Raw genomic sequence first — 57,671 nt, 5'->3', positions numbered from 1 at the left:
TGATCTCCGCGGCATCCTGGTCGACGAGGTAGTCGCCGCCCTTGACGGTGTCGAAGGTGTGCCACTCCCAGTTGTCTTCTTCGACGTTCGCCAGGGCCGCGCACATGCCGCCCTGCGCCGCGCCGGTGTGGCTGCGAGTGGGGTACAGCTTGGTGAGAACGGCCGTCCTGACGCGCGGGCCCGCCTCGATCGCCGCACGCATGCCTGCGCCGCCCGCGCCGACGATCACGACGTCGTAGCGATGCTCCTGTACGCGGGAATCAACACTCATGTGAGGTGGCCTGTTCCTAACTGATGTTGGGGTCGAAGGTGAAGATGACGTAGGTGCCGACGCCCATGATGAGGATCATCGAGATCACCAACGCCGTGTTCAGCCAGAACCGGGTGGAGTCCTTGCGCGAGTAATCCGCGATCACGGTCCGCAGGCCGTTGCCGCCGTGCAATTGGGCCAGCCACAGCATGGTCAGATCCCAGATCTGCCAGAAGGGGCTGGACCAGCGTCCGGCGACGAAGGCGAAGTTGAGCCGTTTCACGCCGCCGTCGAGCAGCAGCATGATCGCCATGTGCCCGAGCACGAGCACGATCAGCAGCAGCCCGGAGAACCGCATGAACAGCCAGGCGTATTTCTCGAAGTTGCCGCCGGAGCGTGCCCGCGGGGACCGCGGCAGGTCCAGACTCGCGGGCCGATCGTAGGACTTACCGAGTACCGGCGCGCTCATGCCGACACCTCGCTGACGCTCGCCGCGGTCATGACCGCACAGGCGGCTGTGTCGCCGATTCGTTCGCTGCGCTCACTCATATGTCGTCAGTGCTCCGTGAACAGGTAGTAGAACATGCGGCCGATCGCGGGCGCGGCCAGCAGGACCGTGACCGTGAGGATGATCCACAGCATGAGGCGCTGGTAACGCGGACCGTTGGACCAGAAGTCGACCAGGATCACGCGAAGGCCGTTGAGTGCGTGGAACAGCACGCACACGACCAGGCCCATCTCCATCAGCGCGACGATCGGGTTCTTATAGGTCTCGATCGCTTCGTTGTAGGTGTTCGGGCTGACCCGTACGAGCGCGGTGTCGAGAACGTGCACGAACAGGAAGAAGAAGATGGTGACCCCGGTGATCCGGTGCAACGCCCACGACCACATTCCGGGGTCGCCTCGGTACAGCGTCTTCCGCTTCGGCTGGGCCGGAGCTTCAATCGTGGTCATAGAGTGCGGTGCCTCCAACGTCGTCGATGGACCCGGTTGCAAGTCCGAACGCAGGCCGCGTTGGGGGTGAATGCCCAGGTGGCTTACACTCCGGCCCGCCGCCGGGAACCTGAACCGATCTATTCCGAACTCTAATCCCCTGGCAATCGGGGAACTAATTCGGCGGACGGTGCGTTGCGCTACATCGGCCGGAGTTAGGTTTACCTTTCTTGATGTGTAATGAGTGTGTCCGAGTCCTCGCGCGTCCGCGTAGGGTGGGTTACACGGGAGAGTTCCGATGCCAGATATCGACTGGAATGTATTGCGCGCCAAGGCGATCGAAGTTATGCGGAATGCCTATGCACCGTACTCGCGGTTTCCGGTCGGCGCCGCGGCTCTCTGTGCGGATGGCCGAATTGTGCGCGGGTGCAATGTGGAAAATGTCTCAACTGGATTAGGCCTGTGTGCCGAATGTGTACTCATCGGTAACTTATTCGAGGCCGGTGGCGGCAGACTGATGGCAGTCTCTGTCAGTGATTCTCGGGGGGAAATCCTCATGCCGTGCGGACGCTGTCGGCAGCTGCTGTACGAACACGGCGGTGGCGAACTCCTCGTCGATCATCGCGCCGGCCCGGTGCCCCTGCGGCGGCTGCTGCCCGACGCCTTCGGCCCGGACGATCTCGACGCCGGGCAGGTGTGAGCCCGCCCGTGCCAGACTTGCCGGTGTGACGGCACTCGACCCGGTTTCGATCATCACGGCCAAACGCGACGGCGAGCCGCTGTCGGATGCCCAGATCGACTGGGTGGTCGACGCCTTCACCGCGGGCGCGATCGGCGACGAGCAGATGGCCGCGCTGGCGATGGCGATCCTGTGGCGCGGTATGACCCGCCACGAGACGGCCCGCTGGACCGCCGCGATGATCGCCTCCGGCAACCGCATGGACTTCACCGACCTGCCAAGGCCCACCGTCGACAAGCACTCCACCGGCGGCGTCGGCGACAAGATCACCCTGCCGCTCGCGCCTCTGGTCGCGGCCTGCGGCGCCGCGATACCGCAACTGTCGGGTCGCGGACTCGGCCACACCGGCGGAACCCTGGACAAACTCGAATCGATTCCGGGCTGGCGCGCCGACGTCCCGCTCGCGCGGATGCGCGAGATCCTGGCCGATCCCGCCATCGGCGCGGTGGTGTGCGCGGCGGGCGCCGACCTCGTCCCGGCCGACAAGCGGCTCTACGCGCTACGCGATGTCACCGGCACCGTGGAATCCGTTCCGCTCATCGCGAGTTCGATCATGAGCAAGAAGATCGCCGAGGGCACCGCCGCGCTGGTCCTCGACGTCAAGGTCGGGTCGGGCGCGTTCATGAAATCGCTGCCGCGGGCGCGCGAACTCGCCACCGCCATGGTCGAACTCGGTCTCGACTCCGGCGTGCGGACGGTGGCATTGCTGACCGCGATGGACACCCCGCTCGGCCGCACCGCGGGCAATGCGCTCGAGGTCGCCGAGTCGGTGGAGGTGCTCGCGGGCGGCGGCCCCGCCGACGTGGTCGAACTGACCCTGACCCTGGCCCGCGAGATGGTGGCCGCGGCCGGGCTGTCCGCGGACCCCGCCGACGCGCTGGCCGACGGCCGCGCCATGGATCACTGGCGCGCGATGGTGCGCGCCCAGGGCGGCGATCCCGACGCACCGCTGCCGCGCGCCGGCCACACCGACACCGTGCGCGCCGACCGCGCGGGCGTGCTGACCCGCCTCGACGCATACGCCGTCGGCGTCGCCGCATGGCGACTCGGCGCCGGCCGGCTGCGCCAGGGCGATCCCGTGCAATTCGGCGCGGGCGTCGAAATGCACGCCAAGCCGGGCGATTCGGTCACCGTCGGGCAACCGCTGCTCACCCTGCACACCGACACGCCCGAAGCCTTCCCGGGCGCGCTGGCCGCCCTGGACGGCGCCATAGATCTCGCCGCCGAGGCCGCCGACCACGTTTCGAGCCTGGTTCTGGGACGTGTCGGCGGCTGACGGTTGCCTGTCGGCGACCGGCAGTGGCGTGCGAGGAGAATCACCGATGCCCGGCGAGTGACGAGTGCGCCAACTGTGCTGCCGGCCCGGCACCGATGCGGCTAACGTGTGTACATGACAGGACCGATGCCTTTGACCCTTGCCTCGATCCGCCAAGCTCCCAAAGCACTTCTGCATGATCATCTCGACGGTGGTCTGCGGCCCGCGACAGTGCTGGAGCTCGCCGCCGAATGCGGATACGACGGGCTACCCGCCTCCGACGCCGCCGCACTCGGTCGCTGGTTCCGCGATGCCGCCGACAGCGGGTCGCTGGAACGGTACCTGGAGACCTTCGCGCACACCGTCGCGGTCATGCAGACCCCGCAGGGGCTGCGGCGCGTGGCCAGCGAATGCGCGCAGGATCTTGCCGCCGACGGTGTGGTCTACGCCGAGGTGCGATTCGCCCCCGAACAGCATCTGGAACGCGGACTGAGTCTGGACGAAGTGGTCGAGCACACCCTCGCGGGTTTGCGCGAGGGCGCGGATATCGCCGCGGGCGAGGGTCGCCCGCTCGTGGTGACCTGCCTGCTCACCGCCATGCGCCACGCCGCGCGCTCCCGCGAGATCGCCGAACTCGCGGTGCGCTGGCGCGACCGCGGCGTCGGCGGGTTCGATATCGCGGGCGCCGAGGCCGGATATCCGCCCAGCCGTCACCTCGACGCCTTCGAATATATGCGGGCCAACAGCGCGCATTTCACCATTCACGCCGGCGAGGCGTTCGGATTGCCGTCGATCCACGAGGCGCTGGCCTTCTGCGGCTGCGACCGTCTCGGCCACGGGGTGCGCATCATCGATGACATCCAGGTGCCCGGTGCGATCGAGGACGCGCGACTGGGGCTGGTCGCCAACTACGTTCGGGATATGCGCATTCCACTGGAATTGTGTCCGTCCTCGAACGTGCAGACCGGCGCGGTGCCGTCGCTGGACAAACACCCATTCGACCTGCTCGCCCGGCTGCGTTTCCGCGTCACCGTCAATACCGACAATCGCCTGATGAGCGATACCAGCATGAGCCGGGAAATGCTCAAACTGGTCGACACCTTCGGCTACGGTTGGAGCGATCTCGAGCGCTTCACCATCAATGCGATGAAGTCGGCCTTCATCCCGTTCCCCGAACGTCTGCGCATTATCGACGACATCATCAAACCGGGTTACGCGGTACAGCTCGGCTAGCGCCCTCCGGCTCTGTCACACTCCGGCGCTCGGTCCCGTCGACTCGGTACAGGATCGAGCGAAGGAGAAACGTCATGCGAGTCGCGGTAATCGGAGCACGGGGACGGATCGGCCACGAGGTCGCCGACATCCTGGCCGGTCGGGGCCATGAAGTGGTGCCGATCGGCCGCTCCGAAGGCGTCGACGTCCACACCGGCGCGGGGCTCGAGGCCGCCCTCACCGGAGTCGACGCGGTGGTGGACGCGGTGAACGCCGCGACCACCCGGACCGAGGAAGTGACCGAATTCTTCGGCACGGTCGCGGCGAACGTCCAGCGGGCCGCGTCCGCCGCCGGGGTCCGGTGGATCGCGCTGGTGTCGATCATCGGCATCGACCCGTTCACCGAAGGTCACTACGCGGGCAAGTTGGCGCACGAACGCGGCTACCTCGCGGGTCCGGTCCCGGTGCGCATCGTGCGCGCCGCGCAGTTCCACGAATTCACCGAGATGATGCTGGAGTGGACCACCCGCGGCGACACCGCCTACGTCCCCGAAACCCGCACCCAGCTGGTGGCCGCTCGCACCGTCGCCGAGCACCTCGCCGACCTGGCCGAGGCCCCAACCGCACCGGAGCGTCTCGACATAGCCGGTCCGCAGCCGCTGGAGCTGGCGGCCGCCGCCGCCGAACTCGCGGCGCGCCGCGGCGCACCCGCGCATGTCACCGAGGTCGCCGACCCGGACGATCCCGAAGCGAAACTCCGGGCCGAGGGCGCGTTGCTACCGGGGCCCGACGCGATCCTGGCGGGTCCGACCTTCGCCGAATGGCTGGACGCAAAATACCCGCGAGTGCGGTAGTCCCGATCCGGCGCCCGTAGGACGGTCTGGGCGCACGCCGTTTCAGCGCCGGAGACGGCCCTTCGGTGCGCGTCGGGTGCCCCACGAGGATGCGCTCGTCGCGGAGTTCCGGGCTGGGCAACTCGCATGGGGTGCCGTAGCTGTTTCTCGCGAAGAAAGCGGCGGTGCGTTCGCCGCCGAGCGCACCGCCGAGCTCGGGCAGTGCGCTCGGGCAGCCGCTATTTCCGTACCAAACGGCCCTCGAAGGCCCTCTCCAACTCTCGCCAATTCTGTGCCTCGGCGTCGAACGGCGGGTTCGGCGCCAAGCGCGTCGGGTCGGGATTCAGCAAGTAGGAGACATACCAGCCCAGGGGCGTGGACTGCGCCAGCGCCTGCTCCACCGTGTCGTCCTCGGCATAGTCGGCGGCGTCGGTGAACAGTTCCACCGCGAGGTCGAGTTGGTCGACGTCCACCGCGTCGGGGCCGTTCGACAGATCCTCGGCGAGCCCTTGGAGGACGTAGACGTTCTCCTCGCTGACCTCGACCTCCAGCGATCCGTCCACCGCCGCGGTCTGCACGTCGGTGTAGGTGCTCACCCGGGCAAGGTCGTGCTCGTGATCGTCGGCCAGATAGCGCGCGAGGGCCTTTTCGGAGCCGAAGACGGAGATGGCGCCGTCCTTGCCGAGGAAGATGGGATCGTCGTCGAGGTAACAGCGCAGCGTGAAGTAAGCGCCGTCGGAGGTGACGATCTTGACGGGGTCGATGCCGACCTCGTGCCAGAAGGTCTCCTCTTCGTCGTCTTCCTCGTCCTCGTCATCGAGGTCGACGGCTTCGAATTCCTCGTCCTCCTCGCTGTCGACCGCGTCCTCGGCGTCGATGACGTTCTCCTCCGCGGCCAGCAATTCGGCCTCGGCGACCGCGACCGCGACCGAGTCGACCTCGGGGGTGGAGACCACCGAATCGATGGCGTCGAGCACCGCGTCCCAGTCCTTGGCGATGGCCGCGCCGATCTGGTCCCACAGTTCCTCGCCGTCGCGCCCGACGAAGGAGCTGATACCGGCGGGCAGAGCGCCGAGCACCGGATGCGAGCTGAAGAACTTGTTCACCACCTCCAGTTCGCAGACCTCGCCGATATTGCGCACCATCGCGAGGGTGTCCTCGAGCTCGGCGATGACGTCCGAGTCGGGATCGCCCGCGGCCAGCTCGGGAACGGCGACCAGATCGTAGGAGTGATCCTCTTCCGGCTCGAGTTCCGCCGCCGACAGTCCGGCGACGATTTTCCATGCCGGATGGTCGACGAGATCGTTGTCGGAGTCGGTGCGGATGAACGCAGCCAACTCCGCCACGGACTCGAATCCGTACAGCGCATCCTCGTGTCCGAGGAACGCCTCCCACTCGTCGTCACCGTCTCGCCAACGCGGTGCCCACAGGGTGACGAGATCGCCGTCGGTCAGGCCGAGCTCGATCGGGACGATGTCTCCAGAAGCCATGTCCCGAAGCCTATCGACCTTCCGTGTCAGGCACTATCCGGCCCGCCCCCAACGACGCCTTCGGCACCCGGCGCGGCGGGCGCGAACGACTCGTTCAGTGTCGCAACGACCTTCGAACGCTGTGCGCCCGCGTCCTCGGATGCCTGTCGACAGGCCCATATGATCAGCTGACCGACATCGGCGGGAGCCATGGAGGTGACCCCCTCCGAGAGCGTGAGACCGACCAGCGCGCCGTCGCTGTTCACCTCGACGCTGACCACACCGTCCTCGGTGGTGAACTGCCCGCGCACCTGCTCGAGGCCGTAGAGCGCGGCCTCGAGCGCCTCCAGTTTGGCCGTCGCGTTCGCGACGAGTGCATCCATCTCGGCGCTCACGCGGGCACCTCCGTAGTCGAGTTGGTCATACCGGCCTCATCCAGCTCGTCGGCCCGGTGTCGGCATCATCGATGCGGTCCAATTCGTCCACCGCCTGCTGCCGGGTGGGCAGGCCGAGGCGGTCGAGGATATCGGCGGGCATACCGGCCTCGGTGAGGATCTCCCGGCGGCGGGCGCGCGCGGCGATGCTGGAGCGCTGGGTGAGCCGCAGAATCTCCGCGGCGAGGGCCGCTGCGCCGTAACGGTATTCGCTGCGCTCGAATTTGATCTCGATGGGCATGCCCTGATCGGTGGCGCGCACCGAAATGGTGCCCGACCGATTGGTGCTTCCCGCGACCGTCACATTGGGGACCGGCTGCGATTGCTGGGGATTCACCGGTTGACTCATTCGGTGGGCCTGTAGAAGCCGTAGAACTCCATACCAATGTTCTCCGTTCGGATGGCGCTGATCGAGACCGGATCACCGGCCTCGACGAGTTGCCCGTTACCGATGACCATGGCGACGTGGCCGTCCCATACGGCCAGATCGCCCGGCATCAGATCACCGGGCGACACCTGGGGGTGTCCGATCCCTTGTTCCTGGGCCAGGCGCGGCAGATCGACGCCCGCCTCGCCGTAGGCGTATTTCGTGAGGCCGGAGCAGTCGATACCGGATCCGGGGGTGTTGCCGCCCCAGACGTAGGGTGTGCCGACCGCGCCGATCGCCGCCTTCACCGCCGTGGCCGCCTTCTCGTTCGGCGCTTCGACGACACTGCCGTCGGGCAGTGTGATCTTCACGCCGGAGCCCTCCGCCGCGTTGGACGGCGTGGGATTGGTGTTCTGCGTACTCGGGGTGCCGCCGGTGGAGGCCGATTTGCTTGCCGCGGGGGTGGTGGCGGCCGACGCCGCGTTGGACAGCGGCTTGCTGACGGTGCTCACCAGGCTGCCCGCGCCGCTCGCGAGCCCGACCAGGCCGTCGAGCCCGGACTTCACCGTCGAAGTGAGCGCGGCGGGCATGGACGCGGTGGAGGTGGACGGCGGCGGCGTCAGCTCGTTCATCGCCGCGGTCTGGGTGTTCAGCTCGTTCTGGGTGCGGCCCACCACCGTCAACCCCTGGTTCAGGTGGTCGATGGCCGAGCCGACGAGCACCGTCAGACCTGCGGGCGTCGCGATGGCCGGACCCAGCGCGGTGGCCTCGGCGACGAAGGACTGGACGATGCCGTTGAGATCCTTCTGCCCGGTCTCGACGTGGGCCGCGGCCTGGTCTACGACCGAGGCCATCTCGGTGCCGCGATCGGAGATGGTGGCGGCCGAAGTCTGCACGCGCAGCGCCTTGGAGGTCGCCGCGTCGGCTGCGACGCCGTCCCAGGCGGTGTTCATCTGGTTGATGCTGTTGCGGCTCACCTGGTGCAACTGGTCGAGCACGCCGGAAGTGGCTGTCAGCGCCTCGGACGGACCGCCGGACGGCATGACGCCCGTGCCGAAACTCGACAGCAGGTCGAGCAGCGGCTTGGCGAGCACATTGATATCGATCACCGGCTCATCCGTCCAGATCGGCGGTCTTCAGGGCTGCGGCATTGTTCAGATCCGTCTCCGTGAGGACCGTCGCCGCGCCCGCGGTGGCGCCACCGAGGCTGGACAGGACCGCCGACAGTTGCCCGATGGACGCGACATGGCCCGCGTGCGCCGCGGCGTAGGCGGTCGTGAAATCCGCGCCGATGAGGCCCATGATCGGGCCGAGCAGTGCGGGTGACGCGCCCGCCGCGCTCGTGGCCGCGGCGGCCATCTCGCCGGACATGGATTCGGCCGTGGCGCTGTACACCCCGATGCCTTCGGCATCCGCCGACATCTTTCGCATAGTGCATCCCCCATCCGTTGTTCCCAGGCAGAGTACGTCATCCACCTAGTTCGACGCGCTACCTTCCCGATCGGTTCCGCCCTGTTCGGAAAAATTCTCGGGCCCGTCGTCCGGCACCGAACTCGCCGTCGACCTTATCGTTCCCTCATGCGCACGCACATCGTGGATCACCCGCTCGCCGCCAGTCTGCTCACCACCATGCGGGACCTGCGGACGCCGAATCCCGTCTTCCGCGCGGCTTTACGCGATCTCACCGCGATCCTCGTCTACGAGGCGCTGCGCGAGGCCACCGTGACCCGCTTCGAGATCACGACTCCGGTCGCACCCGCCGAGGGTGTGCGGCTGGCCGCGCCGCCGCTGCTGGTCCCGGTGCTGCGGGCCGGACTCGGCATGATCGACGCCGCGGCCGGGCTGATCCCCGACGCCCGTGTGGGATTCGTCGGTATCGCCCGCGACGAATCGAGCCATCTGCCGATGCCCTATATGGAATCGCTGCCCGAGGATCTGGCCGGTATCCCGGTCTACGTGCTCGATCCCATGCTGGCCACGGGCGGGTCCATGCGTCACACCCTCGACCTGCTCGTCGCGCGGGGCGCCGCGGACATCACCGCGGTGTGCGTGGTGGCCGCGCCGGAAGGCATTGCGGCGCTGACTGATTCGGGCCATCCGGTACGACTGGTGACGGCGGTGGTCGACGCCGGACTCAACGAGAACGCCTACATCGTGCCCGGACTCGGCGACGCGGGCGACCGCCAGTTCGGCCCGCGCTGAACCGGCTGTCGGTACGTGGCGAGGAGCGGTTGCGGATGTGAACGCTCGCGGGCGGCGTTGCGCCACGGTGCGATTCATCCAATGCCGCGGGTGGCGATCGCGGCGGCGCGATCGCCCCGAGCGCGGCCGCTCAGAGTGCGGCGCAGAACTGCCGCAGCCGGGAAAGCCTCTCGGCCGCGGACTTTCGCGCGACGGCCAGCGCGGAGCGGTCCGCGACGGGTTCGACGACCTCCAGGTAGCACTTGAGTTTCGGCTCGGTGCCGGAGGGGCGGATCACCACCCGGCTGCCGCCGCCCTCGAGTACCACCGCGTCGGTGCGCAGCGGCCCGCGGACCCGCGACTGATCGGTGCAGGTCATCGGCACGCCCGCCACGATGGTCGGCGGCGCATCGCGCAATCGGGCCAGCACCGCGCCCGCCGACGCGCTGTCGGCCGAGCGCAGCGACACCTGGTCTCCCGCGTGCAGACCGAATTCCACGGCGTAGTCGTCGAGTTCGTCGGTGAGCGTGCGGCCCGCCGCCTTCAACAGCGACACCGTGTCGGCGGCGACCACCGCGGCCGTGATCCCGTCCTTGTCGCGGACCTCGGCCGGGTCGACGCAGTGGCCGATGGCCTCCTCGTAGGCGTAGACAAGGCCGTCACCCGCGCGTACCAGCCATTTGAAACCGGTGAGCGTCTCGGCGTAGCGCGCCCCGCGTGCCCGCGCCAATCGCGACAGCAGCCGTGAGGACACGATCGTCGTGGCGACCAGCGCGTCCGGCGGGGCGGTACGCAGGATCCGATCGGCCAGCAGCACACCGGTTTCGTCGCCGCGCAACATGCGCCACCCGTCGGCGCACGGTATGCCGATCGCACAGCGATCGGCATCGGGGTCGAGGGCGACGGCCATGTCGGCCCCGACCCGGTCGGCCAGTTCCAGCAGCCGATCGGTGGCGCCGGGTTCCTCCGGGTTGGGGAAGGCGACCGTCGGGAAATCGGGGTCGGGATCGAACTGCTCGGCCACCACGTGCACGTCGGCGAATCCGGCGGCCCGCAATGCCGCCAGCGCCGTCGCGCCGCCGACGCCGTGCAGGGCGGTCAGTGCGATGCGGATTTCGGCGCGGGCACCCGGCCCACCGAGCAGTTCCGGCAGCCGCGCGGCCCGCGCGAGATAGCGGCGCATCAGCTCCGCCGCCGGGTCCTCGCCGAGCACCGCGCCGATCCGAGGGTCGCGCGCGCCCCCGGCGTCGTCGGCGCGCGGGACCGGGGTGCGCACGGCGGCGATGGCGGCCTCGATCTCGGCATCGGCGGGCGGAATGAGCTGTGCGCCGCCGTCCAGGTAGACCTTGTACCCGTTGTCGGTGGCCGGATTGTGCGACGCGGTGATCTGCACGCCCGCGACCGCGCGCAGCTGCCGCACGGCGTAGGCCACCAGCGGCGTCGGCACCGGATCGGGCAGGCGCAGGACCGCGAACCCGGCGGCGGCGAAGACCTCGGCCGTGACCGCGGCGAATTCGGCGGAACCGTGCCGCGCGTCGCGGCCGACGACCACCACTCCGCCGCCGAGACAGCGTCCGCGCAACCAGTCGGCCAGACCCGCCGTGGCGCGGGCGACCGTGTCGGAGTTCATGCCGTCGGGACCCGCGACGAGCGGTCCGCGCAGACCGGCGGTGCCGAATCTCAGCATCGGCGGGCCGCTACAGCCGTTCCAGCACGCCGCGCAGCAGTTTGCCCAGGCGCGGCGCGGCGGCCCGGCCCTCGGCGAGCACCTCCGCGTGCGACAGATGCTGACCGGTCACCCCGGCGGCCAGATTCGTGACGAGCGATATGCCGAGCACCCGCGCGCCCAGGCTGCGGCAGGCGATGGCCTCCAGCACCGTCGACATGCCGACCAGGTCGGCGCCGATGGTGCGCAGCATGCGGATCTCGGCGGGTGTCTCGTACTGCGGACCCGTGAGTCCGGCGTAGACGCCCTCGGAAAGACTCGGATCGACCTCGCGCGCCAGCGCGCGAAGTTCCGCGTCCCAGGCGTCGACCAGGTCCACGAAGGTGGCACCGGTGAGCGGGGTGCGACCGGTGAGATTCAGGTGATCGTTGATGAGCACCGGCTCACCGACCTGGAAACCCTCGCGAATGCCGCCCGCGGCATTGGTGAGCAGCACCGTCCGCGCGCCCGCCGCGATGGCCGCGGTCACCGGGTGCACCACTTCGCTGGGCGAGTAGCCCTCGTAGAGGTGCTGGCGACCCATCAGCAGCAGCACGGGGGATTCGCCGACGACGACCGAATGCACCACGCCGACGTGACCCTGCGCGCTCGGCGTCCCGAATCCGGGCAGTTCCGGCATGGGCACCGAGGCCAGCGGCGTCCCGATCTCGGCGGCCGCGTCCTGCCAGCCCGATCCGAGGACCACCGCGACCCGGTGGCGCTCGACTCCCGTACGTTCGGCGATCGCCGCGGCGGCCTGTTCGGCAAGCATGGCCCCACTCTATTCGACCGCGGCGCCGCGGCCGTCCCACGGTGGCGCACACCATCGCTAGGCTGCGCGCATGCCATATCTGGAGCGTGCCGCCGAGGTGTTCGTCCTGTATCTCGGGAACGAAGGACAGACCGACAGCGAGAACCGCTTCCATCCGTCCTGGATCGATGAATTCCACGCCCTGCTCGACGAGGTTGAGGCATCCGAAGGCCCGGCGGCGCTGGTCACCGTGGCCACCGGGAAGTTCTACAGCAATGGACTCGACACCGATTGGCTGCTCGGCAACTTCGGCGAGCTGCACGGATACCTGGATCGAGTGCACGGCGTCTTCAGCAGGCTCCTGACCTTCCCGCTGCCCACCGTCGCCGCGCTGAACGGGCACGCGTTCGGCGCCGGGGCGATGCTCGCCGTGTCGCACGACTTCCGGGTCATGCGCGCCGATCGCGGATACTGGTGTCTGCCCGAGGTGCATCTCGACATGCCGTTCACCGTGGGGATGAACGCGCTGCTGACCCGGCGGCTCGCCAATCAGGTCTGCGTGCGGGCCATGACGACCGGATACCGCTATCCGGCGGCCGAGGCCGTCGCCGCCGGCATCGTGGACCAGGCCGCCGACGCCGAGGTGTTGCTCGACGTCGCCGTCGGCCGGGCCGCGGGACTCGCGGGCAACCGCAAGCCGAATCTGAGTGTGATCAAGCGGGCGCTGCACGCCGAGGCGCTGGCCGGTTTGGCCGTGGCCAATACCCCGGAGAACCTGGCCTACTGATCGGCGGCCGGGGCGGACACGGGGGAACCGAACCCGCCGCGGGTGTCCGTGCGGTGCGGGGGTGCCAGACTGTGACGCATGCCAGCACCGCGCGACGACGCGACGGCCGCGGCCTCCGATGAGGCCATCGCGGCCGCGTCGTCGCGGCTGATCGATCTCTCGCACGCCATCCACGCCGAACCGGAACTGGCGTTCGAGGAGACGCGCAGCGTGGCCAAGGCGCTCGAGCCGCTGGTCGAGCGCGGGTTCGAGGTCGAAACCGGGGTCGGTGACCTGCCCACCGCGTTTCGCGCAACCTATGGCGGCGGGGAGCTGACCGTCGGCATCTGCGCCGAATACGACGCACTGCCGGAGATCGGGCACGCGTGCGGGCACAACATCATCGCCGCGGCGGGGGTGGGGGCGGGGCTCGGACTCGCCGAGGTGGCCGACGACCTCGGGATCACCGTGGTCGTACTCGGCACGCCCGCCGAGGAGAGCGGCGGCGGCAAGGTGCTCATGCTCGAACGCGGGGTGTTCGACGACATAGCGATGGCCATGATGGTGCATCCCGGCCCCACGGAGATCGTGGGCGCGCGGTCCCTGGCGCTGGCCGATCTCGGTGTGGTGTTCCACGGCCGGGAAGCCCACGCGAGCGCCGCGCCGGAGCGGGGCCGAAACGCCGGGGACGCGGTCACGGTCGCACAGGTCGCGCTGGGATTGCTGCGGCAGCATATCCAGCCGGGGCAGCAACTTCACGGTATAGTCGGCGACGGTGGCGTAGCCCCCAACATCGTGCCCGGACGTGCGGAACTGCTGTATTACCTACGCGCAGTCGACTCCGCATCCCTCGACGATCTGATGCAACGAGCGTCGGCTTGTTTCGAGGCGGGCGCACTGGCGACCGGCTGCACCCACGAAATCCGTACGCTCGCGCCGACGTATACCGAGCTGACGCCCGATGCGGCACTGTTGAGTGCCTATCGCGAGCAGATCACCGCTCTGGGCCGTGTGCCGATCGCACCGGAGCTCGAGGAGCGGCGCCCGCTCGGCAGTACCGATATGGGCAATGTCACCAATGTCCTTCCCGGCATCCATCCGGTCATCGGCATCGATGCGGGCGGGGCGGTGACACATCAGCCCGGGTTCGCCGCGGCCAGTGTCACCGCCTCGGCGGATCGTGCGGTCGTCGACGGCTCGCTCGCACTCGCGCGTACCGCGATAGCCGTGGCGCGCGATGAACTACACAGAGACAGGTTGTTGCAACGACTGGTTCAACGACAGGAGGACATTCGGTGAGCACTATCGGCGGGTCGGCGGCGCATGCGGAGGGAGGTGGGTGCGCGATCACCGAACCCGGGGATGCCGGATTCGCCACCCCGCCCATACCCGGGGCCGTCGACACGTGGCTGGCCGAGCACACGGTCGACCTCATCCAGTGGCGTCGGCACATCCATGCCAATCCCGAACTGTCCCGCACCGAGTTCGCCACCACCGAGTTCGTCTCCTCGTGGCTGACCAAGGCCGGGATGACGCCGCGACGGATGCCGGGCGGAACCGGCCTGATCTGTGATATCGGCCCCACCGACGCCCCGCGCATCGGACTGCGCGCCGATATGGACGCCCTACCGTTGCAGGAGTTCACCGGGCTGAGCTTCGCATCGACCGTGCCCGGCGTGTCACACGCCTGCGGCCACGACGCGCACACCACCATCCTGCTCGGCACCGCCCTGGCCCTGGCCGATATGGACCTGCCGGTCGGCGTGCGATTCATCTTCCAGCACGCCGAGGAGGTCATGCCCGGCGGGGCGATCGACATGGTCGCCGCGGGTGCGATGGAGGGCGTCGACCGCGTCTTCGCCCTGCACTGCGATCCGCGCCTGGAAGTCGGCCGGGTCGGCATCCGGGTCGGCGCGATCACCTCCGCCGCCGACACCGTGGAACTCGTCCTGGATTCCCCCGGCGGCCACACCTCCCGCCCGCACCTGACCAGCGACCTGGTCTACGCGATCGGCACCGTCATCACCGGCCTGCCCGGCCTGCTCAGCCGCCGCATCGATCCGCGGACCAGCACCGTCATGGTGTGGGGCGCGGTGTCCGCGGGCAAGGCGCCCAACGCCATACCCCAGACCGGCATGCTCACCGGCACCGTCCGCACCGGCGACCACGCGACCTGGTCGCTGCTCGAGCCCATGGTGCACGAGATCGTCGACGGGCTGTTGGCTCCGACCGGGGTGCGGTACCAGCTGAACTACCGGCGGGGAGTGCCGCCGGTGGTCAACGACGAGCATTCGACCAGGATATTCGAGGACGCGATTCGCCTGTTGGGAGCCGACGCGCTCGCGGATACCACGCAGTCCGGCGGCGGCGAGGATTTCTCCTGGTATCTGGAGGAAGTTCCCGGCGCCATGGCCAGGCTCGGGGTGTGGTCGGGACACGGCGAGCAGTTGGATCTGCACCAGCCGACCTTCGACATCGACGAGCGGGCGTTGGCCGTCGGCGTCAGGGCCTTGAGCAACATCATCCTGCGACACCGCTGAGCCACCAGTGCGGAGCCGCGGCGATCGCGGCTCCGCACGTGGCGCGGTTACACCGAACCCGGGCCGACGTTGCGGCTGTTGCGCGTGCGCAGCGCGTGTACGTATTCCTCTGGCGCCCCGGCCTTTTCGGCCGCGTCCGCCATGACCCCGATATACCGCGCGGACGGCAATCCGCCCTCGTAGGCGTCGAGCACGTACAGCCACGCCAGTCTCGGCTCGGTTCCGCTGCCGGGGCTCGGGGTGACCCGAAGCCGGATCTTCTTGTGGATTCCGAAGTCCGACCCTTCCCAGCGGTCGAGGCGCTGTTCGTCCTCGGGCGAGACGTCGTAGAGCACGACGAATACGCGGGAACCCGGTTCTTCCACGACCGTGGCCAGCGGTCCCTCCCAGCCGATGTCGTCGCCGGCGAACGTGAGTCGCCAGCCCTCCAACCAGCCCGTTCCGGACATGGGGGAGTGCGGACAGCGCTCGAGCATCTGGGACGAGTCCATATTCGACCCGTAGGCGGCGTAGATCGGCACGACGCTAGGGTAGCCAATAACTTTGGCGGATCGCCCATATCCCGCCCATAGTGCGGTGTGAGAGTGTCATGCGGGGGTGACGAGCGGGTTGCGCCGGTCTCATGAGCGCGGAGTCGGCAGGCGTTGCCGTGGACTCGCCGGATAACGTTGTGGCAGGCGCCGGAGATCCCGGTCGACCGTGCGAGCGGAGGTGTCCATGACCCGCATTGCCATCATCGGTGGCGGCCCCGCCGGCTACGAGGCGGCGCTGGTCGCGGCCCAGCACGGCGCGGATGTGACGCTGGTGGATCGCGACGGCATCGGCGGCGCGTGTGTGCTGTGGGATTGTGTGCCTTCGAAGACGTTCATCGCCTCGACGGGGATTCGCACGGATCTGCGCCGGGCCAAGGATCTGGGGATCACCCTGGATCCGAGTCAGGCTGCTGTGGCGTTGCCCGAGGTGAACGAGCGGGTCAAGGCGCTGGCGTTGGCGCAGTCCTCCGATATCCGCTCGAAGTTGTTGTCGGCGGGTGTGACGGTGCTCTCGGGCCGGGCGCGGTTGATCGAGCCCGCGGTCGGGTTGTCCACGACGCACCGGGTGTTGGTGGCCCATCACACGGGTGAGGCCGAGGTGGTCGAGGCCGAGGTGGTCCTGATCGCGACGGGGGCGAGTCCGCGGGTGCTGGCGGGGGCCGAGCCCGACGGCGAGCGCATCCTGAACTGGCGTCAGCTCTACGACCTGAGCGAACTTCCGCGGACCCTGGTGGTGGTCGGGTCCGGTGTGACCGGCGCCGAATTCGTCTCCGCTTATACGGAGCTGGGCGTGCGCGTGAAATTGGTCTCCAGTCGCGACCGGGTGCTGCCGGGTGAGGATGCCGACGCGGCGCTGGTGTTGGAGGACGCGCTGGCCGAGCGCGGTGTGGAGTTGGTCAAGCACGCGCGCGCGGACGCGGTGGAGCGCACGGCCGACGGGATCGTGGTGAAACTCTCCGACGGGCGCGCGGTGTCCGGTTCGCACGCGCTGATGACCGTGGGTTCCACGCCGAATACCGGTGACCTCGGGTTGGACAAGGTCGGCATCGAACTCGACCGGGGCGGCTACCTGCGAGTGGACCGCGTGTCGCGGACTTCGGTGCCGGGCGTCTACGCCGCGGGCGACTGCACCGGACTGCTGCCGTTGGCCTCGGTGGCGGCGATGCAGGGCCGGATCGCCATGTATCACGCACTCGGCGAGGGCGTGAGTCCGATCCGGTTGAAGACGGTGGCATCGGCGGTGTTCACCCGTCCCGAGATCGCGACCGTCGGTGTGAGCCAGACCGCCATCGACAACGGCGAGACCCCGGCGCGCACGGTCATGCTGCCGCTGAACACCAATCCGCGCGCGAAGATGTCCGGCCTGCGCAGGGGTTTCGTCAAGATCTTCTGCCGCCCGGCGACAGGTGTGGTGATTGGCGGCGTGGTGGTCGCACCGATCGCGTCGGAGTTGATCCTGCCGATCGCCTTGGCGGTGCAGAACAATCTGACGGTGAGCGATCTGGCGCAGACGTTCTCGGTGTATCCGTCGCTGACGGGTTCGGTGACGGAGGCGGCCCGGCAGTTGATGCGTCACGACGATCTGGACTGACTTGCGAATCCATCGGTTTGGATACTAGCTTCGTGGGTAGGGGAGTCTCATCGGGTCGGTCGCAGGCCGTGTAACCGTCTCGATAACCGTCGGCCGACCGAGTGTTCTTGTTGTCGACTGTATTTCACCGCGTTGCCTGCGCGCCGAACATGTGGTTGACTCCCCGCAGAGATGCGATCGATCGTCGGTCGCTTGGTTCTGTTGTGGGGGGAAGGTTTCCTTTCCAAAACGGGAACGGCGAACGGCGCGAGTGTCGTTCGGCGGCCGGGGCATCGGGCCGTTCGATCGCCGATACGTCTCACCAGGGACAACTGAGTGCAGCAAGTGGGGCGCACTCGGGAAAGGGAATTGCGAAAAGTGAAACATCGTAAGCCGAGTCGGGCGCAGCGAGCGATGGCGAGCACCTCGCTGCCGTTGGCCGCAGCGGCAGCCGTGGCTACTCTTCTCGCGGCGCCGGCGGGGGCTGTTCCGAACGATCCGACCACTCCGACCACACCCGCGCCCGCGCAGCCGGGTACGCAACCGGAGGGCAACTCCCCGGAGACAACGAAGCCGCAACCCGGTCAGCCGGAGAAGAAGCCGACGCCGAGTCAGCCGGGCGTCACCACCCCGGATCCGAACCAGGTCATGCCGGATCCGAAGAAGGATCCGAAGCTGTCCGCGCCGACCCAGCCGGGTGTCACCACCCCGCGCGTCGCGCCGCTGCCGGTTCCCGGCCAATCCTCGCCCGCGCAGCCCGCGACGGTGCCGGACCCGGCGAATCCGGGCGCCGACACCAGTCCGGTACAGCCGGGCACCACCCAGCCGGGCGGCTCGCAGCAGCCGGGCACCGCACGTCCGGGTACCGGTACCCCCGGTGGCGCCACCAACCCGGGCCCGGACTCGAACAGCCGTGCGGCACAGCCGGAATCGGAGTCCGAGACCCTCGTGCAGACGCCGCGCTGGGAAGCGCCGCGCCTCGAGTCCGCGCCCGCCGCACCGGTCGTCGAGATGAACGGTCCGCGCACCGAGATCGGCGCGAATGTCGACGGCGGCACCGTGCTGCCGGGCTATGTCGCCAACACCCACCACTTCAGCAACCAGGCCGGCTACGTCGGCACCATCGGTTACCGCACGCCGACCGGCGCGGGCGAGGCCGGTGTTTCGGTCGAGTTCGTGGACGCGAACACGGTGTCGGTCACCAGCTACACCGGTGGCGAGGGCCTCGCCGACAACAAGAACACCCTCGTCCTCGACACCACCCAGGTGAATATGGCCAAGGCGGCGGTGGAGCAGTGGATCGCCCAGCAGCCGGGCGGAGCCGCCGCGCTCGAAGCGGCGTCGCACGTTACACTTCCCGCGATTGTTCCGCAGGGCGATGTCGTTCCGCAGACGGTCAATGTTGCCGGCATCACCACCCAGTGGGGTGGTTCGGTCCAGTACTGACGCGAGCTGAGTTCACGGGTGGGGCGGTCGTTCTCGGCCGCCCCACACGTGTGTCCTGGGAGAGGATTGGGTGTGGGTTCCGAGGGTGACGCGAAGGACAGCGAATCCGGCCGGGGGAGGTCGGATTTCGGTCCTCCGGTGAACGATTTCGGTCCTCCCGTGGGTGACTTCGGTCCTCCCGTGGGCGAATTCGGTCCACCGGTGGGCGAGTTCGGTCCACCGACGGGGGACTTCGGTCCGCCCATAGCCGATTTCGGCGCGCCGACCAGGCCGGATTCCGGCCCGAGCTGGTCGGTTCCGCAAGCTCCCGGCGATCATCCCGAGGTGGGTTGGCGTCCCGCGGGAGAGCAAACCGCGCCCCCGCCGCCGCCGCGGTTCCCCGCCCCCGATACCACGGTCTCGGCGGAGCGGCCCGTCCCGCTGCCCACCCCGCCGCCCGTGCGCGCCGAGACGCAGGCGCCATCCACGGACCCGTGGTGGAGTCCGACCGATACCGGTGAGGTGCCCAAGCCGCCGCTCGAGGCCGCCGCGGCGGCCGGGTTGTCGTGGGCGGACGATCCGATCGCCAAACGGCTCGCGCCCGGCTCGTCGTCGACCGAGGGTTCCGGTTCGGGGTCGGCGACGACGCGTCTGATCCTCGGCGTCGTCGGTGCGCTGGTGGTGGTGATCGGTCTGGTCGTCGTCATCGTCGCGGTGAGCCGCGGCGGAGGTGGCGAGGACGAGCAGACCGCGGCGGTGCCGCCGCCCCCGCGCACCACGGCGGCGCTGAGCTGCCCGGCCAGCCGCGACGGGAAGGTGACCGTCGGCAACGGCCCTGGTGACACCACCCGCGGCGCGGAGGCCATCCTCGGTTTCCAGTACGCGTTCTATGTCGAACGCAGCGGCGAGAAGGTGCGCCGTTTCGCCGCCCCCGATGCCGAGAACATCTCGTCGGCGGATGTCATCCAGAAGGCCATCACCGAGCAGATCCCGCCCGGCACCACGCACTGCCTGCGGATCACCGAACTGGCCACCGACACCTACGATGTCGATCTCACCGAACACCGCACGGACGGGACGACCACGGTGTACCGCCAGACCGTGATCACCGCCGAGCGCGATGGGAAGACCCTGGTGTTCGCCATCCGGGAGCGCGGCTGAACCGATACCCCGAACGACCTTGCGGCGCGGCCCCGGCACTATCTCATAATTTGGGATTGGGATTTCACATTCTGGTAGTGCTGTGGGATCGTTGACCATCCGCACCCTGGCGTTCACCGGGAGGTCACCATGTCGTCGTCGCATCCGCCGCGGTTGGCCCGCAAACTCGACGGGCTGCGCGGTTCGGCGATTCGCGACTTGCTGGCGCTGACCTCGCGCGAGGAGATCATCGGCCTGGCGGGCGGGCTGCCCGACGCCGAGCTCATGCCGCGCGACCGCGTAGCGAATGCGGCCGAGCGGGCACTGCGCGGTCCCGAGGTCCTGCAATACACCGAATCGCCGGGCTGGGGACCGCTGCGCGAGGTGCTCGCCGCGCGGGAATCGGTCCGCATGGGCCGTGCGGTGGCGCTGCGCGAGGTCTTCGTGACACACGGGTCACAACAGGCGTTGTCCCTGCTGGCCGACGTACTGCTCGATCCGGGCGACCTGGTGGTCGTCGAGGACCCCGCCTATGTCGGTGCGCTGCAAGTGTTCCGGGCCGCGGGTGCGCGCATCGTGGCGGTTCCGCTCGACGCCGAGGGCATGCGCGTGGACGTGTTGCGCGATCTGCTGACGCGCGGGCAGCGTCCGGCCGTCGTACACACCGTCAGCAATTTCCACAATCCGGGCGGGGTCACCATGAGTGCGCGTCGCCGCCGCGAACTAGCCGAACTCGCCGAGGCCAACGGCTTCTGGGTGATCGAGGACGACCCCTACGGCGAACTGTGGTTCGACGCGCCCGCGCCCGCCCCCGTCGCGACGTACGGCGCGTCGGTGATCCGGTTGTCGAGCGCCTCCAAGATCATCGCCCCGACCCTGCGCGTTGGCTGGATGATCGCGCCCGACCGGGTCTGCCGCGCGGTGGAACTGCTCAAACAGGGCGCGGACCTGTGCGGTTCGGCGCTGACCCAGCAGATCGCGGCCGAACTGCTCGCCGACGAGACCTGGCTCACCTCCCATATCGACACCGTCCGCGCCGTCTACGGCGAACGCGCCAAGGCGCTGGTGCACGCGGTGCGCGCGACCTTCGGTGACCGCGTCGTCTGCACCGATGCCGCCGGCGGCATGTTCGTGTGGGCCGACTTCACCGACGGCACCGATACCGCGGCGCTGTTGCCGACCGCGATCGAACACGGCGTGGCCTACGTTCCGGGCGCGGCCTTCGCGGTGGACAAGGGGTGCAGGCACGCCCTGCGTATGTGCTTCGTGACCTCCGAGGCCGCGGTGCTGGAACAGGCGATCGACCGGCTCGCCTGCGCACACGCGGCGGCGTCGGGTCAGTCCGCCCAGCCGTAGGTCCGCTCGACGGCCTTGTGCCAGGCCCGCAGGTGGGCGTCGCGATCGGCTTGCGACATCGTCGGCCGCCAAGTCCGGTCGGCGGTCCAGTTCGCCCGGATGTCCTCGGTGCCCGGCCAGTAGCCGACGGCGAGTCCGGCGGCGTATGCCGCGCCGAGCGCGGTGGTCTCGTTGACCACCGGACGCACGACCGGTACGTCGAGGATGTCGGATTGGAACTGCATGAGCAGGTCGTTGCCGACCATGCCGCCGTCCACCTTGAGAGTGGTCAATTCCAGGCCGAGCCGCTGGGATTCGGCGTCGGCGCGCATGGCGTCGACCACCTCGCGGGTCTGGAAGGCGGTGGATTCCAGGACCGCGCGCGCCAGATGGGCCTTTTCCACGAACCGGGTCAGGCCCGCGATGACGCCGCGCGCGTCGGGCCGCCAGCGCGGGGCGAACAGTCCCGAGAAGGCGGGCACGATGTAGGCGCCGCCGTTGTCGTCGACCTCGCGGGCCAGCGGCTCGATCTCCTCGGCGGAGGAGATGATGCCGAGGTTGTCCCGGAACCACTGCACCAGCGAGCCGGTGACGGCGATCGACCCCTCCAGGGCGTAGACGGCGGGTTCCGCGCCGAGTTGGTAGCAGACCGTGGTGAGCAGGCCGTGCTTGCTGAGAACCGGCGTGTTTCCGGTGTTCAGCAACATGAAATTGCCGGTGCCGTAGGTGTTCTTGGCCTCACCGGGTGACAGGCACGCCTGACCGAACGTGGCCGCCTGCTGATCGCCGAGGATGCCTGCGACCGGGACACCGGCCAGCGGACCCGCGGTGATCTCGCCGTACACCTCCGAGGAACTGCGGATCTCGGGCAGCATGGCCTCGGGCACCCCGAAATCCGCGCAGATCCGCGCATCCCATCGCAGGGTGCGCAGGTCCATCAACATGGTGCGCGAGGCATTGGTGACATCGGTGATATGGCGGCCGGTCAGATTCCACAGCACCCAGCTGTCCACGGTGCCGAAACACAGTTCGCCCGCCTCGGCGCGGGCCTGCGCGCCCTCGACCCGGTCGAGTATCCAGCGCACCTTGGGCCCGGCGAAGTAGGTCGACAGCGGCAGGCCGGTGCGTTCCTGATAGCGGGCCGGACCGTGGTCGCCGCCGAGTTCGGTGACCAGCCGATCGGTGCGGGTGTCCTGCCAGACGATGGCGTTGTGGATCGGCTCGCCGGTCGCGCGGTCCCATACCACGGTGGTCTCGCGCTGGTTGGTGACGCCGACCGCGGCGATGTCGGCGCGGGTCAGGTCGAGGGTGTCGAGCACCTCGCCGAGGACGAGTTCGGTATTGCGCCAGATGGTCAGCGGATCGTGCTCGACCCATCCCGGGCGCGGGAAGATCTGTTCGTGCTCGCGCTGGGCCACCCCGACGACGCGGCCGTGCCGGTCGAAGACGATGCACCTGCTCGAGGTCGTGCCTTGGTCGATGGCGGCCACATAGCGACGCATCTATGCAGGCTACTAAACCCGCCACGACTCGTGGCCGATTGTCGCGAGGATGTATCACGGTGGGCGCGGGTGCGTCTTTGCGGCTAGGGTGGCGGTGTTACCGGTGAGTACGTGTGGTGACACGGTTCGGTCCCGCAACGGGGATCGCGGGCCGGTCGCATAGCCTGTAGTCGCAAGCCTTAGCGCGGTTGGAGGAGGCGGGTATGACCAGCAAACCGGACGCGCAGTTGCTCGGCCCCGAACAGCGCCGCACGGCGTGGGAGCGCCTCGGCAAAGATCATTTCGATGTCGTGGTTGTCGGCGGCGGCGTGGTCGGCGCCGGCATCGCCTTGGACGCGGCCACCCGCGGTCTGACGGTCGCGCTGATCGAAGCGCGCGATCTGGCCTCGGGTACCTCGAGCAGGTCCTCGAAGATGTTCCACGGTGGTCTGCGCTACCTCGAACAGCTGGAGTTCGGACTCGTGCGCGAGGCGCTGCGCGAACGGGAGCTGGCGCTGTCGACGCTGGCGCCGCATCTGGTGAAGCCGCTGCGTTTCCTCTACCCGCTGACCAAACGCGGGTGGGAACGGCCGTATGTGGCCGCCGGCCTGGTGCTCTACGACACCATGGGCGGCGCGAAATCCGTTCCGGGACAGCGTCATCTGTCCCGGCACGCCGCACTGCGGCTGGCACCCGGTCTTCGCCGCGATTCGCTGATCGGCGGGGTCACCTACTACGACACCGTCGTCGACGACGCCCGGCACACCATGACGGTGGCCCGCACGGCGGCGCACTACGGCGCGGTGATCCGCACCTCCACGCAGGCGGTCGGCTTCCTGCGCGAGGCCGACCGGGTGAGCGGGGTCAAGGTGCGCGACAGCGAGGACGGCCGCACCGCCGAGGTGCGCGCCCACGTGGTCGTCAACGCGACCGGTGTCTGGACCGACGAGGTACAGGCCCTGTCGCACAATCGCGGCCGATTCCACGTGCGCGCCTCCAAGGGCGTGCACGTCGTGGTGCCGCGTGACCGCATCGTCAGCGATACCGCGGTCATCCTCCGCACGGCGACCTCGGTGCTGTTCTTGATCCCGTGGGGCGCGCACTGGATCATCGGCACCACCGACACCGACTGGAATCTGGACCTGGCCCATCCCGCGGCGACCGAGGCCGATATCGAATACCTGCTCAAGCGGGTGAACGAGGTGCTGGTCACCCCGCTCACCCACGCCGATATCGATGGCGTGTACGCGGGTCTGCGGCCGCTGCTGGCCGGGGAGAGCGATTCGACGTCCAAGCTGTCGCGTGAGCACGCGGTGGCGCGGATCGCGCCCGGACTCGTTGCCATCGCGGGCGGCAAGTACACCACATATCGGGTGATGGCCTACGACGCCATGGACGAAGCGGCACAGGATATTCCGGCGCGCGTATCGCCGTCGATCACGGAGAAGGTGCCGCTGCTCGGCGCCGAGGGCTATTTCGCCCTGGTGAATCAGACCGTCCACTTGGCCGAGAGCTACGGGTTGCATCCCTACCGCGTCAGGCATCTGCTCGACCGCTACGGTTCGCTCATCGACGAGGTGATGGCGCTCGCCGACGGCAGACCCGAACTGCTGCAACCGATCACGGATGCGCCGAGTTATCTCCAGGTGGAAGCGGTGTACGCGGCGGCGGCCGAGGGCGCGCTGCATCTGGACGACATCCTGGCCCGCCGGACCCGCATCTCCATCGAGTACTCCCATCGCGGCGCGCACTGCGCCGAACAGGTGGCGAATCTGGTCGCGCCGGTGCTCGGCTGGGACCCCGCCGATATCGACCGCGAGGTGCAGACCTATCGGGCCCGGGTGGAGGCGGAGATCCGGTCGCAGACCCAACCCGACGACATCTCCGCCGACGCGCTGCGCGTGGCCGCGCCCGAACCCCGTCCCCAGATCCTGGAACCGGTCCCGCTGGAGGGCTGAACGCCGGAAGCTGAACGCTGGACGCTGGAGGCTGAACTCAGCTCTTCGGCGTCTCCAGTCCCGCCGACCAGGTCATCAGCGCACGCAGATAGCGCAGCACCAACTCGTCGGGATAGGTTCGGCGATCGGCCAAGTGCAGTCGGGCCAGTTCCTCGATGGCCGCGAGCATGACGCGCAGAGTGGGGCCGTCGGGGTCGACCTCGGCGCCGGTGTGGCGCGACAGGTGGCGCGCGCCGATCCTGCGCGCGTAGGCCCGACCCGCCTCGAGACGTTCGCGCAGATCCGGCGGGCCGCCGTCGGGCGGGCTCAACATGATGCGCCAACTTGTCGGCGCGCCATGCAGATAGGCGAGGATGCCGCCGCTGACCCGGTCGGGATCGTCGAGTTGTTCGATGCTGCCGATACCGGCGACGGCGATGGCGCTCTCGCGGTCGAGCAGTGCGGTCATCATGCCGGACAGATCGGTGAACTGCTGGTAGACCAGTGCGCGGGCGACATCGGCCTCCCGGGCGACCCGGTCGATGGTGACCGCGGCGAAACCCTCGGCGGCGACGATGTCGCGGACGATGTCGAGTAGCTGAGCGCGCCGGTCGGCGGCGGACATGCGCCGCTTGGGCTGCTGCGCGCCGCCCGCGTCGGTGGAACGGGGTGCGGCGGATGCGACCGCGCGGCGTTCGGTGCTCACCGCACCGACGGTAGCGCAAGCAGCAGGTCCACCGCCTTCGCCGCACTCTGTACCGCGCTCTCCATCGTCGCGGACCAGTCGGTGGCGGTCCAGTCGCCGGCGAGGACCAGTGTCGGTACCGAGGTCCGCTGCTGCGGGCGCAGTCCGTGCGTGCCTACGACCTGCGAGAACGTCGCCTTGGGCATGCGGACCACCTGAGCCTGGACCACCTGCGCGTCGGCCGCGGCGGGGTAGTAGCGGCGTAGCAGGGCCATCTGCTCGGCGACGATCGCCTCGTTGGTCTTGTGGATCTGTTCGTAGGCCCCGCTGGTGGTCAGGCAGTACAGCCAGGCCCGACCGGTGTCGCGTCCGGTCATGCGCTGGCGGTCGAAGACCTCGTCGATGACGCCGGCGCCGCCGATGATGGCCTCGAATTCGCCGTCGGTGCCGAGCGGGCGGTCGAGGTACAGATTGGTGCTGACGATCGGGGTGTAGCCGAGTTTGTCTGCGGCGGCGTAGATTTCGGCGTGCTCAGGCAGCTCGTCGAGCAGTCCGCCGATATTGCCGTTGGGGACCGCGCATACCACGACGTCGGCGGGTTCGACGGTGCCGTCGGCCATCAGCACCCCGGTCACCGCGCCGTCGGTGATATGGATGCGGCGCGCCACCGCACGGTATTTCACCTCGACACCGTGGCGGCGGAACACGTCGAGCGCGCCGGTGACGTAGAGGGTGTCGAGATCGACGGTGGGGAAGCCGATCGCCGTCGGACGGCGGTGTTCGACCGCAAGGCGCAGGCCGGTGGCCATGACGTCGGCGAACACTTTGGCCGATTCCTGGTGCACGGGTTCGGCGGCGATCCCGAGCGCGAGCCAATCCCACACGGCCTCACGGGATCTGGCGGGCATGCCGACGCGGTTGAACCACTGTTCGGTCGTCATGTCGGCGAGCGCCGCGGGCTGGTTGAGCGCCTCCCAGCCCAGCCGCAGGGTGGCGAGGACCGTGCGCATCCGGTCGGCGAGCGTGGTGTCGGGATGCGCCCCGGTCATGGCACGGAGCACGCTGGGAACGCTCGCCTTCAGCACCACCTTGCGCCCGTCGGGCCAGCGCAGGGTCGCGCGCTCGGGATAGGCGAGATACTCACGGGTGCCGATGCTGGTCAGGTAGCGGAACAGGTGTTCGTAGCCGCTGGCGATGACGTGCTGACCGTTGTCGGGCAGGTCGTCGGCGGCCTCGGCGCGCATGGCGTGGGTGCGCCCGCCGAGTTGACCGCGCCGTTCCAGCAGGGTGACGCGTTTGCCCGCCTCGGCAAGCCATACCGCGGAGGCCAGCCCCGCGAGTCCGCCCCCGATGACCACGTATCGCCGCGGATCGCTCATGCCACTCTCCTCCGTATAACTTTCAATTTGTAAGTTACCTCGGCGAGATTGTGCCGTCAACGGTCTCGGGTGGGCGATCGGATCTCAGACCGTGCCGGGTTCGGGCTGGCACCGCGGACAGAAGTAGATACCGCGCTCGCGCTGGGTGATGCGATCGGAGGCGGGAGTGGTCGAATCGAGCGGGCGCACGGTGATCACGGTGCCGCAGCGCGGGCACGGCCACCGTCCCTGACGGCCGTACACCAGCGGGCGCCACGGCGGCTGGGTGGCCGCCCTGGTGAGCACCCGGTGGGCCTCGTCGACGAGTGCGGCAAGATCCGGCACCGCGCGCACGGGGGTGGCCGGGTGGACGCGGCGCAGATAGCAGATCTCGCTGCGGTAGATATTGCCGATGCCCGCCAGATTGCGCTGATCGAGCAGGGCGAGTCCGATCGGCTGCTCCGAATGGCGCGATAGTCGCCGAACCGCCTCGGCGGCATCCCAATTCGGGCCGAGCAGGTCGGGGCCGAGGTGGTCGGTCGCGGTATGTTCCTCGGCGCGCGCGAGCACCTGCACGGTGCCGAGGGAGAAGCCGACGGCCTCGGTGTCGTCGGTGGTCAGCACCACCCGGGCGGTGACCCGCGGGCGCGTCCACCGCTCCCCGACGCAGTAGGTGCGCCACACGCCCTCCATCTTCAGGTGGGTGTGGATACTGGCCCGCGGGGTGCGGATGAACAAGTGCTTGCCGTAGCTGGCGACCTGCTCGACGCGTTCGCCGACCAGATCGACCGTCGCGTACCGCGGCACCCGGAAGTCGCTGCGGACCAGCGTCTTACCGACCAGTGCCCGCCGCAGTCGCGCCGCGGTCAGGTACACCGTGTCGCCTTCAGGCATGCCACGACCGTAGCCGAGCCCGCGCCGCCGCGATCACGGTCGGCTCCGCAGACGCAGACCGCGCGGAGTCGGGACGAAGCCCGCGGCGGTGAGGAATTCGGCGAAGGTGTTGCCGTGCACCGTATCGCCGTCCACACGGTCGATGACCAGCGAATCCACCCGGCGTTGCCGCACCAGATCGCCGAGGGCGTTCGCCGCGGCCCGGCGTGCGTCCGTATCCTCGGTGAAGGTGAGCAGGGTCTTGCCGCCGCGCTCCAGGTAGAGCACCAGGTCACCGTCCACCAGCACCACCAGCGCGCCCGCCTTGCGGCCGGGGCGGTGGCCGCCCTCGACCTCGCCCTTGGGCCACGGCAGCGCCGCACCGTACGGGTTGGCGGGATCACCGGCGGCCAGCGCCAAGGCCGTTCGGGCGCTGGGGGTTGCGTTGCCGCCGCGATCGGCGTCGAAGGAGCGCAGGCGGTCGACCACGTCGGTGGTGGAGAACTGCGCGCCGCCGAGTGAATCGACGAAATAGCCGCGACGGCACCGGCCGCGATCCTCGAATTCGGTGAGCACGCGGTACATGAGCGCGAATCCGCCCGCGACGCCCTCGCTCTGCACCGAGCCGCGCGTCAGGACGCCGTAGCGCTCCAGCAGCGTGTCCGCGGTCGCGTGCGCGCGGACCGTATTGTCCGAAACACGCTGCGGCAGCAGCGACCAGCGACCGGCGACCGCGGGCGGGCCGGTCCGGGTCGGCATGGCGGCCCGCGGCAGGTACGCGCGACCGCGCGGTGTGCGCCGGGGTGTGCGGTGCGCGGTCGTCGTGCGCGCGGTGCCCGAGAGCAGTCCGCGCACGGGGGCGAAGGTGTCGCCGGAAACCAGGCCCGCCCAAACCAGTTCCCACAGCGCCGCGGCCACCGCGGTGTCGTCGAGCAGTCCGGTGGCATCGGAGAGCCCGCGGAAGAAGTACGCGCCGCCGCCCCGCGGAATCGGCGGACCCGGGTACGGCGACGTGGCAGAAGGCGATTCGGCGTCGAGTTCGATCGTGGGACCGGCGGGGCCGGGCGCGGTCCACGCGGGGATGGTCGCGCCGAGTGCGGCCAGCAGACGCAGATGGACCTCGCCGAATTCGATCTCGTCGGGCGCGGCGAGGGTGAAGGGCGCCTGATCGGTCGGATGCAGTGCGATCCAGCCGTCCTTGGCGGTGATGGAGCCGTGGCCGGACCACACCACCTCACCGCCCGCCATGAGTTCGTCCAACAGGGCGGGGGAGTAGTCGGCGACCCGGGCGGGCAGGATCAGCGATTCGATGGCCGAGGCGGGCATCGGCACGCCCGCGAGCTGTTCCACCACGGCCGCGACCCCGTCCACGCCGCGCAGGGTCCCGGTGCCCACGTGCTGCCATGACGGCAGGAAACGCCCGAAGGCGGCGGTGGAGACCGGTTCGACCTCGTGCCGGGCCGCGGCGAGCGAGCGGCGGCGCAGCCTGCGCAGCACCTGGACGTCACACCATTCCGAGCCGGTGGCCGCGGGCGTGAATTCGCCCTCCACGACCCGCTTCTCGGCCGCCAGTCGGTGCAGGGCGGCGACGGCGACGGCGACGCCGAGTCCGAATCGCTCGGCGACGGCCTCGGTGCGGAACGGCGCGTGCGTGCGTGCGTAGCGGGCCACCAGATCGCCGAGCGGGTCGGCGACCGGTTCGATGAAGGCGGCGGGTGTGCCGATCGGCAGCGGGACCCCGAGCGCGTCACGCAGTCGCGCCGCGTCCTCGATCGCGGCCCACCAGGTCCGCCCGGCGAAGGTGACCGCGAGTGCCCGTTTGGCCGTGCGCAATTCGGCGAACCATTCGTGATGGTCGGTCTGCACGCCGTCGCACCGCGACCGCGCCTCATCGGCGGTCAGCGGGCCGAGTAGTCGCAGCAGGTCGGCCAGGCCCTCGGCGTCGCGGGCGTGACGCTGCGGGGTCAACCGTTGCAGTTCCCGCTCGGTCTGGTCGAGGACGGCGGCGTCGAGCAGTTCGCGCAGTTCGACCCGGCCGAGCAGTTCGGCGAGCAGGCCCGAATCCAGCGACAGCGCCGCGGCCCGGCGTTCGGCCAGCGGACTGTCGCCCTCGTACATGAACTGCCCGACGTAGTCGAACAGCAGGGAATTGGCGAACGGCGACGGCGTCGCGGTCTCGACCTCGATCACGCGCAGTTTGCGGTGCGCCACCCGCCCGAGCAATTCGCGCAGCGACGGCAGATCGTAGACATCGCGCAGACATTCGCGCACCGTCTCGAGCAGGATCGGGAAGTCCGGGAACTTGCGCGCGACATCGAGCAGTTGCGCCGAGCGCTGCCGCTGCTGCCACAGCGGTGCGCGCTTGCCCGGATCGCGCCGTGGCAGCAATAGCGCCCGCGCGGCGCACTCCCGGAAACGGGAGGCGAACAGCGCCGACCCGCCGATCTGTTCGGTGACGATGTCGTCGATGTCCTCGGGATCGAAGACGAACAGGTCGGCGCCGGGCGGATCGTCGGTGGTGTCGGGCAGCCGGACCACGATGCCGTCGTCGGAGGCATTGGGCGTGACGTCGACGCCGAATCGCTCACGCAGGCGCGCCCCGACCGCCAACGCCCACGGCGCGTGTACCGGCAGGCCGTAGGGGGAGTGCAGTACCAGCCGCCAGTCGCCGAGTTCGTCGCGGAATCGTTCGACCACGAGGGTCCGGTCGGTGGGCAGATGACCGGTGGCGGCGCGCTGTTCGTCCAGTAGCGCGGCCATATTGACCGTGGCGTTGTCGTCGAGTCCGGCCTCGCGCGCGAGGGCGAGCAGCTGTTCGGAGACCCGACCGGCGACCGGGCCGTCGGGCGAGATCGGTTCGGGGCGAGGTCGATCCGCGGCTTTCGCGCCCTCGCCCGACTTGCGCACGAATTCGCCGAGCGCCGCGCCGAGTTCGGCGGGACGGCCGAGTCCGTCGCCGTGCCAGAACGGGAGCCGACCGGGTTGGCCGAACGCGGGCGTGACCATGACCCGGTCGAAGGTGATCTCCTCGATGCGCCAACTGGTCGCCCCGAGGGCGAAGACATCGCCGACCCGGGATTCGTAGACCATCTCCTCGTCGAGTTCGCCGACCCGCGAATTCTTCTCGCCCACCATATAGACGGCGAACATGCCGCGATCGGGAATGGCGCCCCCGGAGGTGACCGCGAGCCGTTGCGCGCCGGGTCGACCGGCGAGGGTGCCCGCGTCGCGGTCCCACACCACGCGCGGGCGCAGTTCGGCGAATTCGTCGGAGGGATAGCGGCCCGCGAGCAGGTCGAGTACCGATTCGTAGGCCGAGCGCGGCAGCGTGGCGTAACTGCCGGTGCCGCGCACGGTGTCGAACCACGTGTCGACGTCGATCGGTTCCAGGGCGCAGGCGGCCACGGTCTGCTGCGCCAGGATGTCGAGCGGATGGGCCGGTATGCGAATCTCCTCGATCCGGCCGCCGAGCATACGCTGCGCGGTGACCGCGCAATGGATCACGTCGGTACGGTGCTTGGGGAACAGCACCCCCTTGGAGATCTCGCCGACCTGATGCCCGGCGCGCCCGATCCGCTGTAGGCCGCCCGCGACCGACGGCGGGGCCTCCACCTGGACCACCAGATCCACCGCGCCCATATCGATGCCGAGTTCGAGGCTGCTGGTGGCGACCACGCAGCGCAGCCGACCGCTCTTGAGATCGTCCTCGATGAGCGCGCGCTGCTCCTTGCTGACCGAACCGTGGTGGGCGCGGGCCAGCAGCTGTTCGGCACCGTGGGTGACCTCGGTGGACGGTCCGAGCTGTGCGGGCGGGCCGTGCGCGGTGTCGACCGGATCGCCGACGCGGGCGGCGAAGGTCTCGTTGAGCCGCGCGGTGAGGCGTTCGGCAAGCCTGCGGGAATTGGCGAACACGATGCTGGAACGGTGTTCGAGCACCAGGTCGACGATGGCCTCGTCCACATGCGGCCAGATGGATCCGGGTTGATCGGAATCGCCGATCTCGGTCATATCCGCGACCGGCACCCGCACCGACAGGTCGAAGGTCTTGGGCGCGGGCGGGGCGACGATGGTGATGGGCGCGGACCCGACGAGGAAGCGGCCCACCTCATCGGGCGGGCGCACGGTGGCGGACAGGCCGACGCGCTGGGCGGGCCGCTCGGTCAGCAGGTCGAGTCGGGCCAGTGACAGCGCCAGGTGGGAGCCGCGTTTGGAGCCCGCGATGGCGTGCACCTCGTCCACGATCACGGTGCCGACGTTCGCGAGTGTGTCGCGCGCGGCCGAGGTGAGCATGAGGAACAGCGACTCCGGCGTGGTGATGAGGATGTCGGGCGGCTTGCGCAGCATGGAGCGCCGGTCGGCCGGACTCGTATCACCCGAGCGCACGCCGACGGTGACCTCCGGGGCGGGGGCGCCGAGGCGTACGGCGGTCTGGGTGATGCCGACCAGCGGGGCGCGCAGATTGCGTTCCACGTCGACGGCCAGCGCCTTGAGCGGCGAGACGTAGAGCACCGTGGTGCCCGCCCGCTCCGCGTCCTTCGGGGCGGGTTCCCGGTTCATGAGCCGGTCTATCGCCCACAAGAACGCCGAGAGCGTCTTACCCGACCCCGTTGGCGCGATGACCAGCGTGTGTTCCCCCGCGGCGATGGCCTGCCACGCGCCGAGCTGGGCCGGGGTGGGCGCGGGGAAGGCGCCGTCGAACCACTCCCGGGTGGCCCGGGAGAAATCGGCGGTGCCGAATGCGGCGGTGCTGAATGCGGCGGTCGCGTCCTCGCCCATGCCAACAGTCTGCACCCGGCCACCGACAACGCCGCGCCCACGTCGGTCGCCGTACGCTGCGATGGTGCGGAAGGTGCTCAGACTCGACCTGGTCAGCCACGGCACGACCGAGGCGATGCGCGAGGCGCGGTTCCCGGTGGACGAGTCGCTGACCGAGGCGGGCCGCCGCGCGGTCGTCGTCGGCGGGCGACTCGGCGCCGACCGGGTCGTGACCGGACCCGAACGCCGCGCCGTGGAGACCGCGGCCCTGCTCGGCCTGACCGGCACGGAGGACGCCCGCCTGCGCGACCTCGACGCGGGCCGCTGGCGCGGCGGCGAGCTGGCGTCGCTGCCCCCGGACGAGCTCCACGCCTGGCTCACCGATCCCGAGTTCCGCGGCCACGGCGGTGAATCGGTGACCGATGTGATCGAGCGCATCCGGTCCTGGATGGCCGAGATCGCCTCGGCAGGCGTGTCGACCGTCGCGGTGACCCATCCGGCCGTCGTCCGGGCCGCGCTGCTGGTGACGCTGGCGGCCCCGCCGACCTCCTTCTGGCGCGTCGACATCCCGCCCGCGGGCGTGACCAGGCTGCGCTACCGCGGCGAATGGCGGCTGCGCCTGTCCACGTGAGGCGCGCCCACCCCCGTCGCGCGCGCCGTTGCCCGGAACCGCGGCGGTCGACGCCTACGCCACACCGGGGGTTGTTCACAGCTTCTTCGCAGGAACTTCGGAGTTCGGGGTCAGGCGGTGCGCCTAGGTTCGACCCGACGGCACACGGGATTACGGAGGCGCGTGCGTGGTGACGGTGACGCAGGGACGGGCGAGGACCTCGCCCGCGCGAGGACAGGCGTTGCGCCGCGTACTGTACGGACCCGATACGCGGCCGCGCGCGGCACGGCCCGCGCTGTCGGCGCTGCTGGCCGCGACCGCACTGCTGTACCTGGGCGACCTGAGCGTCTCCGCATGGGGCAACGAGTACTACGCCGCCGCCGCGCAGGCGGGTTCGCGCAGCTGGTCGGCGCTGCTGTTCGGGTCGCACGACGCGGGCAACTCGATCACGGTGGACAAACCGCCCGCCTCCCTGTGGCTCATGGGCCTGTCGGCGCGGGTGTTCGGCTTCGGGTCCTGGTCGGTGCTGTTGCCGCAGGCGCTGCTCGGCATCGGTTCGGTGGCCCTGCTCTACGCGGCGGTGCGGCGCTGGTGCGGGGTCCGCGCGGGTCTGCTCGCGGGCGCGGCATTGGCCGCGACACCGGTCGCGGCGCTGATGTTCCGTTACGACAATCCCGACGCGCTGCTTACCTTCCTGCTGATCGCCGCCGCCTACTGCACCGTGCGCGCGATCGACGCCGAGAACTCGCGCTGGTGGTCGGCGGGCACCGGATGGCTGGCGCTCGCCGCCGTCGCCATCGGATTCGGCTTCCTCACCAAACTTCTCCAGGCGCTGCTCGTCGTGCCCGCGCTCGGCGCGGTCTTCCTCCTCGCCGCCCCGGGCGGATTCTGGTCCAGGACGGGCAAACTCATGACCGCGGGCGTGACACTCGTCCTCGCGGGCGGCTGGTACGTGGCGCTGGTCGAGATCTGGCCCGCGGGCGCGCGACCCTATATCGGCGGTTCGGCCAACAACAGCCTGTGGGAACTGGCCCTCGGCTACAACGGACTCGGACGGCTCCTCGGTGGCCACGGCAATCCGGGTGGGCCGTCCGACCGCGGACCCGCGGGCGCCCAGTTGGGCCCGGCCTTCGGCGGCGACACCGGTATCACCCGGCTGTTCCGTGATCTCATGGCGACCGAGGTCTCCTGGCTGCTGCCCGCCGCGCTCATCGGTCTGGTGGCCGGACTGTGGATGACCCGCCGTGCGCGGCGCACCGATCGGCTGCGCGCGGCGCTGATCCTGTGGGGCGGTTGGCTGCTGGTCACCGCGCTGGTCTTCAGCTTCATGAGCGGGGTCATCCACCCCTATTACACCGTGGCGCTCGCACCCGCGGTCGCCGCGCTGGTAGGCGTCGGCGTCTCGCGGCTGTGGCGGTCGCGGGAACGGCGCGCCGCGACGCTGGTCCTCGCGGTGATGGCCGCGGTGACCGGCGCGTGGTCGTTCATCCTCCTTGACCGGACCCCGGAGTGGCTGCCCTGGTTGCGCTGGACGATCATCGCCGCCGCCGCGTTCGCGGCCGTCGCGTTCGCCGTTCTCGGATGCGCGACCGCCGAATCGAACTATGACGCCCGCCGTACCCGATGGCTGCCGACGGTGGCCGCGGTGGCGGCGCTTCTCGCCGGCTTCGCGGGCACCACGTCCTACGCGGTGGTCACCGCCATGTCGGCGCACGGTGGCGGCATACCGGCCTCGGGACCGAGGGGTGATGCGGCGGCGGCCGGACCGCACGGTGGACCGCCCACCGGCGGACCGCCCGCCCCGCTCGCGGGCCTGGGAATGGCGGCGGGGTCCGGGGAGGTCGACGGCGGTCGGGCGATCGATCCGTTCGGCGGGCCCGACGCGGATGACACGAGTCCGGCGCCGCAGCGCATGTCGCGGGACTCCATGCCGTCGTCGGACATGTCATCATCCGGCACGGCGGCACTGCCCGGCACGGCATCGACGAGTGAGGTGGGACCGCCACGTGGCGCGCCCCCGGGGCCGGGCGGACCGCCCGGTATCGCCCACAATGCCGAACTGGAGGCCATGCTGCGCGCTTCGGACCGGCGCTGGACCGCGGCCACGGTCGGCTCGTTCGGCGCCTCGGCCCTCGAATTGCGCACGGGCACTTCGGTGATGGCCATCGGCGGCTTCGCCGGCGGCGACGATGCGCCCAGCCTTGACCGGTTCCGCGAACTCGTCGCCGACGGGGAGATCGGCTATTTCGTGGCCGCCCGCAGGCCCGGTCCGTCGCCTGCCCGCCCGGATGCCGACGCGCCGAAGTCGACGGGTGAACAGATCGCCGAATGGGTACAGACCCACTACACCGCGCGACAGGTCGGCGATGTCACCGTCTACGACCTGACCTGAGCGTCCGGGTCCCGAGTGATCCGGCGAGGGTGTCCGCCTCGCAACGGCGCGAGCGGGCGCCTGCGGACGCCCGCCGCCGCGTCCGGCCCACCGATACCCGCCGCGTATTGAAACGTCCCCGCTTTACTGCGCCGATTCACCGGGGTAGTGTTCCAGCACACACATTATGTGAATCACAATTCTGCTGCCGCCCGCATCTGTTAGACACCGGTTGACACCGAGTGCGGTCCGCGCGCGAGTGATACGGACGCGCCGCGCCCTCGGCGTCGGTCCACTGGAAGGATGGATGACGGCATGGATCTCACGGCCAAGCAGCGTGCAACGCTCGAATTGATCTGCGATACGTTCGTGCCGGGTGACGGGCTCGGAATTCCCTCGGCAAGTGAACTGAACGTCGCCGATATCGTGCTGCGGCTGCTCGACCGCAACCCTCGGGAAGCCGACCGTAAACAGTTCGCCACCCTGCTCGGGCTCTGGGATTCGCCGGTCATGGGTCTGCTGGCGGGAGTCGGCCCGCGCCGCTTCTCCGCGCTGTCGCCGCGCGGCCGCGAACAATTCCTGCTGCGACTCGGCGATTCCCGCTTCGGCGCCAAGCGCGCCATCTTCCAGGCGCTGAAATCGGCGGCGGTGCTGTCCTACTACACGACGCCCGGCCCCGACGGCGTCAGCCCCGTCTGGAAAGAAATGGGCTACCCCGCGCCGCCCGGACCGCTCGACTCCGCGCCCGCGCCCGCGCTGACCCCGCTGCGGCCCACCACCGACACCGAATTGGATTGCGACGTGGTGGTCGTCGGCTCCGGCGCGGGCGGCGGCACCGCCGCGGCGGTGCTGGCCGAGGCCGGACTTTCGGTCGTCGTCCTCGAACGCGGCGGCTACTACGACGACGCCGACTTCGGTACCGACGAACTCGACAGCCTCACCAAGCTCTATGCCGCCGGACCGCAGGCCACCGCCGAGGGCCAGCTCACCCTGGTCGCGGGCGGATGTCTTGGCGGCGGCACGGTCGTCAACTGGACCACCTCGCTGCGCACCCCCGACGATGTGCGCGCCGAGTGGGCGGGTCTCGGCGCGACCCAATTCGCCGAGGACGAGTTCAGCGCCGCCCTCGACGCCGTCGAACGCCGCATCGGCGTGCGCGGCGACCGGTCGCCGCTGTCGGCCCGCGACAGCGTCCTCGAGCGCGGGGTGAACGCGCTCGGATGGGATCTGGCCGCGCTGCCCCGCAATGTCGGTGAGGTCTGCGACGCCGGAACCGAATGCGGCCGTTGCGGTTACGGATGCAGGCTGGGCGCCAAACAGTCGGTCACCAAGACCTGGCTCGCCGATGCCGCCGACCACGGCGCGACCCTGGTGGTAGGCGCGGACGTGCGCACCATCGAGGTGCGCGAGGGCCGCGCCGAGAGCGTGCGCGCGGTGACCGCCGACGGTGCGCGCGTGCACGTCAAGGCGAGGGCCGTCGTCGTGGCCGCGGGCGCGATTCAGACGCCCACGCTGTTGCGGCGTTCGGGCCTGCGAAACGACAACATCGGCAAGTACCTGCGGTTGCATCCGGCCTCTGCCGTCTTCGGCGTCTTCGACGAACAGGTGCGGCCGTGGGAGGGCGCGCTCCAGGGTCGCATCTCGCGCAGGCACGGTGACCTCGACAACGGCTACGGCGTCATCTACGAGACCGGGCCGCTGCATCCCGGCATGATGATCGGCTTCATGAATTGGCGTGGGGCGCAACACCATCGGCGGGCGATGCTGGATCTGTCGCGCACCGTCGCCGTCGGCGTAATCACCCGCGACCGCGACCACGGCACGGTCACCATCGATCGCGGCGGCGAAGCCGTGGTGAAGTACCGCATCTCCGATTTCGACGCCGCCCACCTGCATGTCGGCGTCGGCGGCGCGGCCCGCATCCTGGAGGCGGCGGGGGCGAAGCGGATCTTCTCCGGACATCAGGCGGGCGCGGAATACGAACCCGGCGTGCGGGGTTCGCACGCCGAATTCGTCGAGTCCGCCCGCGCCGCGGGGTACGCGCCCGCGCGCTGCGGCATGGGTGCGCTGCACATCATGGGTTCGGCTCGCATGGGCGGTTCCCGCGCCGACTCCGCGACCGATCCCGACGGCGCCACCTGGGAGGTGCCCAATATCGTCGTCGCCGACGCGTCCTGCTTCCCGACCGCGTCGGGAGTCAACCCGATGGTGTCCATCGAGGCGATCGCCTACATGAACGCCCGCCGCCTGGTCGCGCGACTGACCTGAGCCGACGACCGGACGGGCCGGCTCAGATCGCCTGAATGCCCTTGAGCACCGCGCGCAGCAACTGGGTGTTGCGCGCGGCCGAGTCCGGCGCGGGGTCGGGGGAGCGGAACTTCAGCAGGCCGTCATCGATCAGGTCGCCGACCAGGATCTTGGTGGAGGTCAGCGGCAGGTTCAGCTGCGCCGCCAACTCCGCCACCGACAACGCGGTGTGGCTCAGTTGCAGTATCCGCGCGTACTCCGGTTCCGTACGGCGCGGCTGCACACCGACACTCGCGTTCACCACCAGCGTGAGCATGTCCAGTTTGTGCCGTGCCCCACCGGACCGCCCGCGCGTGACGGCATACAACCGGACGAGGGGACCTGCCTCCTCGTCGTACCAGGACTCATGCTCGTCGTTCATGGCCGTCTGGAACCGGCGTCGTCGAGCGACTTCGGGCGCGGGTCGACGGCGAGGTGCGTGCCGACCCGCTGCACGGTCTGGTTCATCTCGTAGGCGACCATGCCCATGTTCGCGGTCTCCGCGGTCAGCAGCGCCAGACAGGCGTTGTCGCCCGCGGCGGTGATGAACAGCACCGCGCGGTCCAGTTCCACCACGGTCTGGCAGACTCCGCCGACATCGAAATGCGCGCCGGCGCTGCGGGCCACACCGTGCAGGGTCGAGGCCATCGCACCGAATCGTTCGGCGTCCGCACGCGGCATCGCCGAGCAGTGCCCGAGCAGCAGGCCGTCGGTGGACAGCACGACGGCGAAGCGGACATCGTGCAGCCGCTCGATGAGATCATCGAGCAGCCAGTCGAGACTACGGGGTTTGGAGGTCGTCACCGGTACCTTCCTGTCGGTCGAATTGCTGTGCGGAACCGTCGTTGTCGACGCGGTTCGAACGCCCCTGCCTGGTGCCGTTCTCGATGGCCGACATGAGGCTGCGGGCTTCGTCGGCCGAACGCGGCCTGCGGGTCGACTCGGCGGAGGTGCGCCCGTCGGTCGCGGAATCGCCCGCTGCCTCCGGTATCGCGCGGCGCCGACGCGGGAGTGCGGGCTTTTCCACGATGTTCTGGGGTGGTGCGGCGACAGCGGCGGTGTGCGACGCGCCCGCCGGGGCGGTGGATACCGCCGCGGGCGCGAGTACCGCGCGCGGCGCGGTCGTCTCGGTCGGGGATTCGGTGGGCCGGGAATCGTTGTCGGAGGCCAGCAGCGCGGTCGGCACGAGCACGATCGCCCTGATCCCGCCGTAGTCGGATTCGCTCAGGCGCACCGAGATACCGTGCCGGATGGCCAACTTGGCGACCACGAACAGGCCCAGCCGCGCGTCGCTGGACAGCGCGGCGACGCTGAAGTCCGGCGGATCGGCGAGCAGGGCGTTGCGTTCGGCGAGTTCGGTGTCGGACATGCCGAGACCCTGATCGGAGATCTCGATCGCCACCCCCTTGCCGACCAGGTTGCCCGACACCTCGACCCGCGACTCCGGCGGCGAGAACGCCGTCGCGTTGTCGGTGAGTTCGGCGATGAGGTGGATGAGGTCGGCGACCGTGGCGCCGGTGATTCTGATGTCGGGCAGCCGTCCGGTCTGGATGCGGGTGTAGTCGAGGCTCTCGGCGACCGCGCTTCGTACCACGTCGATGAGTGCCACGGGGTTGCGCCAGCGCCTGCCCGGCTTCTCACCGCCGAGGATGATGAGGTTCTCGGCGTTGCGGCGGGCGCGGGTGGCGAGGTGGTCGAGTTGGAAGAGCAGGTCGAGCTTGCCGGGGTCCTCTTCTTCGCGTTCGGCGCGGTCGAGCAGGGCGAGTTGACGGTGCACCATGACCTGGCTGCGGTGGGCGATATTGACGAAGACCGCGTTGACGCCGGAGCGGGTCTTGGATTCGGCGACGGCCGCGGTGACGGCGGCGCTGTGCGCGCGGTTGAAGGCGTCGGCGACCTGACCGATCTCGTCGCCTCCGAATTTCAGCGGCGAGTGTACGGCGTCCCCGTCGACCTGCTCGCCGTCGCTGAGCGTGCGAATCGTCTCCGGCAGGCGCTCGTCGGCCAGTTCGAGGGTTTCCTGACGCAGCCGGCGCATGCGGCCGATGAGCCTGCCCGCCAGCAGCGCCGCCGCGAGGAACACCAGCACGGTGATCGCGAACACGACCGCGCCGCCGTAGGCGGAGTTGGCGGCCCGTTCCTGTCCGGTGGTCGTCGCCGAGGTATGGCTGTCGCGGCACAGATCGACCCACAGTTGCACCAAGCCGTTGCTGATCGGCACGGCGGTGCTCTGCCACTCGGCGGCGGTGAGCGGCAGGGCGTCCGCGCTCGTCCGCGTGGTCCGGCTCGCCGTACCGTTCGTCTGGCGGGCGCCGGTCGAGTTCTCCGGGTCGTCGGGCTCGACCACCCCGCGGCGGATCACGGCGTCCTCCATCGCCACGATCTGCTTGCGGTTCTGCCCTTCGATCAGGTTCTTCAGCTGCTCCTGCCGCTTCCCGGACAGCGTCGAGGCGACGTAGTCGAGCTGTCCGCGCGCGTCTCCCACGTAGCGGCTGAATTCGGCGAACTGCCTGCGGGGGAGTTCTTCGGTGAGCAGGGCCACCGAACCGATGGTGGCGGCGCGCGATATCGATTCGCCCGCGCGCAGCAAGAGCATCGCCTGGTACAGCCGTACCGCGATATTCGGGTCCGGCGCCACCTCGGCGGCCAGCAGCGACGCGGTGACGATGGTGTCGATGACCGTCGAATAGAGCGAGAACGCTTGGTCGGTCGGGACGGCGCGGGCATCGATGGCCGCGCGCAGGGTCGGGAGCTGGGCGTAGAGCTGGCTGAAGCCGTCGATGTCGTTGGCGAGGTCGGGTCGCAGCGCCGCGGCGGCGTCACCTTGGGCTTTCAGCGCGGCCAGCGCGAGGTCCGAATTCTTGCGGGTCAGGGTGAGACTCGCGGTAGCCGACGGGTCACCGCTCAGATGCAGCAGCGATGCCGCGCGTTCGGCCTGGAAAGCCTCGATCATCTGACGCGCCGGTTCGGCAGTGGCGCTGGCGAGGCCGGCCCATTCCTCGGCATCCTGCCCGTCACGTATGAGGTAGATGGCCGAGCCCACGCCGATGCCGAGCAGAGCCACGCTCGGGATGAGGACGATGGCGAGCACTCGGGTTCGCACGCTGATCGAGCCGCGTTCGCGCCACCGCCGGGCAACCGCGGCGACAACCGCCCTGATGAAGTTGATGACAAACACCGATGATCGAGCCTACCTCTGGGAATACCCACCCACTTGTCGCCGGCCGCCCCGACCGGGTGACCGGTCTGCCTCACCGGCTGTGTTCCGAGTCACTCTAGACGGAGAAATCGCCGTTGGGCAATAACTTCTGGGCTAACGAATCACCGGAACGGTCGATAGCGCAGCGCTATCGAGAGACGCCGTTCACATCCTCTCGAAAGAAGAATGATCATTCATTTCAGTCGAGTCAGGCCAGGTCTTCCGCGTGGCTGAGTTCCAGCCTGCCTATCAGCATGCGCTGCAATTCGTCGGCGACTTGATCGCTGGTGGCGTCGACCCAGCCGACGGTCCAGTCGTGCATGAGACCGTTGACCGACCCCACGAATGTCGCCGCGGTGAGTCTGGGATCGAATGGGGTGATGTCGCCGCGGCGGAGTGCGTCCTCGTACAGTTGGACCAGCAGCTCGATCCAGCGCGACCGCCGTTCCAGGCGCTGTTGGTCGAGTCGTTCACTCACACCGACGATTTCGACGAACAGGATGCGGGTGAAACGCGGGTCGACGGTGACGGCGTCGATGTAGGTGTGGACGATCCTGGCTACACGGTCGCGGATGGGTAGGTCCGCTACGAGCCCGATTTCGGCTACGAGACGTTGTTCGGCCAGTTCGTTGACGGACAGGTGGAGGTCGGCCAGCAGGTCTTCGAGTGTGTGGTACTCCTCGTAGAACTGCCGGGTGGACAATCCCGCGCGCTTGCACACATCCACCAAGCGACTGTTGCGATATCCCGGTCCCGCGCCGAACAGATCCAGTCCGGCTTCGCGCAGTCGCATGCGACGTTCGGCGTGCCGTTCCGATGCTGGTCGGCCACCGTAACGGCCTGTCGCGGAGGCGATCCTGGCCATGTCTACCCCTCTCTACGGGCCCGGCACCGAGGGGTTGTGGTCCACAACACGATTGTCTACTCTTCAGTAACCCGAGTCTGAATACACGAATATTCAGACTCGGGTCGCAACGCCCACAAGGCTCTGTGTGCTAGTGCCCGGCCGGCCATATTGTTCCACGTTGCGGATGCTGTGGCCGTCCTTGCCCCAGGATAGCCACGGCATTGTGGGGCGCGCTCCAACCGCGCCCCACGACCGCAGTACTTTCCTGGAGGAATTCTATGCGCGTCTCAGCAACCACCCCTCATCGTAGACGGGTGTGGCGCAGCGCGGCAGCGGCCCTCGTCGCGACCATGATGGCAGGCGTATTCACCTACGAAGTAGGCCGAGCCGGCGCCGAGCCCGGCTTGAACCAGATAATGCTCGTCGGCAACAACTGGGAGGGCGTCGCCGACATCATCGAATCCACCGGCGACTTCGCCAAGATCGGTCGGATCAACCTTATTCCCGACAAGGACGAGCGGCTTCGCGAGATCTACCTCAATCCGATCAAGCTCGCTTACTTTCTCGGCATCCGCCAGACGGTCGGCGAAGGCCACGACCAGTACATCGACGACATGTACACGACCCCGGACGGTTCGGCCATCGTCGTCTCGCGACCCAGCTTCGCCGACGTCGTGTCCGTCGACAGTGCCACCGGCAAGGTGAAGTGGCGGTTCCCGGTCTCGGGCAACCGATCCGATCACATGGCCGTATCGCCGGACGGCAAACGGGTCGCGGTCTCGGCCTCGACCAGCAATACCGTCCATGTGCTCGACATCGTCACCGGCAAGGAGTTGGGTAAGTTCGCCACCGGTGACAAACCGCACGAGAACGTCTTCACCGCCGACGGCAAGATCTGGAACATGGCGATCGGGGACGTCAACACCGATCTCGACGCTCCGTTCCTCGACTTCACCAAGGGCGACCGCAAGATCACAGTCGCCGACGCCAATACCTTCAAGGTGGTCAGGACGATCGACATGCGCGATCGCCTCGACGCGTTCGGTCAGAAGGGGCTCTCGGACGCCGTGCGTCCGGTGGCCTTCACCCCCGACGAGTCCAAGATGTACTTCCAGGTGTCGTTCTTCAACGGCTTCCTCGAATACGACGTGGCCTCCGACAAGATCCTGCGTATCAAGGAGTTGCCGAAGAACCCGAATACCAGCCCCGAACGGAAGGATTGGGTCAACGACTCGCGTCATCACGGCATGTCGATGGACCCGTCGGGCAACAAGTTGTGCATCGCCGGAACGATGGACGACTACGCCACCATCGTCGACCGCGCGACCCTTCAGGAGGGGCCGCTGGTGACCGCGTCCAAGCCGTACTGGGCAACGGTCAGCGGTGACGGGAAAGCGTGCATCATCTCCGAAAGCGCCGCCGACCAGGTGACCGCGATCGATTTCGGCACCGGCAACAAGATCACCTCGATCCCCGTTGGCGATCATCCGCAACGGATTCGCGTCGGTAACCTGCCGACCGGATGGAAGACACCGGCCGCCTGAATCCGAGGAGGGGCCGGGCGCCGTCCGGCCCCTCCTCCGCGCAACGCTCAACGACGGGATTCCGCTCCGACGGCCTCGCGGTCGGCCGCGAGCGACGCGGTCACGAAATCGGCTGCCCTGCGCTCGAATTCGGCGTAATGGGCGTCGCGTTCGTTTGCGGATACCGCGTCGCCGATGAGCAGTTCGCCTTCGGGGGAGACGCTCTGGGGATTTTCCTCGGCGTCGGTCAGCAGGCCGACGGTCGACCGATCGAATCCGCAGTAGTAGGCGATGGAGGCGTTCAACTGGTTGTCCAGCATCGCCCGCATCGCCTCCACCACCGGATCGCTCGAGGTCGCGCCCGCCAGACCGAGCCACAGAATGGTTCTGCCCGCCAGCCGAGGCGTGCTGTGACCGTAGGCGAACCCGTAGTTCCACACCCGGTCGATCCAGCCCTTGAGCAGCGCGGGCACGCTACCCCAATACACGGGAAAGACCACGATCACGTGATCGGCGGCGAGCATGCGGTCCATGTGCGCGCCGACTTCGGCGGAGTAGACCTTGTCCCGGTCGTTCCAATCCGGCTGGTCGGCGACCGTCATTCGCGGATCGAATCCCTCGCCGTTCAAGTCGAGCAGATCGACCCGGAATCCCGCGGTCTCCAATTGGGTGACCGTACGTCTGCCGATATGGGCGGTGAGTGAATCCGGACGGTGATGGGCGACGACGACGAGTGCGGTGCGCGGTGCATTGCTGCCGTATTCCACTGTTTCTCCTGTACTCGGTGATCTCGTATATCGAGTACAGCCCGGATAGCGTGGACGATCCATGGTCGCGAAGCTCTGAAAGATAGGAGTTCGTCTACGGTGGTTGGCGTGGACCCTTTGAGTTATGTGCTCGGCGGCATTCGCGCGGAAGGTGCGATGGTCGGGCAGGCGGTGCTGAAAGCGCCGTGGACGATCCGATTCGTCGACCGCGCGCCGTTGACCATGGTCACGGTGCTGCGCGGTGATGGCACGCTGGTACTCGCCGACGGCGCCGAACGTCCGCTGCGCGCGGGTGACACGGCGATCGTGCGCGGTCCGGCGCCCTTCGAGCTGGTCGATCGGCCCGATTCCCCCGGCCGAGTGCCCGCCGAATACGAGATCGCCTGTTTCGTGGACGAATCCGATTGTGTCGACGCAGAAGCGGGCGAAATCGACTGGGAGGAGGAGTCGGCGCTGGCCACCACCACCCTGATCATCGCCGCCTACCGCGCCTCCGGCCATCGCCACGAGCGACTGCTGCGCGCGCTGCCCACGGTGGCCGTGGTCAGCGCGGAGCAAGACGAGACGTGCGCCTGGCTGGAGGCCGCGGCAAGCGAGGCCGCCACCCGCAGCGCCGGTTCGCAGGCCATGCTCGACCGTCTGTTGGACTGGGGCCTGGTGTGCACTCTGCGAGCCTGGTTCACCCGAGCGGGTGCGGACGCCCCCGAATGGTTCCAGGGGCTGTCCGATCCCGTGGTCGCCCTCGGACTGGAAGCGATTCACAGCCGCCCGACCCGCGCCTGGACCGTCGCCGCCCTGGCCGAGCGGGCCGGCGTGTCACGGGCGTTGTTCGCCAAACGCTTCACCGCCGTGATGGGCCGCCCGCCCCTGACCTATCTCACCGAGATCCGCATGGACGAAGCCGCCGCCCTGCTCCTCGACACGGATCTGACCGTCGCGCGGATAGCCAGAACCGTGGGCTACGCAGACGCTTTCGGCTTCAGCGCCGCCTTCAAACGTCACAAAGGCATGAGCCCCACCGCATTCCGCACCGCGGCGTGACCCACGGTGCGGAATGGCGGCGGAGCCACCGTCGATGAACTCGGCACCGCCCTCCAGGCCGAATCCGGCGATCGGCTATCCCATCACGGTATGTAGGTGAAGGGTATGGCGTTGCTGGTGCCTCCGGGGTTGGTCACGGTGAGGTTCACCGTTCCGGCGGCGTTCGGGGGTGTCACAGCGGTGATCTGGCTGTCGGAATCGATGGTGAACGACGGGGCTGGAGTGGAGCCGAAGAGCACTTCGTCGGCGGTGCCGAATCCGGTGCCGGTCAGGAGCACGGTGGTGCCGCCGGTTGCCGGGCCGGAGTCCGGGGTGACCGTGGTGAGGGCCGGGGCGGCGACATAGGTGTAGATCACCGGTTCGGTTGTCCCGGTAGGTGTTTGGACGGTGACGAGCACTGGTCCTGCTGCGGCGGCGGGCACGACGGCGGTGATCTGGGTGTCGGAGACCACCGTGAAGCCCGGTGCGGGGGTGGCGCCGAAGAACACCCCGGTGGCGCCGGTGAATCCCACACCGGTGAGGACCACGGAGTTGCCGCCCGCGGTCGGACCCGAACTCGGGTCGATCGTGAACAAATGCACGCCGGACTTGTACACCGAGATATACCCGCACAATACGAAACAGAACCTGAACCACCTTCCGAAAATCTTCTTGTTTATGCAGATCCTGATACAGATCCCGCGAACTGCCGAGTTGCCGACCAATGCGGGTGTCACGGCGGTGACCTGGGTATCGGAGACGACAGTGAACGAGGTCGCCGGGATGTCATCGAAAGACACCTCGTCGGTGTCGCAGAGTCCCGTGCCGGTGACGGTGACGACGGCGCCGCCGGATTCCGGGATCGCGGTCGGGGTGACCGCCGTGACGGCAGGGAAAGCGACGTATACGAAGGTCACCGGATTGCTGGTGCCGATCGGGGTGGTGACGGTGACGTCGACGGGACCTTCGGCCGCCGCGGGTGCGACGGCGGTTATCCGGTTGTCGAAATCGACGGTGAACGGCGCGGCGGCGGCGCCGAAGGACACCGCGGTGGCGCCGCCGAATCCGGCGCCGGTGAGGGTGACAACGGTGCCACCGGTGGTCGGGCCGAAATCGGGATCGAGCGAGGTCAGGACCGGAGCCGAAGGAACAGCATAGGTATAGGGCAGTGTGTTGCTCGTGCCGTCCAGCACCGCGGTGACCGTAACCTGCACCGTGCCCGCTCCACTGGGCGCGACGGCCCTGATCCGAGTATCGGAGTCGATGGTGAATGCGGTTCCCGCGGTGCCGAAACGCACGCTCAAAGGGCCGACACCACTGAACCCGGTGCCGGTGATAACCACACTGTTGCCCCCGGACGGTGGACCGGAAACCGGTGAAAGCGAAGTAATAGTGGGCATTTCGCCGCCTCCCAAATGTGACGCGAGGTGAAAGAGGTTGCTCCGCACACGATCTTGTCGTGACGCGGCGCTGTACCCAGTAACCCTCAGCCACGACCCCGTGACAATGAGTCCCGCGGTCCGTTTTCGTCCGTTTTCGGTTTCTTTTCCATTGAGCCGGCCTGCGGCGGGATTCGCTTTCCGGCGTGCGAGGGCACGGCGGCGGCGTCGCCCTCGAGGTATCTCTGTGGTCCCGTTGTCCTCGGTGCGGCAATCATCTACGCGCGGAGGCGCAGATATCCCGGTCGCCGAACTCGCCGACCGCCTCGCCGAATTGCCCGCCGACCGCGACATCGTGGTCCTACTGTCGCGGGGCGTTCTGCGTGATGGCCCCCGACGCGGTGCGCGCATCGCCCGCACGGCCGGGCACGGGGTCGAACGTCTCGACGAAGGCATGCTCGAACGCTCACCGGCGGGACCGCCGGTGAGTACTCGACCCGAAGGTTGCACGAGAAGATCCGCACGACAGAGGATTTCGGTCCACGGTCGGCTCGGGCTCGGCGCAACGCCCTGTCGATGTGCGTGGGGACAGCGTCAGCTCATACGCTGTCGGTCACATCCTGGAAACCTCGGCGGCGCGATCGGTTCAACGCTTGGCGTAGTCGGCAACTCCCTGCCAGTCGATCATGACGAAGGGCTCGTCTCCGACCGTCCAGGCGTCGTGGCCGGGTGGGGCGATCATGAAGTCGCCGGGTCCGAATTCCAGTTTCTCGCCGTCCTCCATGACGACCGCCATATGCCCCGAGACGCAGTAGCCCATATGCGAAGCCTGGCAGCTGTCGGTGTGCGCGATCGGCTTGACGTGTTCCGACCACCGCCAGCCGGGCTCGAACACCGCCCGGCCGACCGCGCCGCCCTCGAGGTTGACGAGATCGAGTTTGCCCTTGCCCGCCTCGAATGTGCGCGTCTCCTCCGGGGAATCGAAACTCTTTCGTACCAAACCTGACATGGCTGTTCTCCTCGATCCTGCTGTCTCGTATTTCGGATGGACCGGCCCGCGCGCAGCGGAAGCCATATAATGTGACGAAAATCACATTATATGCGGAGGGAATGCCGGCTGCAAGGCAGCCATTGAAAAGGGCCGACCGTCATCCCGGACCCGCTTGAAATGCGCCTGGATCGCGGCCGACACGGCCAGGCTCACCCGATTGATGCGCCGCGTGCCCTGCGTGGTGAGCGGTAGTTACGTTCTCCGCGCCGCGGAGTCGCGAGGCCCCCTACTGATCGAGGCGTCAGGCCGATAGTGGCCCGGCATGACATGTCCCGGACCGGGCACGACCTTCAGTGCGCCTGCGGTTGTCGGATGCCCGGCGTGAATCGGGGTAGTGACGCGCACAGGTCGGACAGATTTGCTTGGCTGCTCTGCACGGTGCCGTCGGGACGAACCAGCAGTGCCACCGCGCGGCGTCGGCGCAACCAGCGATACAGCTCCGTCCGCGGCTGAGCGCGCAGCACGACACCCCCGCGTTGATCGGCGGTGGCCAGGTCGGTCGGTGACGGATCGTCGGTGGTGACGATGGCGTAGCGGCCGACGATCATGTCGTCGGTGCGCTGCCCGTCGGCCAGCCGGTCGTTGGGGAGCAGCCGCCCGGCTGGACCTCGGCGGATCGGCGATGCCCGCACCAACGAGGAGCGGCGCAAGGGCGGTGATTCACCGCTGGTGATCATGCGGGTTATGCCCGGGATCAGGTGCAGGCGTGGCGCGATGAGGCCGCGCAGCCGGTTGCCGAGTTCGCCGCCTTCGGTCATGATGCGGCCGGTGAGTTCGGCCAACCGGATCATCGCCCGCGCGTGGGGCTTTCGCTCGATTTCATAGGTGTCGAGCACGCTCGTCGGCAGTTCGCCGCGCAGCACGCCGGCCAGCTTCCAGCTCAGATTCGCGGCATCGCGCAGCCCCGCGCCCATGCCTTGCCCGATGAACGGTGGCGTGAGGTGGGCGGCGTCACCGAGCAGGAATACCCGTCCGCTGCGCCACCGATCCGCCAGCTGGGCTCGAAAGGTGTATTCCGCGACCCGCACCAATTCCATTCGCTCACAGTCGGCTTCGCCGAGCCATGGCGCGAGCAACGGACGCAGTCGAACGAAGTCGCGATAGTCCGCAGCGGATTCGGTCGGACGCAATCGGAATTCCCACCGATGCCGGGTCTTCCCGATCCGCATGTAGGTTGCCGCGCGGGCCGGATCACAGAGCTGGTGCACGCCTTCCCAGTGGCCCAGGTCGGCCGTCGTCGCGATGTCGACGACCAGCCAGCGCTGCTCGAATCGCAGATCCCGCATGTGTGCGCCGATCGCGGTGCGCACCGAACTGTTCGCGCCATCGCACCCCAGGACATATTCCGCCCGAATCGATTCGGCGAGCCCGGTGGCGCGGTCGTTGAAATCCACTCGGACACCATCGGTTTCTGCCGTGACCGCGATGACTTCCGCGCTGCCGCGCAGGGTGGTCGCCGGATAGAGGCGCAGATTGGTGCGCAGCAGCTCCTCGAGCTCCGGCTGGTCGAACAGGTTCGCCTCCGGGAACCCGTTTCGCCCGCCGTTCGTATCTCGATCGAACTGCGCCAGCACCCGGTGGTTCGGATCGACCAGTCGAAGCCCAAGCGCGGGCCGCGATATCGCATCGAAACCCGCACCGATGCCGAGGCGTTCGATGATGCGCCGGATCTCACCGTCGAGGTGAACCGCGCGCGGCTGCGGGTAGACGCCCTCCCAGCGTTCCAGCACCAGCGACTCGACGCCGTACTGCGCGAGCAGTGTGGCCGCGGTGAGCCCGACCGGGCCCGCGCCGACGATCACGACCGGAACTGTCGACGATCTCATCGGGATTCACTCGTCGACATGGCCACATAGGCCGCGGTGACCAGAGCCGCACCGGTCGCGGGCGCGATTTCGGTTGCGCCGTCACCATTCCGGAGGTGGCAGGCGGCCGCACCGGCCGTCCGGCCGATCACGGGACGGACCGATCCCAGGAGCACCCCACCGGCCGCGAGGATCTCGCCCGCGCCGATTCCGCGATAGGCGGCGGTGGAGTACCCGAGATGCGCCGCGCGCTCACGCATCGCCGCGACCTCGGCCGCACCCAGGGAAAGGAATTCGGCCGCAAACACACCTCCGAGCACCTTCGACGCGGTTGTCATCGCCGCACCTCGATTCTCCAGTCGATCGCATAGCGGCCGAGGATCGCCTCGACCTCGTCGCGGTCGGCGTCGGGGTCGGAGTCGGAGTCGGAGTCGAGCGTGACAATGGCGGCGATCGCGCCGTCCTCGACGGCGGCGGTGACAGCGGCGACGCCGGAGACGATGGCCAGCGCGTCGAGGAGTTCGCGGCGGGTGGCGTCCGCGCGCAGCCCCAGCTTGTACGGTTTGCCGACATCGGTGACGGGCAGCGTGTCGAGGATGGTGACCGTCTTGGGCGCGGCGGCGCGTTCGTGCACCCGTTGGGCGGCCCAGGCCACCAGGTCGTCCTCGGTGACATCGGCACCGCCGGTCAGCGCGACATACGCGACCGGGACTTCACCGGCGTGCACGTCCGGTCGCCCGACCGCTCCGGCCGCACTGACCTGCGGGTGGCTCAGCAAGGCGTCCTCGATGCCCGCGGGATCGATGTTGTGGCCGCCGCGGATGATGAGATCCTTCGCGCGACCGTGCAAATGAACGAATCCCTCGTCGTCGATGTGGGCCAGATCGCCCGTGCTGAGCCAACCCTCGACCACGGTGCCCAGCCAGTCGAGGCGGTGGCCGTGTTCGTCACGGCCGGTGACGTATCCGGCGAAAACCGTGGGGCCGCTGATGGCCAGCACGCCGGTCTCTCCCGCGGGCAGTCGCTCCCACGGCCCGTCTTCGCCCGTGCGGACGACCGCGACCTGCTGGTAGGGCATGCGCTGGCCCACCGCGCCGGGCCTGGGAACGTCGGGGAAGCTGCGTGCGGTCGCGCAGGTGGCCTCGGTGAGGCCGTAGCCCTCGACCAGGGTGACCCCGGTGTGCTGCTGGAAGTTCTCCCGCACCGCGAGCGGGAGGGGCGAGGCGCCGACCATCGCGTAGCGCAGGCTCGAGATGTCGGCGTCGATCGGGCATTGAGCCAGCACCGCGTATACCGTCGGCACCGCGCTCATCGCGGCAATCCGATAGTGCGCCACGATATTCCAGAATTGCCCGTACAACGCGAAGTCCCGGTATCCGAGCGGACCGGCCCACACCACCGACTGGCCACGAAACAGCGGCGCGAGCAGAGTCACTACCAGCGCGTTGACGTGGAACAGCGGCAGTGCCGCGAAGATCACCGACTCCTCGTCGAGCATGGAGTTGGCGGCGATCATCCACGCGTTGGCGACCTCGCCGGAGTGACGGTGCGCGGCCAGCTTCGGCACACCGGTCGTCCCGCCGGTGTGGAACAACGCCGCCAGATCCGACGCCGTCGGCGGTTGGCCCAGGAAGCGGGTCGAATCCTGCACGGCGGCCACGGCATCCAGATAGCCGATCACGACGTCCGCGATCGCGGGCAGTTCCGGCGGCGGCTCCGTAGCCTTGGTCGGACGCAGCACCAGCAGGGCGTCGACGAGACCGCGCGCGGCCAGTTCCCGTGCGGCGGTCCATGTGTCGGGCGCGAGTTCGGGACCGGCGGTGATCAGGACCCGGGCGCCCGAGCGGCGCAGCAGTTCGGCGACGTGGCCGGGTGCGAGTCCGCCGTTGATCGGCGCGGCGATACCCGCGAGCTGCGCGGCCAGGGTCGCGGGGACGAGCTCGGCGCAATTGGGGGCGATGAGCGCGACCGCGTCGCCGCGGCGCACGCCAAGCGCGTGCAGCAGGTTCGCGTACCGGTGGACATCGGCCAGCAGTTGGGAGTAGCTGCGCTGCGCGGATTCTCGCCAGCGCGATGCCTCCGGTAACACGGTGAGCGCGGTGCGTTCGGGCCGGCTTGTCGCCGCTCGCACGAGCAGGGCGTAGGTCGATTCGGGCAGACCGCGCTGCGCGAGGGGCACCGCTTCGATGTCGGCCAGGTCGCTCGGGTCGGCGTATCGGGGCCACAGCAGTTCCTCGGCCGTGACATCAAGGGTCGTGTGGTCGGTCAACGCGCGTACCTCACGACCGTGCGCTGGCGGCCCAGGTCGATGGCGCTGTCGTCGGTGCCGATCGCGGCCTCGACCACGTCCCCGTCCTTCAGATACTTCGGATTCTTGGCCTGTCCCTGGAAGAACAGTTTCCACTTGACCTTCGGCGGCAGCAGCGAGCCGATGATCTCCACGGCCTTGTGCGGCGCACTGATCGCGGTGCCGACCGGGGTGCCGGTGAGCAGCAGGTCCCCGGCGTCCATCCGCTGGAATCGGGTCAGCGCCGCCAGGGTCTCGACGGGCCGGTAGATCATGTCCGCCACCGTCATGTCCTGGCGCGCTTGACCGTTGACCCACAGCCGCAGCCGCAGATCGCCGAACCGCTCGAGCTCATCGGCGTCCAGCAGCACCAGCGCCGGTCCGACCGGGGTGAAAGTGGGATACGACTTCGCCTCGTAGAACTGGGTCTTCGGCAACTGGACATCGCGGGCGGACACATCGTTGGTGACGACCATGCCCGCGATGTAGTCGGCGAGGTTGTCCGCCGTGATCTCCGAGCCGACCGGCATATCGCGGCCGAAGACGAGGCCGATCTCCACTTCGTAGTCGAGCAGTCGCACATGCGCGGGCCGGATGATGTCGTCGTAAGGTCCGCTGATCGATCCGGATGCCTTGCGGAAGAAGGTCAGCGGCACCGTCTCGGGGTCCATGCCCGAATCCTTCACATGCGAGGCGAAGTTGGTCATCTGCGCCACCACCCGGCACGGTGCGGTCACCGGTGAGATCAGCGAAAGGCTTTCCACCGCGACGACTTCCGCGTCGACGGCGGCCGCGGCGATCGCGTCGCGATCGGCCAGCAGTTCCCGCGTGGTGGTCGCCGCGGTGTCGACGCGGGCCGCGCCCGCGGGGGTCCGCACCCACCAGGCGTCGGCGGTGCGGAGTACGGATGTGCTCATGAATTGGCCACTTTCAACAGGCCGCGCAGGCGGCGAAGATCGAATTCGTTGTCTTCACGCAGGGCCTCGGTGATCGCGCGCAGTTCACGCAGCGAGTCGGCGCCGGGCTTGATGCCGAGGAAATCCTTGGTCGCGGGCGGACCCCACTGCGCCAGACCCGAAGCGCTCATCGGCGCCCAGCCCGGCTCCAGCGTGTGGTCGAACATGTCGCCGTCGCTGAAATGCTCGACCATGAACCCATCAGGATCGCGCCAGTAGTCGAAGATCTGACTGCCCTGGATATGGCGCCCGATTCCCCACGATCGGTGATAGCCCCGCTCGCGCAGGTATTCCCCACCGGCCGCGAGCGCGTCCAGATCGGCGACCTGATACGCGGAATGCACGTATCGGTTGGACGGGCCGAGTGTCAGCGCGAGCGTGTGGTGATCGGTCGGCACCGAACCCCGGTCGCAGCGAATGAAACTCATGACCGGTCCGCGCTCACGCTGGCCCGGGTAGTAGAGGAAATCGCTGACGATCAGCCCCAGATTTCGCAGATACCAGTCGAGGGTCTCGCGGTATTTCGTCGTCTGGACCACCACATGTCCGAGCCGCCGCACGCGTGCGGGCGCCCGCGGCGGCCGCTGGGTGGCATTGACCCGGACCACCTCGTGCCCGAAGTTGAACAGGTGGGACCGTTGCGTAGGCAACGCCTCGAGTTCATGGGTCTCGGCGACCACCCGCACCCGCAGGCGGCTCGGATCTTCGAGGTCGACGGTCAGTCCGCCCACCGACTCCGGCAGCGGCACGGGTCGTGTGTCGGTCGCGGCGGCGAGCCGCAGCAGATCGGCGGAATCGGCGGCCCGGAAGGCCGGACCGATGAAACGTGAGCGACCGCCGCGCCGGATGAGCACGCAGGGCGCGCCCGGATCGGTGCCGCGCAACTGTAACTCGTCGGCCGTTCGCAGCGCGGTGGCGAAGCCGAAGGCGTGGGCGAACGCCTCCGCCCGATCCAGGTCGGGCTTCTCGAACTCCAGCCAGGCCAGATCCAGCACCTTGACCACGGGATTGCTCGCCCGACCCGGATGTTCGCCCGCGCGCGCCCCCTGTTCGCTGTGCAGATCGCTGTGCACATCGTGATGGCCGCTCATCGACCACTCCCTTCCATCCACTGACGATATCGTCACTTACGAGAGCGACGTCAGTCAATAATGTCTGACGATTCCGTCAACATTGACTCAAACGGCTAAGATGGCGGATCTGCACAGCAGGAGAGACGCATCGATGACCGCACACAACGGCTCCGAACCCAACCGCCTGGAACGCCGCAAGGCCCGCACCCGCGCCGCGCTGGTCGGCGCGGCGCAATCACTGCTGGCCGAGGGCAGGATCAACGTGCCGATCCTCGAGATCACCCAGGCCGCCGACGTCGGCATGGGGTCGTTCTACAACCATTTCGCCAGCCGCGAGGAGCTGTTCCAAGCCGCCGTCGAAGAGGCGCTCGACCGCCACGGCGCAATGCTCGACCTGCTGTGCGCGGACATCGATGATACGGCCGAGGTCTTCGCGCAAAGCTTCCGCCTCACCGGCCGCCTGCATCGCCTGCACCCAACCCTCAGCAAGGTCCTGCTCAACGACGGACTCCGCCTCGCGAATTCGGACCGAGGACTCGCACCCCGCGCGCGCCGCGACATCGAGGCGGCAGCCGAAGCCGGACGCTTCGACATTCGCGACCCGGAACTGTCGATGACCATCGTCGCGGGCGCGGCCTTGTGCCTCGGGCGACTGCTGCACGACCATCCCGAACGTGACGATGCCGAGGCCGCCGACCAGGTGACCGAGGACCTACTACGCATGTTCGGCCTGCCGCCCGAGGAAGCCCACGCAATCTGCCTGCTCCCGTTGCCCTCGTTGAACCCACCGCTGGACGACTCCGCCGCCTAGCTCGAGTCTCGAGCTGCGGGGTCGTCGCCTGCGCTGAGGACGGACCCTGGTTGATCTTGGTCGAAGCGCCTTGGTCGATCATGTCCTCTTGCGACAGAAGGACTTTCGAGACTAAACCAAGGACTTCGGTGAATAGTGTGCACACGATACGGCGGTGCCGGTGCGTTCAGGGACCTGTCGGCGATTCGGCACACCCAACTGCCCCTCGCCCGCGACCTGATCGGCACGGACCGTGCACAGTCGTTTCGGCATGATGCCAACGCTATTGCCAAGAACCTCGACAAAGCTTGAGGGCGGTCCTGAAAACTACCGGTCAGTACCGCACTCTGTAGTAGCGGGGACAGGTCCGCCGACTGCTGTCAACGAGGAGAGGTGGGCGCACAGCGCGGGCCGCGCCACCCAGGATTGACCGTGTCAACGCGGGGTTGTGTCATCGCCCTCGCGGGCGAACCATGGCAGTTTCTCTTGTTCGGCCTTCGCGGTGGATCCGTCGAGCTGTGCAGCGAAAGCCGCGTGCGCGGCTTCAATCAGCTCAGAGGGAGGGTTCGGGTGCCGGCCGGAGACCGCAGCCAAGGCTTCGAAGGTTCGAAAGTCCAGGTAGGAGTGGATACTGACCCCTTCTCCAGCCAGCGCGGACGTGAGTTCACGCTCGAAGCCGGCTCGGAGCGCCGCGTCGTCAGGTTTCTCTCGCGGAGCTCTCATTCCGTTGCCTTCGCGCTCATGGATGCTGATACGCTGCTCTTGCAGGTTCAGAGGCATTGGGGCCGTTGAGGATAACATCCAACACCGCCTCGGCAACCGCCTCCTCCCGGCCAGCAGGGTGATCGTCACGCCCTGTGCGGTGAATTCGCGGGCCTTCTGAAGCAACTGTTCGGCGCCGCGCCACTTGCGGAACCCGGTCGCCGATCTCGAGCACGGCCAAGGCGGTCGCCGGGGATAGACAGCACTACCGCGGTGACGCCACTGGATCGACAGACTTGCGATCCTCGCCGGCGGCGCGCGCCACGGCCGCGCTGTCGGCGACCAAGAATGCCGGGCTCGTACACGCGCCATAGATGCCGTTCATCTCGGCTTTCGGGATTCCGGGTGTTGGAGCCCGGGATCTCAGTCAGAGCGACTACGGGAAGTACGTCAGGTGGAAGGACTGGATCAGGAATCCCACATCCCCGCTGGAGGTGCCGGGGAGCAAGTAGGGTTGCCGGCCGGTGCAGTCGGGGTTCTCGTGGACGAACAGCGTGTACCTGTCGCTGACATTGCTCACCGATCCCGCCGAGGGAATGGTTAAGAACTTATTGCACTCACCAGGGGTACTCGTAATACCTTCAAAGGTACCGGTGAAATTGGCGCCGCTCCAAAAACATGAGTTCGCCTCGCCAGGCACGCACTCTGCCCGAACCGCTGCCTCTGCTGCAGGTGGCGACACCGACGCTCCGGCAAGAAGTCCCGCCACCGCCATCATGATCGGCAGCAAAGGCTGACGAACATTCCTCATCGTTCCTCCTCTAGTGGAAATCCATCTCGGATTGAATCGGCCAGGCCCCCGTTCGCCAGACCCTGCAACCCATTCCGGGTCTCGATCAGCTAGTCCCCTTGGGTCACAGACACGATCCAGTATCACGTCTGCAAAAGATCGGAACTAGAACAATTTTTACCCGCCGGGACGCAACATCGACGGTGGCCAGCTGGGTCGCCCCAACCGGACGGTGGGCTCGGGGCGTCGACACACCGCGGTAGCACTCGACCACCCCTACGCGAACACCTCGACCACACCGCTCAGAAGTGGCCGAACCGCTTGAACGACGCTGACCGGCGACCTTCTCGAATGTCCGACAATCGGCTACTCAAAGACAAACTCGTCAAATCTGTTGTCGGCCAGAGTATGCCAGTCGTGCAGGGACTTCGATGAGGTCGGCACGGATCGTGGCAGTGGTGGCCTTGGCATGAAAAGCGCGACGCGATCGCCGAACAACAGGTTCGACCGCGTGACGGTCATGACCCGGTCAGCCTAGGAAACCGGACCGACCGGGCTCTTGTCGGCTGCCGTCGTGGTGGGGTGCAGCCGCATCCGGATTCCCCGCACCCGCCTGCGTAGCCGTCTGCGGTGGCGGCGCAGCCGCGTCGGCGTGAGCGTATCCGGGACCACACCAGCCCGGCTGCGCCGAGCGCGAGCAGCCCGAACCCGACCGGTTCCAGCCAGGACACGCTGACCAGCAGGGCGCCGCCGCCCATGATCCCAGCTGCGGCCAGAATCGGGATCAGGCAGCATCCCACGCACAGGACCGCGCCGAGCCCGATCGAGACCCACCAGCGGCGCCCGGTCTCGGTGGTGTCAGCGGCCACGGCGATCACCTCGCACGACCTCGATGTCGATTCCGGTGCGCCGATGGCTCTCGGCCGGGTCGAACGGGACCGGGCAGCACGGGCTTTCGCTGCACTCGATCAGGTCCTCACAGCCAGCGGCCAGCGCCGCGCGCAGCGTGTCGCGCACCGCGGTCAACTCGGCCAGTTCGGCGTCGACTTCGGCGAGTTTCGCGGTCGCGCGGGCCCGCAGCCCGGCATCGGGACGTCGGTGTCCGTAGCGGGTGCCCTCGAGCAGGTCGGCGACCTCGTCGAGGGTGAACCCGAGGCGTTGGGCGGCTTTGATCACCCGCAGCACCGTCACCGCCTGCTCCGGATACTGGCGGTGCCCGCCCGGGGATCGTTCCGGCTCGGCCAGCAGGCCCCGACGCTCGTAGTAACGCAGCGTCTGCAAGTTCACCCCCGCCGCCGCGGCAAGCTCCCCGCTGCGCAACCCGGTCACCTACCCGCTCCCGCGACGGCGGCCCGTGCGCGGCCGTCGAGGGCGTCGAGGACATCGAGGTGGGCGGTGGGGACCTCGATGCCCATCACGAGCGCGCCTTCGGTGTCGGGTGTGAAGGTGAAGGTGAAGAACGAGCAGCACGTCGACTCCCGCGCGGCCAGATCCCGCCCGACCGGTTCGGCGTCCCCGCCCGCGATCAGCCGGAGCTCGAGCCGGGTCGGGGCGGGGCGGGCCGCAGCGCTCACCGAGCGGGCGAAGAAGTCGTCGAACTCGGCCAGCCGGGTCGGGCGCTCGACGGTGGGCAGGGTGCACGCGGACAGGTTCATCATCTGTTCGCGCGAGTCGTTGTCGGTCATGGG

Annotated in this window: 52 protein-coding genes and 1 pseudogene (1 of these 53 running past the window's edge); 20 read left to right on the top strand and 33 right to left on the bottom strand. The window is 68.7% G+C overall.

The window, feature by feature from the left end; genetic code table 11:
* The 3 genes from sdhA to sdhC all read right to left on the bottom strand — a co-directional run.
* Positions 1–271, bottom strand: the 5' end (the start) of a protein-coding gene (gene sdhA / locus APZ21_RS24830) for a succinate dehydrogenase flavoprotein subunit (protein ID WP_054815691.1). Its footprint begins 1,499 nt before the window's first position; the window shows 271 of its 1,770 coding nt (coding positions 1–271); its start codon is at positions 269–271; its stop codon lies beyond the left edge, outside the window.
* Between the two features lie 16 nt (positions 272–287).
* Positions 288–719, bottom strand: coding sequence for a succinate dehydrogenase hydrophobic membrane anchor subunit (locus APZ21_RS24825; protein ID WP_054815690.1), 432 nt, complete (start codon positions 717–719; stop codon positions 288–290).
* Between the two features lie 86 nt (positions 720–805).
* On the bottom strand, positions 806–1,204 hold the full coding sequence (gene sdhC / locus APZ21_RS24820; protein WP_082393429.1) for a succinate dehydrogenase, cytochrome b556 subunit: 399 nt from the start codon (positions 1,202–1,204) through the stop codon (positions 806–808).
* Positions 1,205–1,481: 277 nt separating this feature from the next.
* On the opposite strand from sdhC, the gene APZ21_RS24815 reads away from it, so the two are divergent.
* The 4 genes from APZ21_RS24815 to APZ21_RS24800 all read left to right on the top strand — a co-directional run bounded on the left by APZ21_RS24815 (position 1,482) and on the right by APZ21_RS24800 (position 5,243).
* Positions 1,482–1,883: a cytidine deaminase gene (locus APZ21_RS24815; protein ID WP_054815688.1), complete on the top strand. Its 402-nt coding sequence runs from the start codon at positions 1,482–1,484 to the stop codon at positions 1,881–1,883.
* Positions 1,884–1,908: 25 nt separating this feature from the next.
* The gene (locus tag APZ21_RS24810) at positions 1,909–3,198 is read left to right on the top strand and encodes a thymidine phosphorylase (protein ID WP_054815687.1); all 1,290 of its coding nucleotides are present in this window, start codon (positions 1,909–1,911) and stop codon (positions 3,196–3,198) included.
* A gap of 114 nt (positions 3,199–3,312) precedes the next feature.
* Positions 3,313–4,410, top strand: coding sequence for an adenosine deaminase (locus tag APZ21_RS24805; protein WP_054815686.1), 1,098 nt, complete (start codon positions 3,313–3,315; stop codon positions 4,408–4,410).
* A gap of 74 nt (positions 4,411–4,484) precedes the next feature.
* Complete coding sequence (locus APZ21_RS24800) at positions 4,485–5,243, top strand: SDR family oxidoreductase (protein WP_054815685.1); 759 nt, start codon at positions 4,485–4,487, stop codon at positions 5,241–5,243.
* Positions 5,244–5,461: 218 nt separating this feature from the next.
* Here APZ21_RS24800 and APZ21_RS24795 read toward each other — a convergent pair whose 3' ends face one another.
* The 5 genes from APZ21_RS24795 to APZ21_RS24775 are packed head-to-tail and all read right to left on the bottom strand — an operon-like array spanning position 5,462 to position 8,914.
* A complete protein-coding gene (locus APZ21_RS24795) occupies positions 5,462–6,712 on the bottom strand; it encodes a hypothetical protein (protein ID WP_054815684.1) in 1,251 nt (416 codons plus the stop codon).
* 26 nt (positions 6,713–6,738) lie between these two features.
* Positions 6,739–7,086: a YbaB/EbfC family nucleoid-associated protein gene (locus APZ21_RS24790; protein ID WP_054815683.1), complete on the bottom strand. Its 348-nt coding sequence runs from the start codon at positions 7,084–7,086 to the stop codon at positions 6,739–6,741.
* Positions 7,087–7,111: 25 nt separating this feature from the next.
* Complete coding sequence (locus APZ21_RS24785) at positions 7,112–7,462, bottom strand: hypothetical protein (protein WP_169812074.1); 351 nt, start codon at positions 7,460–7,462, stop codon at positions 7,112–7,114.
* 8 nt (positions 7,463–7,470) lie between these two features.
* Positions 7,471–8,601 carry a bifunctional WXG100 family type VII secretion target/C40 family peptidase gene (locus APZ21_RS24780; RefSeq protein WP_054815681.1) on the bottom strand — a complete coding sequence of 377 codons (1,131 nt, stop codon included), beginning with the start codon at positions 8,599–8,601 and terminating at the stop codon, positions 7,471–7,473.
* 4 nt (positions 8,602–8,605) lie between these two features.
* The gene (locus APZ21_RS24775) at positions 8,606–8,914 is read right to left on the bottom strand and encodes a type VII secretion target (RefSeq protein ID WP_239476801.1); all 309 of its coding nucleotides are present in this window, start codon (positions 8,912–8,914) and stop codon (positions 8,606–8,608) included.
* A 156-nt stretch (positions 8,915–9,070) separates the two neighbouring features.
* On the opposite strand from APZ21_RS24775, the gene upp reads away from it, so the two are divergent.
* A complete protein-coding gene (gene upp / locus APZ21_RS24770; RefSeq protein ID WP_054815679.1) occupies positions 9,071–9,694 on the top strand; it encodes a uracil phosphoribosyltransferase in 624 nt (207 codons plus the stop codon).
* A gap of 130 nt (positions 9,695–9,824) precedes the next feature.
* On the opposite strand, the gene APZ21_RS24765 is transcribed toward upp, so the two are convergent.
* Entirely contained in the window at positions 9,825–11,360 is a 1,536-nt protein-coding gene (locus tag APZ21_RS24765) for a phospho-sugar mutase (protein WP_054815678.1), read from the bottom strand.
* A 10-nt stretch (positions 11,361–11,370) separates the two neighbouring features.
* A complete protein-coding gene (locus APZ21_RS24760; protein ID WP_054815677.1) occupies positions 11,371–12,150 on the bottom strand; it encodes a purine-nucleoside phosphorylase in 780 nt (259 codons plus the stop codon).
* Positions 12,151–12,220: 70 nt separating this feature from the next.
* Here APZ21_RS24760 and APZ21_RS24755 point away from each other — a divergent pair, with 70 nt between their 5' ends.
* The 3 genes from APZ21_RS24755 (at position 12,221) to APZ21_RS24745 (ending at position 15,435) form a co-directional block, all read left to right on the top strand.
* Positions 12,221–12,916, top strand: a complete 696-nt coding sequence (locus APZ21_RS24755) for an enoyl-CoA hydratase-related protein (RefSeq protein WP_054815676.1) — start codon at positions 12,221–12,223, stop codon at positions 12,914–12,916.
* A 78-nt stretch (positions 12,917–12,994) separates the two neighbouring features.
* Positions 12,995–14,194: a M20 family metallopeptidase gene (locus APZ21_RS24750; RefSeq protein ID WP_054815675.1), complete on the top strand. Its 1,200-nt coding sequence runs from the start codon at positions 12,995–12,997 to the stop codon at positions 14,192–14,194.
* An 86-nt stretch (positions 14,195–14,280) separates the two neighbouring features.
* Positions 14,281–15,435, top strand: coding sequence for a M20 family metallopeptidase (locus APZ21_RS24745; protein WP_054815729.1), 1,155 nt, complete (start codon positions 14,281–14,283; stop codon positions 15,433–15,435).
* A 47-nt stretch (positions 15,436–15,482) separates the two neighbouring features.
* On the opposite strand, the gene APZ21_RS24740 is transcribed toward APZ21_RS24745, so the two are convergent.
* Entirely contained in the window at positions 15,483–15,956 is a 474-nt protein-coding gene (locus APZ21_RS24740; protein WP_054815674.1) for a gamma-glutamylcyclotransferase family protein, read from the bottom strand.
* 196 nt (positions 15,957–16,152) lie between these two features.
* On the opposite strand from APZ21_RS24740, the gene APZ21_RS24735 reads away from it, so the two are divergent.
* The 4 genes from APZ21_RS24735 to APZ21_RS24720 all read left to right on the top strand — a co-directional run bounded on the left by APZ21_RS24735 (position 16,153) and on the right by APZ21_RS24720 (position 21,459).
* Positions 16,153–17,559, top strand: a complete 1,407-nt coding sequence (locus tag APZ21_RS24735; protein ID WP_054815673.1) for an NAD(P)H-quinone dehydrogenase — start codon at positions 16,153–16,155, stop codon at positions 17,557–17,559.
* Positions 17,560–17,916: 357 nt separating this feature from the next.
* A complete protein-coding gene (locus APZ21_RS24730) occupies positions 17,917–18,984 on the top strand; it encodes a hypothetical protein (protein ID WP_239476800.1) in 1,068 nt (355 codons plus the stop codon).
* 201 nt (positions 18,985–19,185) lie between these two features.
* Positions 19,186–20,124 (top strand): DUF8176 domain-containing protein, encoded by a 939-nt coding sequence (locus APZ21_RS24725; protein WP_204249151.1) that lies wholly within the window; start codon positions 19,186–19,188, stop codon positions 20,122–20,124.
* Positions 20,125–20,253: 129 nt separating this feature from the next.
* Positions 20,254–21,459: an aminotransferase-like domain-containing protein gene (locus APZ21_RS24720; protein WP_054815671.1), complete on the top strand. Its 1,206-nt coding sequence runs from the start codon at positions 20,254–20,256 to the stop codon at positions 21,457–21,459.
* Here the strand turns inward: APZ21_RS24720 and glpK are convergent.
* Entirely contained in the window at positions 21,441–22,940 is a 1,500-nt protein-coding gene (gene glpK, locus APZ21_RS24715; RefSeq protein ID WP_054815670.1) for a glycerol kinase GlpK, read from the bottom strand. The two genes, APZ21_RS24720 and glpK, sit on opposite strands and share 19 nt — an antisense overlap.
* Positions 22,941–23,143: 203 nt before the next feature.
* Between glpK and APZ21_RS24710 the strand changes: the two genes are divergently transcribed.
* Positions 23,144–24,877 carry a glycerol-3-phosphate dehydrogenase/oxidase gene (locus APZ21_RS24710; RefSeq protein ID WP_054815669.1) on the top strand — a complete coding sequence of 578 codons (1,734 nt, stop codon included), beginning with the start codon at positions 23,144–23,146 and terminating at the stop codon, positions 24,875–24,877.
* Positions 24,878–24,914: 37 nt separating this feature from the next.
* Here the strand turns inward: APZ21_RS24710 and APZ21_RS24705 are convergent, their stop codons facing one another.
* From APZ21_RS24705 to APZ21_RS24690, 4 genes are all read right to left on the bottom strand, one after another.
* Positions 24,915–25,562 carry a TetR/AcrR family transcriptional regulator gene (locus tag APZ21_RS24705; protein ID WP_307587173.1) on the bottom strand — a complete coding sequence of 216 codons (648 nt, stop codon included), beginning with the start codon at positions 25,560–25,562 and terminating at the stop codon, positions 24,915–24,917.
* A complete protein-coding gene (hpnE, locus tag APZ21_RS24700) occupies positions 25,559–26,920 on the bottom strand; it encodes a hydroxysqualene dehydroxylase HpnE (RefSeq protein ID WP_054815668.1) in 1,362 nt (453 codons plus the stop codon). Before hpnE ends, APZ21_RS24705 begins: the two co-directional genes overlap by 4 nt.
* A gap of 84 nt (positions 26,921–27,004) precedes the next feature.
* A complete protein-coding gene (locus tag APZ21_RS24695) occupies positions 27,005–27,793 on the bottom strand; it encodes an Fpg/Nei family DNA glycosylase (RefSeq protein WP_054815667.1) in 789 nt (262 codons plus the stop codon).
* 33 nt (positions 27,794–27,826) lie between these two features.
* Complete coding sequence (locus APZ21_RS24690; RefSeq protein ID WP_054815666.1) at positions 27,827–32,548, bottom strand: ATP-dependent helicase; 4,722 nt, start codon at positions 32,546–32,548, stop codon at positions 27,827–27,829.
* Positions 32,549–32,621: 73 nt separating this feature from the next.
* Between APZ21_RS24690 and APZ21_RS24685 the strand changes: the two genes are divergently transcribed.
* The 3 genes from APZ21_RS24685 to APZ21_RS24675 all read left to right on the top strand — a co-directional run bounded on the left by APZ21_RS24685 (position 32,622) and on the right by APZ21_RS24675 (position 37,776).
* The gene (locus APZ21_RS24685; RefSeq protein WP_443093691.1) at positions 32,622–33,158 is read left to right on the top strand and encodes a histidine phosphatase family protein; all 537 of its coding nucleotides are present in this window, start codon (positions 32,622–32,624) and stop codon (positions 33,156–33,158) included.
* Positions 33,159–33,327: 169 nt separating this feature from the next.
* The gene (locus APZ21_RS24680; protein WP_063125114.1) at positions 33,328–35,529 is read left to right on the top strand and encodes an ArnT family glycosyltransferase; all 2,202 of its coding nucleotides are present in this window, start codon (positions 33,328–33,330) and stop codon (positions 35,527–35,529) included.
* A 294-nt stretch (positions 35,530–35,823) separates the two neighbouring features.
* Positions 35,824–37,776: a GMC family oxidoreductase N-terminal domain-containing protein gene (locus APZ21_RS24675; RefSeq protein WP_054815725.1), complete on the top strand. Its 1,953-nt coding sequence runs from the start codon at positions 35,824–35,826 to the stop codon at positions 37,774–37,776.
* A 22-nt stretch (positions 37,777–37,798) separates the two neighbouring features.
* Here APZ21_RS24675 and APZ21_RS24670 read toward each other — a convergent pair whose 3' ends face one another.
* From APZ21_RS24670 to APZ21_RS24655, 4 genes are all read right to left on the bottom strand, one after another.
* Positions 37,799–38,176, bottom strand: coding sequence for a DUF742 domain-containing protein (locus APZ21_RS24670; RefSeq protein ID WP_054815664.1), 378 nt, complete (start codon positions 38,174–38,176; stop codon positions 37,799–37,801).
* The gene (locus tag APZ21_RS24665; RefSeq protein ID WP_054815663.1) at positions 38,173–38,598 is read right to left on the bottom strand and encodes a roadblock/LC7 domain-containing protein; all 426 of its coding nucleotides are present in this window, start codon (positions 38,596–38,598) and stop codon (positions 38,173–38,175) included. Before APZ21_RS24665 ends, APZ21_RS24670 begins: the two co-directional genes overlap by 4 nt.
* Positions 38,576–40,972, bottom strand: a complete 2,397-nt coding sequence (locus APZ21_RS24660; protein WP_239476799.1) for a sensor histidine kinase — start codon at positions 40,970–40,972, stop codon at positions 38,576–38,578. The genes APZ21_RS24665 and APZ21_RS24660 overlap by 23 nt, the downstream gene beginning before the upstream one ends.
* A 229-nt stretch (positions 40,973–41,201) precedes the next feature.
* Positions 41,202–41,858 carry a TetR/AcrR family transcriptional regulator gene (locus APZ21_RS24655; RefSeq protein WP_054815662.1) on the bottom strand — a complete coding sequence of 219 codons (657 nt, stop codon included), beginning with the start codon at positions 41,856–41,858 and terminating at the stop codon, positions 41,202–41,204.
* A 203-nt stretch (positions 41,859–42,061) separates the two neighbouring features.
* On the opposite strand from APZ21_RS24655, the gene APZ21_RS24650 reads away from it, so the two are divergent.
* Positions 42,062–43,384 carry a YncE family protein gene (locus APZ21_RS24650; protein ID WP_239476798.1) on the top strand — a complete coding sequence of 441 codons (1,323 nt, stop codon included), beginning with the start codon at positions 42,062–42,064 and terminating at the stop codon, positions 43,382–43,384.
* A gap of 47 nt (positions 43,385–43,431) precedes the next feature.
* Here APZ21_RS24650 and APZ21_RS24645 read toward each other — a convergent pair whose 3' ends face one another.
* Positions 43,432–44,130: an NAD(P)H oxidoreductase gene (locus APZ21_RS24645; RefSeq protein WP_054815660.1), complete on the bottom strand. Its 699-nt coding sequence runs from the start codon at positions 44,128–44,130 to the stop codon at positions 43,432–43,434.
* Positions 44,131–44,238: 108 nt separating this feature from the next.
* Between APZ21_RS24645 and APZ21_RS24640 the strand changes: the two genes are divergently transcribed.
* Entirely contained in the window at positions 44,239–45,171 is a 933-nt protein-coding gene (locus tag APZ21_RS24640) for an AraC family transcriptional regulator (protein ID WP_204249150.1), read from the top strand.
* Between the two features lie 83 nt (positions 45,172–45,254).
* Here the strand turns inward: APZ21_RS24640 and APZ21_RS24635 are convergent, their stop codons facing one another.
* Positions 45,255–46,550: an IPT/TIG domain-containing protein gene (locus APZ21_RS24635; protein WP_082393436.1), complete on the bottom strand. Its 1,296-nt coding sequence runs from the start codon at positions 46,548–46,550 to the stop codon at positions 45,255–45,257.
* A 271-nt stretch (positions 46,551–46,821) separates the two neighbouring features.
* Between APZ21_RS24635 and APZ21_RS33310 the strand changes: the two are divergent.
* Positions 46,822–47,016, top strand: a pseudogene (locus APZ21_RS33310) (rhodanese-like domain-containing protein); the annotation flags it as partial.
* A gap of 159 nt (positions 47,017–47,175) precedes the next feature.
* On the opposite strand, the gene APZ21_RS24630 reads toward APZ21_RS33310, so the two are convergent.
* The 6 genes from APZ21_RS24630 to APZ21_RS24605 form a co-directional block, all read right to left on the bottom strand.
* Entirely contained in the window at positions 47,176–47,538 is a 363-nt protein-coding gene (locus APZ21_RS24630; RefSeq protein ID WP_054815657.1) for a cupin domain-containing protein, read from the bottom strand.
* A gap of 332 nt (positions 47,539–47,870) precedes the next feature.
* Positions 47,871–49,406, bottom strand: a complete 1,536-nt coding sequence (gene mhpA / locus APZ21_RS24625; protein WP_054815656.1) for a bifunctional 3-(3-hydroxy-phenyl)propionate/3-hydroxycinnamic acid hydroxylase MhpA — start codon at positions 49,404–49,406, stop codon at positions 47,871–47,873.
* Entirely contained in the window at positions 49,403–49,723 is a 321-nt protein-coding gene (locus APZ21_RS24620; RefSeq protein ID WP_054815655.1) for a DoxX family protein, read from the bottom strand. The genes mhpA and APZ21_RS24620 overlap by 4 nt, the downstream gene beginning before the upstream one ends.
* Positions 49,720–51,654, bottom strand: a complete 1,935-nt coding sequence (locus APZ21_RS24615; RefSeq protein WP_054815654.1) for an acyl-CoA synthetase — start codon at positions 51,652–51,654, stop codon at positions 49,720–49,722. The genes APZ21_RS24620 and APZ21_RS24615 overlap by 4 nt, the downstream gene beginning before the upstream one ends.
* On the bottom strand, positions 51,651–52,589 hold the full coding sequence (locus APZ21_RS24610; protein WP_054815653.1) for a fumarylacetoacetate hydrolase family protein: 939 nt from the start codon (positions 52,587–52,589) through the stop codon (positions 51,651–51,653). The genes APZ21_RS24615 and APZ21_RS24610 overlap by 4 nt, the downstream gene beginning before the upstream one ends.
* Positions 52,586–53,719 (bottom strand): VOC family protein, encoded by a 1,134-nt coding sequence (locus APZ21_RS24605; protein WP_054815652.1) that lies wholly within the window; start codon positions 53,717–53,719, stop codon positions 52,586–52,588. Before APZ21_RS24605 ends, APZ21_RS24610 begins: the two co-directional genes overlap by 4 nt.
* Before the next feature lie 133 nt (positions 53,720–53,852).
* Between APZ21_RS24605 and APZ21_RS24600 the strand changes: the two genes are divergently transcribed.
* Positions 53,853–54,512, top strand: coding sequence for a TetR/AcrR family transcriptional regulator (locus APZ21_RS24600; protein WP_054815723.1), 660 nt, complete (start codon positions 53,853–53,855; stop codon positions 54,510–54,512).
* Positions 54,513–54,926: 414 nt separating this feature from the next.
* Here the strand turns inward: APZ21_RS24600 and APZ21_RS35235 are convergent, their stop codons facing one another.
* The 5 genes from APZ21_RS35235 to APZ21_RS34885 all read right to left on the bottom strand — a co-directional run.
* Positions 54,927–55,271, bottom strand: a complete 345-nt coding sequence (locus APZ21_RS35235; RefSeq protein WP_204249149.1) for a hypothetical protein — start codon at positions 55,269–55,271, stop codon at positions 54,927–54,929.
* 358 nt (positions 55,272–55,629) lie between these two features.
* Positions 55,630–56,004, bottom strand: a complete 375-nt coding sequence (locus APZ21_RS34385; RefSeq protein ID WP_156371315.1) for a hypothetical protein — start codon at positions 56,002–56,004, stop codon at positions 55,630–55,632.
* A 497-nt stretch (positions 56,005–56,501) separates the two neighbouring features.
* Positions 56,502–56,852, bottom strand: a complete 351-nt coding sequence (locus tag APZ21_RS34380; protein WP_156371314.1) for a hypothetical protein — start codon at positions 56,850–56,852, stop codon at positions 56,502–56,504.
* Complete coding sequence (locus APZ21_RS24595; RefSeq protein WP_054815651.1) at positions 56,842–57,312, bottom strand: MerR family transcriptional regulator; 471 nt, start codon at positions 57,310–57,312, stop codon at positions 56,842–56,844. The genes APZ21_RS34380 and APZ21_RS24595 overlap by 11 nt, the downstream gene beginning before the upstream one ends.
* The coding region (locus APZ21_RS34885) for a hypothetical protein (RefSeq protein ID WP_338048724.1) at positions 57,309–57,671 on the bottom strand (363 nt) is incomplete at its 5' end. The genes APZ21_RS24595 and APZ21_RS34885, both read right to left, overlap by 4 nt.

Origin of the sequence: Nocardia arizonensis (genome assembly GCF_001310275.1) — a bacterium.
GTDB classification, from domain to species: Bacteria; Actinomycetota; Actinomycetes; order Mycobacteriales; family Mycobacteriaceae; genus Nocardia; species Nocardia arizonensis.
Note: the sequence above shows the minus strand (reverse complement) of the source record. Positions and strands in the feature narration are given on the sequence as shown.

Coding starts and splice junctions, on each gene's coding strand:
- APZ21_RS24825 (WP_054815690.1), bottom strand. CDS start 719: ATGAGCGCGCCGGTACTCGGTAAGTCCTACGATCGGCCCGCGAGTCTG.
- sdhC (WP_082393429.1), bottom strand. CDS start 1,204: ATGACCACGATTGAAGCTCCGGCCCAGCCGAAGCGGAAGACGCTGTAC.
- APZ21_RS24815 (WP_054815688.1), top strand. CDS start 1,482: ATGCCAGATATCGACTGGAATGTATTGCGCGCCAAGGCGATCGAAGTT.
- APZ21_RS24805 (WP_054815686.1), top strand. CDS start 3,313: ATGACAGGACCGATGCCTTTGACCCTTGCCTCGATCCGCCAAGCTCCC.
- APZ21_RS24800 (WP_054815685.1), top strand. CDS start 4,485: ATGCGAGTCGCGGTAATCGGAGCACGGGGACGGATCGGCCACGAGGTC.
- APZ21_RS24795 (WP_054815684.1), bottom strand. CDS start 6,712: ATGGCTTCTGGAGACATCGTCCCGATCGAGCTCGGCCTGACCGACGGC.
- APZ21_RS24775 (WP_239476801.1), bottom strand. CDS start 8,914: ATGTCGGCGGATGCCGAAGGCATCGGGGTGTACAGCGCCACGGCCGAA.
- upp (WP_054815679.1), top strand. CDS start 9,071: ATGCGCACGCACATCGTGGATCACCCGCTCGCCGCCAGTCTGCTCACC.
- APZ21_RS24765 (WP_054815678.1), bottom strand. CDS start 11,360: ATGCTGAGATTCGGCACCGCCGGTCTGCGCGGACCGCTCGTCGCGGGT.
- APZ21_RS24760 (WP_054815677.1), bottom strand. CDS start 12,150: ATGCTTGCCGAACAGGCCGCCGCGGCGATCGCCGAACGTACGGGAGTC.
- APZ21_RS24755 (WP_054815676.1), top strand. CDS start 12,221: ATGCCATATCTGGAGCGTGCCGCCGAGGTGTTCGTCCTGTATCTCGGG.
- APZ21_RS24750 (WP_054815675.1), top strand. CDS start 12,995: ATGCCAGCACCGCGCGACGACGCGACGGCCGCGGCCTCCGATGAGGCC.
- APZ21_RS24735 (WP_054815673.1), top strand. CDS start 16,153: ATGACCCGCATTGCCATCATCGGTGGCGGCCCCGCCGGCTACGAGGCG.
- APZ21_RS24720 (WP_054815671.1), top strand. CDS start 20,254: ATGTCGTCGTCGCATCCGCCGCGGTTGGCCCGCAAACTCGACGGGCTG.
- glpK (WP_054815670.1), bottom strand. CDS start 22,940: ATGCGTCGCTATGTGGCCGCCATCGACCAAGGCACGACCTCGAGCAGG.
- APZ21_RS24710 (WP_054815669.1), top strand. CDS start 23,144: ATGACCAGCAAACCGGACGCGCAGTTGCTCGGCCCCGAACAGCGCCGC.
- hpnE (WP_054815668.1), bottom strand. CDS start 26,920: ATGAGCGATCCGCGGCGATACGTGGTCATCGGGGGCGGACTCGCGGGG.
- APZ21_RS24695 (WP_054815667.1), bottom strand. CDS start 27,793: ATGCCTGAAGGCGACACGGTGTACCTGACCGCGGCGCGACTGCGGCGG.
- APZ21_RS24690 (WP_054815666.1), bottom strand. CDS start 32,548: ATGGGCGAGGACGCGACCGCCGCATTCAGCACCGCCGCATTCGGCACC.
- APZ21_RS24675 (WP_054815725.1), top strand. CDS start 35,824: ATGGATCTCACGGCCAAGCAGCGTGCAACGCTCGAATTGATCTGCGAT.
- APZ21_RS24670 (WP_054815664.1), bottom strand. CDS start 38,176: ATGAACGACGAGCATGAGTCCTGGTACGACGAGGAGGCAGGTCCCCTC.
- APZ21_RS24655 (WP_054815662.1), bottom strand. CDS start 41,858: ATGGCCAGGATCGCCTCCGCGACAGGCCGTTACGGTGGCCGACCAGCA.
- APZ21_RS24635 (WP_082393436.1), bottom strand. CDS start 46,550: ATGCCCACTATTACTTCGCTTTCACCGGTTTCCGGTCCACCGTCCGGG.
- APZ21_RS24630 (WP_054815657.1), bottom strand. CDS start 47,538: ATGTCAGGTTTGGTACGAAAGAGTTTCGATTCCCCGGAGGAGACGCGC.
- mhpA (WP_054815656.1), bottom strand. CDS start 49,406: ATGAGATCGTCGACAGTTCCGGTCGTGATCGTCGGCGCGGGCCCGGTC.
- APZ21_RS24620 (WP_054815655.1), bottom strand. CDS start 49,723: ATGACAACCGCGTCGAAGGTGCTCGGAGGTGTGTTTGCGGCCGAATTC.
- APZ21_RS24610 (WP_054815653.1), bottom strand. CDS start 52,589: ATGAGCACATCCGTACTCCGCACCGCCGACGCCTGGTGGGTGCGGACC.
- APZ21_RS24605 (WP_054815652.1), bottom strand. CDS start 53,719: ATGAGCGGCCATCACGATGTGCACAGCGATCTGCACAGCGAACAGGGG.
- APZ21_RS24600 (WP_054815723.1), top strand. CDS start 53,853: ATGACCGCACACAACGGCTCCGAACCCAACCGCCTGGAACGCCGCAAG.
- APZ21_RS35235 (WP_204249149.1), bottom strand. CDS start 55,271: ATGCCTCTGAACCTGCAAGAGCAGCGTATCAGCATCCATGAGCGCGAA.
- APZ21_RS34385 (WP_156371315.1), bottom strand. CDS start 56,004: ATGAGGAATGTTCGTCAGCCTTTGCTGCCGATCATGATGGCGGTGGCG.